Genomic DNA, 56,579 nt, shown 5'->3' on the forward strand with positions numbered 1-56,579 from the left:
GTAATGTGTTGTCGAGTTGACTGGTACTAATAGGCCGAGGACTTGTCTACGAAGGTGTTACGCATCCACTCTACGGTTCTGAAACACCACACGGCTGTTGTTTGTTGAGCAGTGTGTTGTTTCGTAGTGTTTCGGTGGTTTTAGCGTCAGGGAAACGCCCGGTCCCATTCCGAACCCGGAAGCTAAGCCTGATAGCGCCGATGGTACTGCAACCGAAGGGTTGTGGGAGAGTAGGACACCGCCGAACTTACGTTGGGATAGGCCCCGGTTGAGAACTCATGGTTCTCCCGGGGTCTTTCTCATGTCCGCATCCACTCTCCCCGACCCCCAGGCCCGCGAGTTCCGCCTCCAATCACGCGAGTTCGGTTTTCAATCACGCGAGTCACGTCCCTGATCACGCGACTGACGACCGGGATCACACCAGCACTGGCCCGAATCACGCGACTGACGGCCCGACTCACGCGAGCGCCGGCCGCGGGAGCGCCACCGCCGGCCCGGCCGGCGCGACGTGATGCCCCTCCAATCACACGTGATGCCCCTCGAGACACGCGTGATGCCTCCCGGATCACCTGCGAACCCTCAAACCGGGGGCGGCCGCGGCACCGGCCGGCTCCGCAGCGGGCTCGACAACACCAGCGACGTCGTCGTCTCCCCGTACCGCTGCACCTTCTCGACCAACGCCTCCAGCTCCGCGGTGTCCCGGCACAGCACCCGCAGGATCCAGCACTCCTCCCCGGTGACGTGGTCCGCCGAAACGACCTGCGGCAGCGGCAACACCGCCGTCCGGAACCGCGGGGTGTCCAGACTCCGCACCCGGGCCCGCACCATCGCCTCGATCGGCAGTCCCAGCTTCGTCGTGTTGACGCGAGCCGCGTAGCCCGTGATGACTCCGCGCTCCTCGAGACGGCGCACCCGCTCCGTCACCGCCGAGCCTGACAGCGACACCCGTCGGCCCAGCTCCGAAAAGCTGAGCCGGCCGTCCTCCTGGAGGAGCTCCAGCAGGTGCCAGTCGACGTCGTCGAGGTCCACCGTGATTCTCCCAAGGTGAGCGGGGCCAGAACCGGGAAATCCCCGGCCTGCCCGGGCTTCCACGCCGATTCTGCCCTGTGTCCGGCCCCTTGAAGCCAGCAGGATTCAAGGCATGACCACCGCACGCACGCTCACTGTCCCCGCCCCGGCGCCCGAAGCCGCCACGCAGTACTTCGGTGCCGAACTCGCCTTCGAGGTCGATCCGGACGATCTCGTCCGGGACCTCGAGGCCGGCCGTACCGACGGCTACGTCATCGTCGAGACGCGCGCCGAGGGAGACCTACGCCCAAGCTCGCATTCCCGGCGCCATCAACCTGCCCTACCGGGACATGACGGCCGAGACCACGGCTCACCTCGACAAGCAGATCGTCTACGTCTGCTACTGCGAGAGCAGCAACTGCAACGCCGCCACCAAAGGCGCCCTCAAGCTCGCCGAACTCGGGTTCAAGGTGAAACGGCTCTCCGGCGGCATCACCGCCTGGATCGCCGCCGGTTACCCGATCCAAGGTGAACCAGGCGGGATCCGGTGCGCCTGCTGACGCACCTACCCTGGAAGACGTGACACGACTGCTCATCATCCAGCCGGACGCGTCGGACCCGCTCGGCCCCCTCGGCGACTGGCTCACCGACGCCGGCGCGGAGCTCGACGTCCGGCTGCCGCCGAAGGACGACCTCCCCGACGACGTCGACGCCTACCGGGGCGTCGTCTGCCTCGGCGGCGGCATGGCCGCGGAGGACGACGCGAAACACCCTTGGCTCTTCGACGTGCGGCGCCTGCTGGCGAAAGCGGCGACGAAGAGGATCCCGACGCTGGGTATTTGCCTCGGCGCCCAGCTGCTGACCGTCGCGACCGGCGGGCGCGTCGAGGTCGGGCGGGACGGGCCCGAGGTCGGTCCGCACCTCGTCTCCAAGAAGGACGCGGCGTGGACCGATCCGCTCTTCGCCGAGATGCCGCTCATGCAGGACGTCCTGCAGTTCCACAACGACGCGATCACCCGGCTCCCGCCCGGCGCCGAGCTGCTCGCTTCCGCGCCGCTGTACCAAAACCAGGCTTTCCGGTTCAACCGTTGTGTCTACGGTGTCCAGTTCCACATCGAGACGACGCCCCTTGTCGTCGAGAGCTGGGCCGCCGACGAGCCCGAGATGGCGGAATTCGCCCGTCCGGGCTCACTCGAGCACGACGCGTTGATCACCGTGCACCACGACATCGAGGAAACCTGGCGCCCGTTCGCGCAACGGTTCGTCCGGTTGGCCGCCGGAGAGCTCGAGCCCGCCGCCGACAGTCAGCGCTCGTTACCGCTGGCTTAACGGCAAGGGTCACGATAAGCAACATCCTGTTAACGCCAGGCGTCACCCTTCAGGTACCTTGCGGAAGGAGTCCCACAAGGGTTCGGAGGTCGGGGTGGAACCCTCGTTGCTGGTCGTGCTCGTCGTCGTCACGGCCTTGGTTTTCGATTTCACGAACGGGTTCCACGACACCGCGAACTCGATGGCGACGTCGATCGCCACCGGGGCTCTCAAGCCCCGCGTGGCCGTCGCGATCTCCGCGGTGCTGAACCTGGTCGGCGCGTTCCTGTCGGTGGAGGTCGCCAAGACGATCTCCAGCGGCCTGGTGGACGACACGAAGATCGGCCCGTCGATCGTCTTCGGCGGGCTGATCGGCGCGATCGTCTGGAACCTCGTGACGTGGTTCGTCGGCCTGCCGTCGAGCTCGTCGCACGCCCTGTTCGGCGGCCTGATCGGCGCCACCTGGGTTTCGGCGGGCACCGACTCGGTCCACTTCGGAAAGATCGTCGAGAAGGTCCTGATCCCGGCGGCCGCGAGCCCGGTGATCGCCGGTGTCGTGGCGATGATCGCGACGTACTTCGTCTACCGCTTCCTCGTCCGCGGCCGCCCGGCCACGCGTGGGTTCAAGGTCGGCCAGGTCGTCTCGGCGTCGCTCGTCTCGCTCGCCCACGGCACCAACGACGCGCAGAAGACGATGGGCGTCATCACGCTCACGCTCGTCACCGCAGGCAGCCTGCCGGCGGGCGCGTCGCCACCCGTCTGGGTGATCATCAGCGCCGCCTGCGCCCTCGCGGCGGGTACCTACCTCGGCGGCTGGCGGATCACCCACACCCTCGGCAAGGGCCTCACGGACATCGAGGGTCCGCAGGGTTTCGCCGCGCAGACGAGCTCGGCGCTGGTCATCCTGATCTCGTCGCGGCTGGGCTTCCCGCTGTCGACGACGCACGTGTGCTCCGGCGGGATCATCGGCTCCGGCGTCGGCCGCCGGGAGGCGCCGGTGCGCTGGCGGATGGCGGGCCGGATGGTCATCGCGTGGCTGTTCACGCTGCCCGCCGCCGCGATCGTCGGCGCGGTGTCCGGCAAGATCGCCTCGCTCGGCACCGCGGGCACCATCGCCGTCGGCGTCGTCGGGATCGGCGTCGGCCTCGGCATTTACCTCCTGTCGCGACGCCACCCCGTCACGGCGCACAGCTTCCAGGTCCCCGAGCCGACACCCGCCGGGACCGAACCGGGCCGGCTCGCCGCCTGAGCCGAGTTTCGCGGGATACGGTGGTCGTGATGGCAGACCGCGCGCGATCGACCGCTTCGGCGGCGAGGTACGGCTTCACCGATTCCCGTGCCGAGGGTCAGTTGCGCGCGGCCGGCTGGTGGGACGACGCGGGCCCCGTCGAGGCCGCCGCCGACGTGCTCGCGGCGTTGTCCCGGACCGCGGACCCGGACCTCGCGCTGCGCGGGATCGACCGGATCCGCGAGGCCGACGAGGGTGAGTGGACCCGGCTCGAAGAACAGCTGCGGGCCCATCGCACCCTCCGCGGCCGCTTCCTCAGCGTGCTCGGGACGTCGAGCGCGCTCGCCGACTTCGTCGCCGCGAACCCGGAGCAGTGGCAGTCGCTCACCGGCGACAAGTGCACGGACTCCGAGTGCTACCGGGAAAACCTGCGGACGTCGCTCGTGCGTGACGACGGTTCGGTGGTCACCGGGCTCGAAGCCGAGCAGGCCCTCAAGGTCGCCTACCGCGGCCAGTTGCTCGGCATCGCCGCCGCGGACCTGGGCCACCTCGTCGAGGCCGGGCTCGAGCACCCGAACTACGCCGAGGTCGCGGCGCAGCTGACCGAGCTGGCCGAGGCCGCGCTCGCCGCCGGGCTCGTCGTCGCGGAAGCCGAGGTCGGTGCGTCCGCCGAGGGCAGCCTGGCGATCATCGCCATGGGCAAGTGCGGCGGCCGGGAACTCAACTACGTCAGCGACGTCGACGTCATCTTCGTCGGCTCCGACGACCTCGGCGTCGCCACGCGGCTGGCCAGCACGACCATGCGGATCGTCGGGAAGGCGTGCTTCGAGGTCGACGCCGCGCTGCGCCCCGAAGGCAAGGCCGGCGCGCTCGTCCGGACGCTGGAGAGTCACCAGGGCTACTACCAGAAGTGGGCCAAGACCTGGGAGTTCCAGGCGCTGCTCAAGGCTCGCCCGGTGGCGGGCGACGCCGAGCTGGGGCAGCAGTACGCCGAGATGGTCGCGCCGCTGGTGTGGTCGGCGGCCGACCGCGACAACTTCGTCGGCGAGGTGCAGCAGATGCGCCGCCGCGTCGAGGGGCACGTGCCGTCCGAACACGCCGAACGCGAGCTCAAGCTGGGCCGCGGCGGGCTGCGGGACGTCGAGTTCGCGGTGCAGCTGCTGCAACTGGTGCACGGCCGCGTCGACGCCGACCTGCGTTCGCCGTCCACGATGGACGCGCTCGCCGCGCTCGGCGAAGGCGGCTACGTCGGCCGCCAGGACGCGGCCGAGCTGGGCGCGTCGTACGAGTTCCTGCGGATGATCGAGCACCGGCTGCAGCTGCGGCGGTTGCGCCGGACGCACCTGTTCCCCGCGACGTCGGACACCGACGAGCTGCGGATCCTGGCGCGGGCCAGCGGGATCAAGGCGAGCGGCGGCAAGAGCCAGGGCGACTCGCTGCTGGCCGAGTTCCGCAAGCACGGCAAGGGCATCCGGCGCCTGCACGAAAAGATCTTCTACCGGCCGCTGCTGCAGTCCGTCGCGAACGTGCCGACCGAAGCGCTGCGCCTGACCACGAAACAAGCCGCCAGCCGGCTGGCCGCACTCGGCTACACCGCCCCCGACGGCGCGCTCCAGCACATCAAGGCCCTCACCTCCGGCGTCTCGCGCCGCGCCGCGATCCAGCAGGCGCTGCTGCCGGTGCTGCTCGACCTCCTGGCCGACACCCCCGACCCCGACGGCGGGCTGCTGTCGTACCGGAAGGTGTCCGAGGCACTCGAAGACACGCCGTGGTACCTGCGGGTCCTGCGCGACGAGGGCACGGTCGTCGAGAACCTGGCCGCCCTGCTCGGCACGTCCCGGCTGGTGCCGGACCTGCTCGTGCGCGCGCCGGAGGTGCTGCGCCTGCTCGGCGACCCGGCCCGGCTGCTGGGCCGCGCGCCCGCCGAGGTGGCGACGTCGCTGCGGGCCGCCGTCCGGCGTCAGCCCGGGTTGAACGCCGCCGTCGCGGCCGCGCGTTCGCTGCGGCGGCACGAAATCCTGCGGATCGCGTGCGCCGACCTGCTCGGCCTGCTCGACGTGCCCGCGGTGTGCGAAGCGCTGTCCAGCGTGTGGGTGGCGGTGCTGCAGGGCGCGCTGGCCGCGGCGTTCCGGCAGCGCCAGGCGGAGCTGGGTCGCACGCCGGCGCGCATCGCCGTGATCGGGATGGGCCGCCTCGGCGGCGCCGAACTCGGCTACGGCTCCGACGCCGACGTGCTCTTCGTGTGCGAGCCGTCCGAAGGGGTCTCGGACGCCGATGCGGTGAAGTTCGCTTCGTCGGTCGCGGAGACGGTCCGGAAGATGCTCGGCGCGCCGAGTTCGGACCCGGCGCTGGAGGTAGACGCCGACCTGAGGCCGGAAGGGCGGAGCGGGCCGCTGGTCCGGACGCTGGAGTCGTACCGCACGTACTACGCGCGCTGGGGCGAGGTGTGGGAAGCGCAGGCGCTGCTGCGCGCGAGGTTCGTCGCGGGCGACGACGACCTCGGCGAGCGCTTCATCGCGATGATCGACCCGATCCGCTACCCCGAAGGTGGCCTGGACGGGACGAAGGCGCGCGAGATCCGCCGCATCAAGGCGCGCGTGGAGACCGAGCGGATGCCTCGCGGAGCCGACCCGACGCGCCACACGAAACTCGGCCGCGGCGGCCTCGCCGACGTCGAATGGACGGTCCAGCTGCTGCAGTTGCAGCACGCGCACACTGTTCCGGGGTTGCGGACGACGTCGACGCTGGACGCGCTGGCCCGGTTGCCGGAAGCGGGCCTGGCCGAACAGTCCGAAGCGGACTCGCTGCGGGAGGCGTGGCTGCTGGCGACGAGGGTGCGCAACGCGGGGATGCTCGTGCGCGGCAAGGCGGTCGACGAGGTCCCGGGATCGGGCCGCGACCTGGTGGCGGTGGCCCGGGTGCTGGGCCAGTCGGCGGCCGACGACCCCGGCGAGTTCCTGGACACCTACCGCCGCATCACCCGGCGGGCGCACACGGTGGTCGAGCACCTGTTCTACGAGGCCTGACCTACAGTGGGCTGGTGACTGAACGCGAGCCGTTCCGGACCCGGATCAAGGTCCGGCACTACGAGCTGGACACCCTGGGCCACCTCAACCACGCCGTCTACCACTCGTACGGCGAGGTTTCGAGACTGGAGCTGCTGGAGCAGGCGGGCGCGATGGCGGGGCTGGGCAACGTCGCGTCGGTGCTGCTGGAGTCCCACATCGTGTTCCGCCGCGAGCTGCGCGCGGGCGACGAGGTCGACGTGACGTGCGACGTCAAGTTCGGCAGCGGCAAGACGTTCTCGATGGACTCGAACATCTACAAGCTCGACGGCACCCTGGCCGCGGAGATCACCTGCACGCTGGGCCTGATGGACCTGGAAGTCCGCAAGCTGGTGGCGGACCCGCGCGGCCGGTTCGTCGACGCGGGCGCGAATCTGAAGCTGCTGTCGACCTCGGAAGGCTGAGGGTGGAGATCCGCCCGGCCGGTCCCGCCGACTGGCCGGGCATCTGGCCGATCGTCCACGACGTCGTCACGGAGCAGCAGACGTTCCCGTACGACCCGGAGATGACCGAGGACGAGGCTCGCCGCGGCTGGCCCCTGCCCGCGCCGGCCCGGGTGGTCGTCGCGGCCGACGGCGACCGGGTGCTGGGGACGGCGAACATGTACGCGAACCGTCCCGGCCCGGGGAGCCACGTGGCCTCGGGAAGCCTGATGGTCGCGGCTTCGGCTCGTGGCCGGGGAGTGGGCCGGGCGCTGGCGACGGACATGATCACGTGGGCGCGCGAGGCAGACTTCGCGGCGATCCAGTTCAACGCGGTGGTGGACACCAACGAGACGGCGATCCGCCTCTACGAGAGCCTCGGCTTCACGACCCTGGGCGTGGCCCCGGGAGCGTTCCGCCACCCGGTCCACGGCGACGTCGGCCTGCGCATCATGTGGCTGGACCTGCGCCCGTCCTGAAACGAGAAACGCCGGCGACGAGGGCTCTTCGCTCCTCGCCGCCGGCGTGCCCAAGGGACGCGTCAGCGGATCACACGTCGTAGTACAGGGCGAACTCGTACGGGTGCGGGCGAAGCCGCAGCGGGTCGATCTCGTTCTCGCGCTTGAAGGAGATCCACGTCTCGATCACGTCCGGCGTGAAGACGCCGCCCTCGAGGAGGTAGTCGTGGTCGGCCTCGAGGGTGTCCAGCACCGTGCCGAGGTCGCCCGGGACCAGCTTGACGTTCTTGGCCTCCTCGGGCGGGAGCTCGTAGAGGTCCTTGTCGATCGGGTCCGCCGGCTCGATCTTGTTCTTGATGCCGTCGAGCCCGGCCATCATCATCGCCGAGAACGCCAGGTACGGGTTGCCCGAAGAGTCCGGGCAGCGGAACTCGGCGCGCTTCGCCTTCGGGTTGTTGCCCGTGATCGGGATGCGGACGCAGGCCGAGCGGTTGCGCTGCGAGTAGACCAGCGAAACCGGCGCCTCGAAGCCCGGCACCAGACGGTGGTAGGAGTTCACCGTCGGGTTCGTGAAGGCCAGCAGGCTCGGCGCGTGCTTGAGCAGGCCGCCGATGTAGTGGCGCGCGGTGTCCGACAGGCCGGCGTAGCCCGACTCGTCGTGGAACAGCGGCTGGCCGTCCTTCCACAGCGACTGGTGGCAGTGCATGCCCGAGCCGTTGTCGCCGGCGAGCGGCTTCGGCATGAACGTCGCGGTCTTGCCCGCCGCGAACACCGTGTTCTTCACGATGTACTTGAACAGCTGCAGGTCGTCCGCGGCGTGCAGCAGCGTGTTGAACTTGTAGTTGATCTCGGTCTGGCCGGCGGTGCCCACCTCGTGGTGCGCGCGCTCGATCTCGAAACCGGTGTTCGTCAGGTTGCGGACGATGTCGTCGCGCAGGTCGGCGAAGTGGTCGACCGGCGGGACGGGGAAGTAGCCGCCCTTGAACTTCGTCTTGTAGCCCTGGTTGCCGCCGACCTCGTCGGTGCCGGTGTTCCACCAGCCCTCGACCGAGTCGATCTCGTGGAACGAGGCGTGCTCGGCGGAGTCGAAGCGGACCGAGTCGAAGATGTAGAACTCGGCTTCGGGGCCGAAGTAGACGTTGTCGGCGACGCCGTACTCGGAGATGTACTGCTCGGCCTTGCGCGCGATGTTGCGCGGGTCGCGGCTGTACGCCTCACGGGTGAACGGGTCGTGCACGAAGAAGTTGAGCGCGAGCGTCTTCGCCTTGCGGAACGGGTCGATCCGCGCGGTCGCCGCGTCCGGCAGCAGGAGCATGTCGGACTCGTGGATGGACTGGAAGCCGCGCACCGAGGAGCCGTCGAACGCGAGACCCTCTTCGTAGGCCTCTTCGGTGAAGGCCTTCGCGGGGACCGTGAAGTGCTGCATCACGCCGGGCAGGTCGCAGAACTGGACGTCGATGACCTCGACGTCCTCGTCGGCGATGAGGCGCTGGATGTCGTCTGGAGTAGTGGGCACCCTCGGTGACTCCTTCTCGTTCGAGCTCGTTCGGCAGTGCTCTCTTCGGCTCACGCTAAGAGGGCGGTGTTGCCCGACCGTCACCCGTATGTTTCGCGGGTGTTAACGGGTGGGTGGATACCGGCTATCCGACCAGGGCGGATGTGGTCCGCGCCACCGGCATACCCTGGATGGGTGGCGAGATGGACCGGTGAATGGCTGCCCGGCACCGGCGAGGGCCGGCAGGACGCTGATCAGCACGAGTCGCGGTGGCCGGGCGAGAAGTTCGGTTTGCCCGAATCGGGCGTGGGCTCGGCGGCGAGCGGGGGTGCGCGGCTGCTCGGGCTGATCGTCGACCTCGTCATCGCGGCCCTGGTCACGGCCATCTTCCTGCACCCCAGCCTGCAGGACCCGGTCGCGATGCAGAACTTCAACCTCTGGTCCGGCGGCGTGTGGGCGGTGATCTCCGTCGTGTCGGCCGGCTTCTTCGGGTTCACGCCCGGGATGGCCGCCGTCGGCGTCCGCGTCGCCCGGCTCGATGGCGCCGCGCTGGTCGGGCCGCCGCGCGCGCTGGTCCGGGCGGTGCTGACGTTCGTGATCATCCCGGCGGCGGTCCGCAACGCCGACGGCCGCAGCTGGCTCGACCGCCTGACCGGCACCGTCGTCATCCGGATGCGCTGACCGCACCCGCGAGAAAGGCCCCGTCCTCGAGGACGGGGCCTTCGTCGTCGGTACGGGTCAGCGACGGCGGATCGTGCGCTGGACGTTGCGCATCTTCGCGCCGGCCGGCATCGGGCCCTTCGGCATCGCCGCGCCGCGGTTGCCGAGCGCCGCCAGCTTCGCCTCCAGCGCGTCGACCTGGGCCGGCTTGAGGTTGCGCGGCAGCTTCATCAGGAAGCCCTGGAGCTTCTTCAGCGGGATCTGGCCGTCTTCGTGGCCGATCGTCACGTCGTAGATCGGCGTGTCACCGACCAGGCGGGAGACGCGCTTCTTCTCCTGCGCGAGCAGCGTCTTGACGCGGTGCTGCGCGCCCTCCGCGACGAGCACCACACCCGGGCCGCCCAGCACGCGGTGCACGGCGTCGAGCTGCGTCGTCGCCGCGACGGTCGGCGTCACCTTCCACTTGCCGCGGAGGTTCTCCAGCGCCCACGCCGCGGCGCCGGGCTGGCCGTCGGCCTTCGAGTAGACCGTCTTCTGGACGCGCCGGCCGAAGATGATCATGGCGAGCAGGGCGCCGAGCACCAGGCCCAGCGGCAGCAGCACCCACTGCGAGTCGAAGAAGAACCCGATCCCGAACGCCACGCCGGCGACGACGACGATCGACCCGACCATCCACGGGATGAGCCACGGGTCTTCCTTGCGCTGCATCTTGAAGGCCTCGAAGAGCTGGCCACGGCGGGCCTTGCTCGCCGCGCGCTTCGCCTTCTTGGCCTGCTTGGCCGCTTCCTTGTCCTGCTGTCCCGCCATCAGACCAGGATACGGCCGCGTGCCCCTGCCCCGATTCCCCGTCCCCCTCTGCGAGGATGCCGGACGTGACCGGCGTACTTTCCCCCAAGAGCCTGAACCGTTTGCTCGATGGTCTCGACCCCGAGCAACGCGCCGCCGCCAGTGCCCCGCGGGGGCCGGTCTGCGTGCTCGCCGGGGCCGGCACGGGCAAGACCCGCACGATCACCCACCGGATCGCCCACCTCGTCCGATCCGGGCACGTTTCCCCTGGTCAGGTGCTCGCCGTCACGTTCACGACGCGGGCCGCGGGGGAGATGCGGACGCGATTGCGCGGCCTCGGCGTCGAAGCCGCGCAGGCCCTGACCTTCCACGCCGCCGCCCGCCGCCAGCTGCGCTACTTCTGGCCGCGCGTGGTCGGCGACCGGCCGTGGGACCTGCTGGAGAACAAGTTCCGCTACGTCGGCCAGGCCGCGACCCGGGCCAAGCTCGGCACCGAGACCGAGGTCCTGCGCGACCTGGCGAGCGAGATCGAGTGGGCGAAGGCGTCGCTGATCAGCCCGGACGACTACCCGGCCGTCACCGCGCGCACCCAGCGCGACATCCCGGCGCCGGCGGCGCAGGTCGCCGAGGTGTACCGCACCTACGAAGAACTGAAGAACGCCGCGCAGGTGCTCGACTTCGACGACCTCCTGCTGCACACGACGGCGGTGCTCGAGGAGCACGGCGTCGTCGCCGAGGAGTTCCGCGACCGCTACCGCTGCTTCGTCGTCGACGAGTACCAGGACGTCACGCCCCTGCAGCAGCGCCTGCTCGACGCCTGGCTCGGCGGCCGTGACGACCTGACCGTCGTCGGCGACGCCAACCAGACCATCTACTCCTTCGGCGGCGCGTCGCCGAAGTCGCTGCTGGAGTTCACGCGGCGCTACCCGGACGCGACCGTCGTCCGGCTCGAGCGCGACTACCGGTCGACGCCCGAGGTCGTCTCGCTGGCGAACCGGGTCATCGGTGCCGCGCGCGGGCGGCCGGCGGGCTCGCGGCTGAAGCTGATCGGCCAGCGGCCGCCGGGCCCGGAGCCGCGTTTCGCCGAGTTCGACGACGAGGCGGTCGAGGCCGAGGCCGTCGCCGGGCGGGTGCGCGAGCTGCTGGACGGCGGCGTCGCGGCGAGCGAGATCGCGGTGCTGTACCGGGTGAACGCGCAGTCGGAGGCGTACGAGTCGGCGCTGACCGCGGCCGGCGTCCCGTACCTGGTCCGCGGCGGCGAGCGGTTCTTCAACCGGACCGAGGTCCGGCAGGCGATGTCGGCGCTGCGGGCCGCGAGCGGCGACGGCAGCTCCGACCTGGTCACGACGGTGCGGTCGGTGCTCGCCCGCGTCGGGCTCACCGAGTCGCCGCCGGCGGGCGGCGCGGCCAAGGAGCGCTGGGACGCGCTCCTGGCGATCGTCGAGCTGGCCGAGGAGCTGTCGGCGACGGTCGAGGACGCGGACCTGCCCCGCTTCAACGCCGAGCTGGACCAGCGCGCGGCGGCCCAGCACCCGCCGACGGTCGAGGGCGTGACGCTGGCGTCGCTGCACGCGGCGAAGGGCCTGGAGTGGGACGCGGTGTTCCTCGTCGGGCTCGCCGAGGGGACGATGCCGATCCTCCACGCCGGCGACGACGAAGCGGCGATCGAGGAGGAGCGGCGGCTGTTCTACGTCGGCGTGACGCGGGCCCGCGAGCACCTCTGGCTGTCGTGGGCGCTGGCCCGCACACCGGGCGGTCGGCGCAACCGGCGTCGCAGCCGTTTCCTCTACGGCCTGATCCCGGAGGATCACCCGGCCGCCCGGGCCGCGCGCAGCCAGCAGAAGCCGGCGACGCCGATCAAGACGCGCTGCCGCGTCTGCGGCGGGCCGCTGCTGGAGACCCTCGAGGTCAAGCTGGGCCGCTGCGGGAAGTGCCCGTCGACGGTGGACGAAGGGTTGCTGGAGCGCCTGAAGTCCTGGCGCGGCGATCGGGCCCGCGAGCTGAAGGTGCCGGCGTTCGTCGTGTTCACCGACGCGACGCTGATGGCCATCGCCGAGCAGCGCCCGATGGACGAGGCGGCGCTGGTGTCGATCTCGGGGATCGGTGCGACCAAGCTCGAGCGGTTCGGCACGGAGATCCTCGGCGTGGTGCGGGCGTCAGCGGAGTAGCGACGCGGCTTGATCACCTTTGGTACGGCCCGGTCTCGGCCGGGCCGGCCTCGGGTGTCGTAGCTCGGGCGGGCCGACTCGACCGGGCGATCGCGTCCGCGTCACTCGTGCGGCGGTGTTGCGGCGATGCGGTGTTGACCGCGTCCGAGCCATGATCGACGCGGCGAACCCGCTGCTCAGGGGCGATCTTCGTATCTTCGAGGATTTTCCGGTTAATTGAGTTGCCCCGGTGTGGTGGGGAGCAATAACCTGCCAGTACCGAGCCCGAAGGGCTCGGCTGGGGATCCACGTGACAGCGCCGCTCGGCGGCCGTGTGTGCAGAGTACAGAAGGAGGTGCCGGTGAAATGATCAACACCATGACGCTCACGAATCCGGGCACCCGTCTGTCCTGCGCCGCGGAAGTCGCGGCTGCTCAGCGCCCGGGCATCGATGTGTCCGTGAGCGCGCACGAGGTCCGTGGCATGCGTCGCGTCGAGCGGCGTTGGGCCACCGGTGACGTCGTCTTCGGGACGCAGGGCGTTCTCGCCTCGTACCCGCAGGCCGATCTGCCGACCATCAAGCAGTTCCGTGTTCCGTTGTCGCTACGGGAGCGAAGTTCCTGACCTAGTCAGGACTAGAGGCTCACGAAGGCCGCGGAACCGGAAAACCCGGATCCGCGGCCTTCGTGTTTTTGGCTGCACAACCCAAGAGGAACAGCATTGCCCAGCTCCATCTCCCAACCGAAAACCCGTACGACACAAGGAGGAACTGCCATGTCTTCGGCCATCGCCTACACCTCGGGTGAGGCAATATTCGCCGACCTGCTCGACCCCATCGCCGTGCCGGACGCGGCTCTGCCCTGCCGTTCGGGCGACGCGGACCTGTGGTTCGCCGAGTCCCCGGCCGAGCTCGAGCGCGCGAAGGCGCAGTGCACCGACTGCCCGGTGCGCGAGGCCTGCCTGGCCGGTGCGCTGGCCCGGCGTGAGCCGTGGGGCGTCTGGGGCGGCGAGATCTTCGAGCGCGGTGTCGTGATCGCGCGCAAGCGGCCCCGTGGCCGCCCGCGCAAGAACGCTGCCGTCGACCCCGCCGCGGCCAAGGCCCGCGGCGACCACCGGAGCGCCGCCGCATGAGCGTCGAACCGGTCACCACGAAGGACCACGAAGCGCGAATGTGCGGTCCGCAGCTGCAGTTGACGAAGACCGAGATCGAGGAGATCAGCGAGATGTTGCTTTACGAAGAACTGTCCAGGGCCCGAATACGGGATCTGGAAGAGGGGGTCCGCGCCCAGCGGGCCCGAGGTAGCGCGCGTGCCGTACGCCGCTGGACGCGAGTGGCCCGATGGGCGTCTCGCCGAGCGGAGCGGTACGAGCTGGACCAGAACTGAGCACAGGCCCCTGCCGCCTCCGGGCGGCGGGGGCCGTTGTGCTGCCCGGCGGGCGCTTTTGTCCTATCTCCGGGCCGGGCCCGGCCGGTCGGCGGCGTACTCGGTGGCGGCCCTGCTCGGCGGTGGTTGCGCGCCCGGGCGACCGCCGGCCACGGCCCGAGGCCTGCCGTGCGGTTGCTCGCCGGCGTGCATGCTTCGCCGGGTGTTTGCCGCACGGCAGTGCTCGGTCGCGACACCCGGGCGCCGGCGTGGGCTCGCCCGCGTGCACGTTTCGATGGGCGCTAGCCGCTCGGTGGTGCTGTTCGCCACGGCATCCGAGCGCCGACGGTTAATTGTGATGTCCAGGGAGGTTGGTCAGCCGGGTGACCGGCGGCTTGCCGCCGGTTGAGCTGTGGGGTCGGTGGTAATTGTAGAAGTGCAGCCATCCCGGTAGCGCTGCCCGGCGGTCGTGTTCGCTGGGATAGAAGCGGGCGTAAGCCCATCCGTCGGCCAGGGTGCGGTGGAACCGTTCGATCTTCCCATTGGTCTGCGGCCGGTAAGGCCGGGTCCGTTTCGGGGTGATGCCCAGCTCGGTGCACGTGTCGCGCCAAGCCGACGAGCGATAGCAGGCACCGTTGTCCGACAGTACGCGTTCGACCGTGACGCCGCGGTCGGCGAACCAGGCGACCGCGCGCCGGAGCACACCAACGGCGGTATCGGCTTTCTCGTCGGCGCAGATCTCGGCGTAGGCGATGCGGGAGTGGTCGTCGACACGGTATGCACGAAAGCCACCCCGGTGCGGGCGTGGCGGTCGGTACTCCAGGTTCCGGTGCGTCGCGAGGTGACGGATCGGTTCTTGTCGCCTTGCTGTTTGCCGACGTAGCGCCAGCCGCCGCCGTCGGGGATGTTGCCGAACTTGGTGACATCGACGTGGATCAGCGAGCCGGGGTGGTCGTGTTCGTAGCGGCGCAGCGGTTCGCCGGTGACCCGGTCGATCCGGGACAGGCGGTTGATCCGGCAGCGCACCAGCACCGCGTGCACCGTCGAGGCAGGGACGCCGAGCCGGCCGCCGATCTGGACCGGGCCCCAGCCGCTGCCGCCACCGCAGCCGCACAACCGCCCGTACCAGGTGCTCGGGTGTGCGGGTCGGGCTGTGATGCGGACGCGAGCTGCGATCAGCCATCCCGGCCACGCCCTCGAGTCGGTAGCGGTCGGCCCACTTCGCGGCGGTCTTGGTGGCGACCATGAACATCTTCGCTGCTGCGGTGCAGGTCCAGCCCTGCTCGACGATCAGACGGGCCAGCCGGAGTCGGGTGCGTGGGGTCAGGGTGGCATTAGGGTGGGACACGAAGGCCTCCGGGCGGTGACGTGGTTCCTAGACAGCTCCACTTCACAACCGGAGGCCTTCACCTGTCAGCACGACAGGCCGCCACCAGGTCACCTCATCTCGGGACAACGTCCCTGGACATCACAGTTAATCGCCGAGGGGCGACTCGCCGGGATCTTTCGCCGGGGTGGAAGCGGCGCCGGGTCCTTGTCGGTCGGTGGCACTGTTCGGCCGCCGTAGCCCGAGCGTCGACGGCCTCGTCGCCGAGGGCGACTCGCCGGCCCCCTCGCCGGACGTGCATCTTCGCCAGGGCCTTGCCTCTCGGTGCTGCGCGGCTGCGGCACCCGCATGCCGGCGCGAGCTCGCCTGGTGTGCGGACCTGCGGGTATGGGGTCGGTGTCCTCCTTCAGGTGCTGTTCGGTCGCGGCCGCTGGTGTTGAATGGGGTGATGTCCGTACACACCCACGACGACATCGATTGGGCGGATCGGCTCGCTCAGCTGCGCATGGCCGACTCGCTCGATGCCGGTGCGCTCGCGCCCGTCGCGCGGCGGTTGCTCGGGCGGGTGCCCGGGCGGCCGACCCTGCTCGATGTCGGGTGTGGGGCCGGCGGGATGAGCGTGCTCTTCGCGCGTGAGCTCGTCGCCCGTGGGGATGGGGGCACCATCGCGCTCCTCGATGCCACGCCTGAACTGCTGGCCGAGGCGCGGCGGGCCGTGTCCGGGGCCGCCGGTGGGGATGTCGAGGTCGTCGGCGTGCACGGGGACCTCGCCGATCCGCGGCTGGCCGAGCGGGTGCCCGCCGCCGATCTCGTGTGGGCTTCGGGCGTTGTGCACCACGTCGGTGATCAGCAGGCCGCCTTGCACGCCCTTGCCCGGCTGGTGCGGCCCGGTGGGGTGCTCGCCCTCGGCGAGGGTGGTCTCGAAATGCGGTGCCTCCCTTGGGATCTCGGGGTGGGACGGCCCGGGCTGGAGCAACGGCTGCTCGCCGCGCGGGCCGAGTGGTTCGCCGGGATGCGGGCCGGGCTTCCGGGCAGCGTCGCCATGCCCTACGGCTGGCCGCGCGCCCTTCGCGAGGCCGGGCTCGAGGACGTCGAGTCGTTCGGTGCGCTCATCGATCACCCCATGCCGGGTTCGGACTTGCTGCGCGAGTACGTCGTGCAGCGCGTCGGGTGGCTTGCCGAGTCGGCCGGGGATCGGCTTGATGCCGATGATCGCGCCACCGTCGCCGCGCTGATCGACCCCGACGGCCCGGACTTCCTCGGCCGCCGGGACGACCTGTACCTGTTCGGCGCCAAAGCGATCCACTGTGGACGGTTGCCGTGAGCGAGCCGGTCGCGTGCACGCGGTGCGGGCGCACCCGCGGCGCCGACGAGGATCCGGCTACGGCGCTCGCTTGGGTGTCCAGCCGCGAGCGGGGCGGCCTGCGGTGGCTGTGCCCGGACTGCGCGCGGCAGCACGTGCGCGACATCGAGGGCAAGCTGCCCGACGAATACTGGTGATCGTTCCGCGCTCCTGCGGGGTGTGACCGCGCACGGCCAGCACGCGCGGGTTGGTCGGTGGGATGGCGCGGCCGCATCGAGGCGCGCGGCGCTGCTGACGGTTCCCGTAAGTCGTCATGCCGCGTCGCCGACGGGGGTCATCGGGACCGCGCGGACCTTCGGGCGCGGCGTGCGGGATGCCTCGCCGAAGGCTTGGGCCAGCTCTCGCGCCACCTCGCGCGGGACCTGGCGCAGCTGGCGGACCGTGCAGCGGACCAGGACGATCCCGGTCGCCGCCAGGGCCAGGTGTGAGAAGCCGCCGGTGCCGGGACCGCAGCGGTACTGCCAGGCCAGGCCGATCTCGTCCCACCACGCGTCCGCCTCGCCGATGCGGCGGCCTCGGCGGTCGCAGATCGTCAAGTCCCAGATCGGCGGTGGGAGGTGCGCCTTGTCCAGGGCCTGCACTGCCAGGCCGTGGGCCTGGATCGGGCCCTCGTCCAGCTCGCCGAGCACCTTCCGGACCGCCGCCGTGCCGCGCTGGGGCCCTTCGGTCAGCTCTGTCAGCAGCTCCTGCCGGTCGCACAGGCCCCAGTAGAGCGGGAGCGTCAGCAGGTGGCGGATCCGCGCCGGGTCGGGCTCGGACCTCGCCATGTCGAGCGCCGCCCGGGACGGCGGGGCGAACGGCAGCCCGTCGACCACCACCGGCGCCGGCATCCGGGCCGTGCGCGCCGCGCTGACGCCGTCGCACGCCGCCACCCGGCAATGGTCGGGTACCAGCAGCCGGATCTCGTCGTCCGTCGGGCACTTCACGCCGTGGGCCTGCAACGCGTCGGCGCCCGTGATCACCACCCGCGGCCCGTAGCGCACCAGGGCGGCGTGCAGCAGCTGCTGCCGCGTCGGAGCGTTGTTGCGCAGCAGGACGACACCGGGGTGCAGGCGGCGCCACGGCCCGCCGGGGCCGCAGAGCCGCCGGGTTCTTCGGTCGGACACCCCGGCCTTGCGCAACTGTTCGAGGTTCATCACCTCGCACGAGCCGGGATTACTGAGGGACAGTGGATCAGTGCATTGAGTAGCGGTCATCAACCGAGCATGACGGCTCGGCCAACCGGGTGGAACCCCGTTCCCCGCAGCTGTGGACAACTCGCCGGAATCCGGCCGTTCGCGGACCGGCCTGTGGACAACTCAGGCGGCGAAACCGGGCTGCCAGCGCTCCACGATGCCGCGTGCCGGGATCTCCGCGTCGAGCTGGCAGAGGATGCCCGTCGACCCGGCCGTGACCCGGTGGATCATCAGGTACTCGGGCGGCAGGTTGAGCGACCGCCCGACCCGGAAGTCGTTGCCGCGGCTGTCGCCGACCCGCCAGGCCTGCCGCTGCATCCACTTGCGCGTGAAGTGGAACATCGGCTCCGCCAGCGGCTCGGTGAACGGCGCCAGGTACGCGAGCACCTCGTCCGCGGCCAGGTCGCTGTCGGCGCGGATGAACCGGTTCTCGCGCAGCAGGCGCATCAGCCCGGCGGACTCGCCGTCGAGGGCCAGCCGCGTCATCTCGCCCAGGTGGCGGGGGATGCCGTCGGGCAGCCGGGCGACGCCGCCGAAGTCGATGACGCACAGCCTGTCGTCGGCCGTGATCATGAAGTTGCCCGGGTGCGGGTCCGAGTGCAGCAGGTGGACGCGCTCGGGCGACGAGTAGTGGAACTCCGCCAGCAGCCGGCCCGCCAGGTTTCGCGTCTCGCGGTCGCCGTCCGCGATGACCTTGGACAACGGCGTGCCGGTCACCCACTCCGTCACGACGACCTTCGGCGCGCTGGCCACCACGCGCGGCACCAGGATGCCGGGATCGCCCTCGAACGCCTTCGCGAAGGCGCGCTGGTGCTGGGCCTCGGACTGGTAGTCGAGCTCCTCGTTCATCCGCTCGGCGAGCTCGGCCAGCAGCGGCTTGACCTCCGTGCCGGGCACGAACGCCTGGAACAGCCTGCTGAACCGCTGCAGCTGCCGCAGGTCGCTGCGCAACGCCTCGTCGGCGCCTGGGTACTGCACCTTGACCGCGACCTCGCGGCCGTCGTGCCAGACCGCGCGGTGGACCTGGCCGATGCTCGCGGCCGCCGCCGGCTCGTCGTCGAACGAGGCGAACCGGCTGCTCCAGGTGCGGCCCAGCTGCTCGGCGAGCACCCGGTGGGTCTGCCGGACCGGCATCGGCGGCGCCGCGGCCTGCAGCTTCGTCAGCGCCTCGCGGTACGGCTTCGCCATGTCGTCCGGTACCGCCGCCTCGAACACGCTCAGCGCCTGGCCGAACTTCATCGCCCCGCCCTTGAGCGTGCCGAGCACCTCGAACAGCTGCTCGGCTGCCTTCGCCGACAGCGTTGCGTTGACCTGCTCCGCGCTTTGACCGGCCAGCCGCTTGCCCCACCCGCCGACCGCCCGGCCGGCGATCCCGAGCGGCAGACTGGCGAGCTTGGCAGTACGGGCGGCACCCTTGCGCGGCATCGCGGGATCACGATCGCCTGGGTCGCGGAAGTCGGTCACCTCCGCGATTCTGCCTTGCGACCTCGGCGGCGCGCAGCCTGCTCACGGCGTCTTAGTGGCCTACGTCTCCTGTTGCGGTGCCGGAGCACCGCAACCGCACCGCGGGTGCGGGGGCCAGCCGCGGTGGCGGATGCGGCCGTCGAAGGCGTCGATCTCGAGGGTCGCGTTCCACGCCGGCGGCGCCGGCTCGGCGGGGGAGAGCAGCCGCATGGCCTGCGCGACGGCCAGCGATGCACAGGCGTGGACGGCGCCGAGGTCGGGCCGCTGGTGCCGGCCGGTCAGCTGGCCGGCGACGCGCGGCCAGCACGGGTCGAGGTCGGTCCGGTGCAGGTCGGCGCAGCGCAGGCACGAACTGCGGCCCGGGACGACCAGCGGCCCGACGATGCCCGTCCCGTCGCGGACGCGGACGGCCAGGTGCGGGACGCCGTCCGCCATCAGCTCGGTGACGACCTCCGGCGCGGGGACGACGGCGTCGGTGAGCAGGGTCAGCTCCGGGTACCGGTCGTGCAGGCGGGTCACGCGGACCTCGGGATCGACCCGGCGGAGCAGGTCGCCGAGGGCCTGGCGCCGGGACCGGCCCAGGTCGGCTTCGGTGAAGCCGGTGCCCAGGTCGTCCTCGGTCACCGTGCCGGGCAGCTCCAGCTCGACGTGCCCGATCCCGGCGTTGGCCAGCAGCACGGCGACCGCGACCGCCACCCGGCCGTTGCCGTGCACCGTGACCGCGGTGGCGCGCCGCAGGTCGCTCAGCGCGGTCTGGTGGTGGCGCGCCCGCAGGGACCAGAGGCCGGTTTCGCCGCGGAGCCCCGGACCGTCCGGGCGTCCAGCGTCGGTGACCAGGCCGAGCGCGGCCAGCTGCCGCAGCAGTGTCCGCAGCTGGTCGCGGTGTTCGCTCTCGGCGAGCAAGAGCCGCTCGACGGGCTTGCTTCCGTCGAGTTTTCGCAGCCGCGCGACGAGGCGAGGCGGCAGGCCTTCGACGATCACGCCGTGGCGCGGGTCGAGCCCGAGCTGGATCTCGCGCGGGCCGCGTTCGAGCACCGTGATGCCCGGGAGCAGGGCGGGATGGGCCGGCAGGAGCACCGGTGGCATGTCCGCGGTGGAGAGGATCATGTCCGGAGGATGGCACCCGGCGGCGACGATCGAGCCCGCGAAGGCGCCGGATCGGCCGAGTTGTCCACAAGTGAACGAGGCTGTGGACAACTCGGCTCTGTGACCTCAACGCGCTCGGACTTGTCGGTGCCGGGCCTTACCGTTGTCGAGTGGTCGAAGCACAGATGCCCTCGCTGAGAGGCCGGGGGGACACGAACCCCCTGTCGGACACACCCGGACACAAGGTCGAAGTGCGGCGCAGCCAGCGCCGGCACCGGACGGTCACCGCGTATTGGAAGGATGACACGCTGATCGTGCTCATCCCGGCGCGGATGACCAGGGCGGAGGAGAAACACTGGGTCGCCGAGATGGAGCGCAAGCTGCAGCGCTCGGAACCACGTCGGCCGGCGCTCCCGAAGACGTCGGACGACGCCCTGCTGGCGCGCTGCGCGCTGCTGTCGGGCAAGTACCTGGGCGGCACCGCGGTGCCGGCGAGCGTCCGCTGGGTGCCGCCGATGCGCACGCGGTGGGCGTCCTGCACGCCGGTCGACGCGACCATCCGGGTCAGCGACCGGCTGCGGAAGGTCCCGCCCTGGGTACTGGACTACGTGCTGGTGCACGAGCTGGCGCACCTGCGCGAGCCCGGGCACGACGCGGCGTTCTGGGCGCTGGTGCGGAAGTACCCGAAGACCGATCGGGCGATGGGATACCTCGAGGGGTTGGCGGCCGCCGCCGGGTGGGGGATCGACACCGAGTGTTGAGCGGGTGAGGAGACCGGGGTGACCTGCGGTTCCGGGTCACCCCGGTTGCCTTTGCGGGCCACCGGTGGGACGGCGGGAGGGGAGAGATGGGGCGGTGCGCGCCCGAGGAGGTCGACGGCCGGGAAACGACCGGCCGGCCGGCGCGATCGAGGGTGGCCGACAAAAGCGGAAAGCCGGTGGCCCGCTTCCGCGGAGCACCGGCCTTCCGAAGACGACCCGGTCTACGCCGGGGTCTCGCCCTCCTCGGGTGGGGTGTCCTTGCTCTTCTGCTCGCGCTCGGAGCGTTCCGACTGCTCCGACTGCTGCGTGCGCTCCAGCTCCGCGATCGGGTCCAGGTCGTCCAGCGAGCCCGTCTCGCCGACGCGGTCCGCGAAGTCGATCGGCTCGTCCAGGTCCTCCGCCGTCGGCATCAGGTCCGGGTGGGACCACAGGCCGTCGCGCTTCTCCAGACCGTGGCGGTCACCGACCAGCTTCCACAGGTTCGACGCGTCCCGCATGCGGCGGGGGCGCAGCTCCAGGCCGACCAGCGTGGCGAACGTCTGCTCGGCAGGACCGCCCGTCGCGCGGCGGCGGCGCAGGGTCTCGCGCAGCGCGTCCGCTCCCGGGAGCCGGTCGCCGACCGCCTCGGCCACCACCACGTCGACCCAGCCCTCCACCAGGGCGAGCAGCGTCTCCAGGCGCCTCAGCGCGGCCTTCTGCTCGTCCGTCGTCTGGGGCTCCAGCAGCCCCGACGACATGGCCTCTTCGATGCTCGCGGGATTGGCCGGGTCGATCCGGCCGGCCAGGGACTCGAGCGCCGACGTGTCGACCGTGATGCCGTGCGCGAACTCCTCGACCGTCGCCAGCAGGCGCTGGCGCAGCCACGGCACGTGCGTGAACAGCCGCTGGTGCGCCGCCTCGCGGGCGGCCAGGAACACCAGGATCTCGCTGTTCGGCAGCTCCAGGCCCTCGGCGAACTTCTCGATGTTCGCGGGCAGCAGCGCCGACGTCCCAGCCGGGGCCAGAGGCAGGCCGATCTCGGACGCCGTCAGCATCTCCGACGCCAGCTGGGCCAGAGCCTGGCCGAGCTGGGACCCGAAGGCCATCCCGCCCATCTGCCCCATCATCTGCAGCAGCGGGCCGGCGGCTTCCTTGGCTTCCGCGGGCAGCGCCTCCATCCAGGCACCCGACACCTGGCGGGCGACCGGGTCGCACAGCCGCTGCCACGTCGGCAGCGTCTTCTCGACCCAGGTCCGCGGCGACCAGGCGACCGCCGACGTCGCGCCGGCCGGCAGGATCGTCGCCGCGTCGAGCCAGAGCTCGGCGAGGTGGGCGGCGTCGCGGACGGCGGCGTTCGAGTCGTCTCCGCCGGAGAAGCCGAGGCGGCTCTCGCCGGTGTTCCCGGCGCTGCCCAGGTTCTGGAGGGCGATCTGCTTGGCGAGGTCGTAGTTCACCGGCCCGCTGGAAGTGCCCGCCTGGCTGAGCATCTGGCCCAGCTGGCTCAGCATCTGCCCGAGCTGGTTGAAGGCCTCGGCACCGGACGGCTGGCCGCCCTCGGAGGGGTCGTTCTCACCTCGTTTGTCGGGATCGGACGGTCCGAAGCCGAACGGGGGATTGCTCATGTGTCCACCGTACGCGGGTCGGACGCCCCCGAGCGCGTCAACCGGACCCATGTGCGTGGCCTTCACCGAGAAGCGAACGCGGTCACCGTACGCTGTCGGTCGTGACCAAGTCCTCCGAGCAGACCGCGCCCGCGAAGAGCAGCCCGGACCCCGGCGCCGAGGCCGGCGGTGACGCCCGGCGGATGACCCGCCGCGGCTGGACGCTCGTGGTCAGCGGCTCGCTGTTCCTCGTCTTCGTGGTGCTCGGTCTGGTCGTGCCGGTGCCGTTCGTGGCGATCAGCCCCGGCCCGACCTACGACACGCTGGGTCGCGACGCCGCGGGCAACCCGGTCATCCAGGTCAGCGGTCACGAGACCCACCCGACGACCGGCGAACTGCGGATGACGACCGTCTCGCTGCACGACGGCGTCACGCTCTTCCAGGGCCTCGGCTTCTGGGCCAGCGGCCGTTACGCGCTCGCGCCGCGCGAGGAGTACTTCAAGCCCGGCGAGACGAACGAACAGGTCAAGCAGGAGAACATCCAGCAGCTGCAGGACTCCCAGTCGAACGCCCAGGTCGCCGCCCTGCGCGAGCTCGGCTACCCGGTCAAGGTGCTGGCGAAGCAGATCGTCTCCGGCAGCCCGGCCGACCACGTGCTCGCCCCCGGCGACAAGCTGATCACGGTCAACGGCAAGAAGATCGTCGAAGCCGCGGACGTCCGGGCCGCGCTGGCCGGCACCCTGCCCGGCCAGACCGTCCAGATCACCTTCCAGTCGGACGGGCAGCCGGAACGCACCGTGCCGCTCACGCTCGCCTCGCGCCCGGACCGCAAGGAAGGCTTCATCGGCCTCACCGCGACCGACCGCGCCGAGGCGCCCTTCAACGTCACCATCTCCCTGCAGGACGTCGGCGGGCCGTCGGCCGGGCTGATGTTCACCCTCGCGATCATCGACCGGCTCAAGGGAGACGACATCGCGGGCGGGCGGCACATCGCCGGCACCGGCGAGATCACCGAGACCGGCGAGGTCGACCCGATCGGTGGAATCTCGTTCAAGGTCGTCGGCGCGCGCGAGGCCGGCGCCACCGACTTCCTGGTGCCCGAGCACAACTGCGCCGAGGCCAAGACCACGGCGCCCGACGGGCTCAACCTCATCAAGGTGTCCACACTGGACGACGCCCTCGCGCAGCTGGCGAACCTGAAGGCGGGCCGGCCGACGGCCTCCTGCTAGGGGAGGAGCGTCGCCTTGAGGGCCTCGAGGAGGTTCGGGGCGAGGTCGGGGCTCTCGACGATCTCGTCGACCGACTCGTCGGTGCCCTCGGCCGTCCCGATCCCGCGCAGCCGCATGACGCACGAGCCGTTGCCGTCGCGCAGGATCGCGGCCACCAAGCGGGCCTCCGTCCGCTGCGGGTGGTCGGCGGCCGCGCGGCGCAGGCTCTCCGCGTCGGCCTCCGCGACGTCCGGCAGCTCCGACTCCGAGCCCGGCGGCAGCACGATGATCTCCTGGGCGAGCGCGCACCCGATCACCAGATCGGGCCACGCGATCCGGGCCAGCGCGTCGGCGAGGTCGCCCTCGGGCAGCGCTTCCTGCGCCACCGGTGTCAGCGGGTTCGCCCGGTCGAGCTGGCCGGCCAGCTCCGGCTGCTCGTCCAGCAGCGCCGCCGTCGGCACCAGCGCGAACAGCTGCGGCGGCTGGTCCCAGCCGCCGGCGGCCATGAACTCCTCGACTTCGCGCGCGAGAGCGGCCACGCCGGCCTGCTGCGGTTCCATGCGCACATCGTGTCAGGCCGGTCCGCGCGACCACGCCGCGAGTCCGGTTCGGGCGGGTCCCGGGAACTTCCCGCGGCATCCGTAGAGTTAGGGAATCAGGGGGCGCGTGCGCCCCTGTTCAAGTGCTGACGAATGACAGGAGCGTGCACCGTGGCGACTCGGCCCCCGGTGAGCCTGCCGAAGCTGTCCCGGCGGAGCCGGATCCTCCTCATCATCGCCGCGGTGATCGTGCTGGCGCTCCTGCTCGGGGCCCGCTTGCTCGACACGTACGTCGACTGGCTCTGGTTCGGGGAGGTCGGCGCGCGGTCGGTGTTCACGACCCAGGTGGTCACCCGCGTCATCCTGTTCTTCGCGGTCGGGGTGCTCGTCGGCGGTGCGCTCGCGGTCAGCCTGATGATCGCCTACCGGACCCGCCCGGTGTTCGTGCCGATCTCCGGCGCCGACGACCCGCTGGCCCGCTACCGGTCCGCGATCGTCGCGCGCATCCGCCTCTTCGGCATCGGGATCCCGGTGCTCACCGGCCTCATCGCCGGTCTGTCCGCCCAGGGCGACTGGCAGGTCGTGCAGCTGTTCCTCAACGGCACCTCGTTCGGCCAGACCGACCCCGAGTTCGGCAACGACGTCGGCTTCTACGCCTTCAGCCTGCCGTTCTACAACTGGCTCCTCGGCTGGCTGTTCATCACCGTCGTCGTCTCCTTCTTCGGCGCGCTGATCTCGCACTACGTCTTCGGCGGCATCCGGCTGGCCGGCAAGGGCGGGCAGCTCGCCGGCCCGACCCGCGCGCAGCTCGCCATCACCGTCGGCCTCTTCGTGCTGCTGAAGGCCGCCGAGTACTTCCTCGACCGGTACAACCTGCTGCTGTCCGACCGGGGCATGCCGCTGTTCGTCGGCGCGACCTACACCGACCTGAACGCGGTCCTGCCCGCGAAGCTGATCCTGCTGTGCATTTCGGTGATCTGCGCGGTCGCGTTCTTCGCCGGTGCCTTCCTGCGCAACCTGCAGCTGCCGGCGATCGCCCTCGTGCTGCTGATCCTGTCGAGCATCCTCGTCGGCGTCGCGTGGCCCGCGATCCTCGACCAGTTCTCGGTGAAGCCCAACGCGAACGAGAAGGAAGCGACGTCCATCCAGCGCAACATGGACGCCACCCGCCGCGCCTTCGGCCTCACCGACGTCCAGTACCAGCCCTACACGGGTAGCGCGTCGGCCACTCCGGAGCAGCTCAAGACCGACACCGGGACGATGTCGAACATCCGGCTGCTCGACCCGAACATCCTCTCCGACACCTTCACCCAGCGCGTCGGGCGCGAGAACTTCTACGGGTTCCCGGCCAAGCTCGACATCGACCGCTACACCGTCGGCGGCACCACGCAGGACTACATCGTCGCCGCCAAGGAGATCAAGACCGAGGGCCTGACCGGCAACCAGACCAGCTGGATCAACAAGCACCTCGTCTACACCCACGGCAACGGCTTCGTCGCCGCGCCGGCCAACACGATCGACCGCGCGGTCAAGGACGCCAACTCCGACGGCGGCTACCCGATCGCCACCACCAGCGACACCCAGAACCCCTCCGGCGCCGGCTCGTCCGGCACGGGTCAGCCCGGCATCGCGGTCAAGGAACCCCGGATCTACTACGGCGAACTGTCCGCCGCGGACTCCGACTACGCCATCGTCGGCGGCACCACCGGCAACGCGCCCGGCGAGTACGACACCGCCACCGACCGCTACACCTACAAGGGCACCGGCGGCGTCTCGGTCGACAACTGGTTCAACCGCCTGGCCTTCGCGGCGGAGTACGGCGAACGCAACATCCTGTTCTCCGACGCCATCGGCGACAACTCGAAGATCATGTACAACCGCGACCCGCGCGAGCGCGTCAGCAAGGTCGCGCCGTGGCTGACCCTCGACGGCGACCCGTACCCCGCGGTCGTCGACGGCAAGATCCAGTGGATCATCGACGGCTACACCACGATCAACAACTTCCCGTACTCGCAGCAGACGCAGCTCGGCGCGGCCACCAACGACTCGCTCAACGGCGTCGCCCGCCAGAACAACAGCTCGATCAACTACATCCGCAACTCGGTCAAGGCCACCGTCGACGCCTTCAACGGCACGGTGAACCTGTACTCGATCGACGACAAGGAACCGGTCCTCAACGCGTGGGAGAAGGTCTTCCCCGGGCTCGTGAAGCCGAGCTCCGAGATCTCGCCGGACCTGCGGTCGCACTTCCGCTACCCCGAGGACCTCTTCAAGATCCAGCGTGAGCTGCTGTCGCGCTACCACGTCAGCAACCCGCAGGAGTTCTACTCGCAGCAGGCGTTCTGGAGCGTCCCGCAGGACCCGACGGCCGAAGGCGGCTCCAACCCGGCCGCGGCCGGCGCCGCGAACCAGCCCGGTTACTACGTCCTCGCCGACACCCCCGGCCAGAGCAAACCGACGTTCCAGCTGACCAGCTCGCTCACCGGTCTGCAGCGGCAGTACCTCGCGTCCTGGATGTCGGTGTCCTCGGATCCGAACGACTACGGGAAGATCCGCGTCCTCCAGCTACCCAGTGCGGCGACAGGGGCCACGCAGGTCGACGGTCCGGTTCAGGTCCAAAACCGGTTCCAAAGTGATCCACGGGTGGCGCAGGACCGGACGTTGTTCAACAACCCCAACGTCATCCCGATCTACGGCAACCTGATCACGCTGCCGGTCGCGCAGGGCTTCCTGTACGTGGAGCCCGTGTACATCCGGCAGCGCAACCAGAACAGCTATCCACAGCTGGCGCGGGTGCTCGTCTCCTACGGTCCGAAGGTCGGTTACGGCGCGACGCTCCAGGAAGCCCTCGACCAGGTCTTCGGGCCCGGCACGGGCGAGGCGACGACCACGCCACCGCAGGCGGGCCAGCCCACGACGGCGCCGACGACGACACCCACGACCACGCCGACCACGACGCCACCCAACACGAGCGGGGGCAACGCGGCTCTGGACAAGGCCGTCCTGGACATCCAGTCGGCCATCGCCAAGCTGAAGGCGGCCCAGCAGTCCGGCAACTTCGCCGACCAGGGTGCTGCCCTCTCGGCTCTCGACGCGGCTGCCAGGGCCTACGAAGCGGCCAAGACGGCGGCGCCGGGAACCAGCACGCCGCCGTCCAGTACCCAGCCTGGCGGGTGACCTCAGTTACCTTCGGGGTACCTGCTTTGCGCCCTTTGGAAACCAGGGCGTAAGGTAGGTACTACGACGCGGGGTGGAGCAGCTCGGTAGCTCGCTGGGCTCATAACCCAGAGGTCGCAGGTTCAAATCCTGTCCCCGCTACGGATGCAGGAGGCGTGTGTCGGCGGAAAGCGCCGACCGCGCCTCCTTCGCATTTCCCCTGGGGGTCGGACCCCCAGACCCCCGCCAGGGCGGGCTCCGCCCCCCTGGACCCCCCGGTGTGGTCGCGTCAGTTTTTCAGCCAGGCTTCTGTTGAGCCGTCTGTTGTTGCCACGTAGCCGTCTGGGCGGACCAGGATCTTCGTCAAGTCGGGCCAAGGCAGCTTCGGCACTTCGGCTACGACTACCTCCGGGTGAGGTGCCTCCGCCGGGGTTTTCGTCAGCAGGACGAACTTTCCACTGTGGAACAAGTCGCTCGCGAAGCCGTTGCTCAGCGGAAAGTCCGGGAGGCGGGCGCCCGCCGCCGGGTGGGTCTCTTCCTCCGGTGCGTAGCGGATGTCCAGACCGGAGACCATTCCCGACAGCTTGCGCTGGACCTCCGGGATGCCCGTCAGGTCGCGGAACAGGGCGCGCAGGGCCAGCTGGTCCGGGGTCAGGGGAATCAGGGCGTTCTGGGCGGCCACGTTCTGCAGCACTCCGTTCGCCACCGCGCGACGTTCCGTCTCGTACGTGTCCAGGAGACCGGCCGGCGCCCGGCCGCGCAGCTCGGCCGCCAGCTTCCAGCCCAGGTTCACCGCGTCCTGGACGCCGAGGTTCAGACCTTGGCCGCCGGCGGGGAAGTGGATGTGCGCCGCGTCGCCCGCCAGGAGCACCCGGCCCACCCGGTACTTCGCCACCAGGCGGCTGTCGTCGGAGAACCGGGATGTCCAGCGGATCTCTTCTATCTCTGCTTCCGCGCCGAAACGTTCGCGGACCGCCGCGCGGACCTCCTCCTCCGGCACCTCGGCCCGGAGGTCGTCCGGGCGGTGCAGCCGGTCGCCGTAGCTCAGGCGGTACAGGTTCGGCTCGCCCAGCGGGATCAAGCCGACGAACTTGCCCGGGCTGAGCGAGGTCACCATTTTCCCCATCGACCGCCACTCCGTCGGGGCGCCCGGCGGGGTCGTCCGGAACAGGACGTCCGCCGAGACGCCGTGGCCGCGGCCCTCGATCCCTTCGAACGGCAGGTTCAGGGCCTTGCGCACCGCGCTGCGGCCGCCGTCGCAGCCCACCAGGTACGCCGCGCGCACCCGGAGGTCGCCCGCCGTGACCGTCACGCCGGCGGCGTCCTGCTCGAAGCCGGTCAGCTCGTGGCCGCGCAGTACCTTGACGCCCTGCTCGGCCAGCCGCTCTTCCAGCGTCGCTTCGACCTGCGCCTGCGGGATGCCCACCTGGTACGGGTGCCGCGTGTCCCAGCCGGCGTAGCTCACCGGGATCACCGAGAAGTGTCCGTCCGCGACAGTCGCGAACGACCGCTGCTCCGCCCGGCCGAGCAACCCGCGCAGGTCCAGCACCTCCGCCGTGCGCGGCTGCAGGTTCAGCGCCTTCGACAGTCCGGTCCGGACCGGCAGGCGCTCCAGCACCACGACGTCCACCCCGGCCAGTGCCAGCTCGTTCGCCAGCATCAGCCCGGTCGGCCCCGCCCCGGCGACGACCACCTCCGCCGTCAGCTCGTTCATCCCCAGCTCCTTAACAACGTTAAATTGACCTGATCCGAGGATGCCCTTAACATTGTTAAATTGTCAAGCGAGCACCACGAGGAGAACCGGCACCATGGCCCTGACCAGGCGGGACATCGCGCGTTCCGGGCTGAAGCTGCTCAACGAAACCGGCCTCAACGGACTCACGCTGCGGTTGATCGCCGCCGACCTCGGGGTCAAGGCGCCGGCGCTCTACTGGCACATGAAGAACAAGCAGGAGCTGCTCGACGAGATGGCGACGCAGATGTACGCCGATTCGGCCGGGGACCGGCGGCCGCCGGACTCGCTGGGGGAGTGGGAAGCCGTCGCGCACGGCGCGCGGGCGCTGCGCCGGATGATGCTGTCCTACCGCGACGGCGGGAAGGTCTTCGCCGGCACCTACCTCGGCGACACGGGCCTGGTCGGGCCGAGCCCGCTGCGGCGGAGCATCGAGGCCGGCCTGGACGAGCGCCGGGCGGGGCAGGCGCTGTTCACCGTCTACAGCTACGTCGTCGGCTTCACCATCGAAGAGCAGGCGGTCTACCCGGTGCCGGGTCAGCTCGACGAGCGGTACCGCGACGCGGAGGCGGGAGATCTCCTCGCTGACGTCGGTTCGCGGTTCGAGGACGGCCTGACGATGGTCCTCAGTGGAGCCCGTCAGTGGCTCGAAGTGGCGTAACGCCTGGTCAGCTGCTTCGGGGACCCCGGTGTAAACCCGTCGGACACCCCGTGTAATCTATTCAAGTACCACAACGGCGCGGGGTGGAGCAGCTCGGTAGCTCGCTGGGCTCATAACCCAGAGGTCGCAGGTTCAAATCCTGTCCCCGCTACCACCAAGAGGCACGTTCTCGGAAATTCGGGAACGTGCCTCTTTTGTCATGTTCGCACGAGTTTCGCTGCCGACTTTTCCGCGAAACTGTCGAATGACTGCGGATCCCACGATGTGAACGCCGTTTCCGGGTGGTTGCGGTGCGTGTCCGGAGTCGGCCAAGCCGGGGAGAACCGCCCGCCGAACTCACCTGCCTGGCGGCGCCGGGGCCGTTCGCGTGCGGCTGGTTGGACCAAAGTGGCGCCCCGGTGGTTGCACAGCGTGTCCGCGGTCCACAGTGGACCTGGTCGCATTGGGCCGAACGAGGGGATCTGACTAGCCACAATGGACAGATCTGCTGACCACTGTGGACACAGCGGCCGATAAGTGGGAATCTTGGGGACGTGTCCGAATTGAATGCAACAGCCGCCGCCCTCCTCGGTCTGCTCCACGACGGTCCCGCCACCGGCGGGCAGCTCGTCGCGGGAGCGGGTGAGCGATTCGGCGCCTTCTTCAGCGTCACCCGCAGCCAGGTGTACCGGGAGCTCCCGGCGCTGTCCAAAGAAGGTCTCGTCCGGCTCGGCAAGCAGGGCCCGCGCTCCAGCCAGCAGTACCTGATCACCGCCGCCGGCAAAAAGGCCTTCAAGGCCTGGCTGACGTCCGAGGCCGGTCCCGACCACCTGCGCAGCCCGCTCATCCTGCGGCTCGTGCACGCGGCGTCGCTGACCGCGAAGCAGCGCCAGGTGCTGCTCGAGTCGGCCCGGACGAGCTACGGCCAGCAGCTCGACGACGCGAAGGCGGCCACCAAGTCGGCCGACGGGCCGTACGAGAAGGCCGTCGCCGAGTTCGCCCAGGCTCAGGCCAAGGCCGCGCTCAAGCTGCTCGACGCCATCCCCGCGGCCTGAAGTTCACGCGCCCACGACCGGTCCTCGCAACCGGTCGTGGGTTTTGCCGTAACCTTGACAAACGTGAGTGATGAGTTCGACGCGGCACTGAGGGACCTGACCGGCAAGCTGACGCAGATCGAGTCGGTGATGGACCTGGATGCGCTGCGTGCCCAGGTGGCCGACCTGGAGGAGCAGGCTTCGAGCCCGACCCTCTGGGACGACCCGGAGGCGGCGCAGAAGGTCACGAGCCAGCTGTCCCACCGGCAGGGCGAGCTGCGCCGGGTCTCCGACCTGCGCCAGCGGCTCGACGACCTCGGCGTGCTGTACGAGCTCGCCGAGGCCGAGGGCGACGCCGGCAGCATGGGCGAAGCCGAGAGCGAGCTGACCGACCTCGGCAAGGCCATCGACGGCCTCGAGGTCCGCACCCTGCTCTCCGGCGAGTACGACGACCGCAACGCCGTCGTCACCATCCGCTCCGAGGCCGGTGGCGTCGACGCGGCCGACTTCGCCGAGATGCTGCTCCGGATGTACCTGCGCTGGGCGGAGCGCCACGGCTACCCGACCGACGTCTACGACATCTCCTACGCCGAAGAGGCGGGCATCAAGTCGGCGACGTTCACGGTCAGCGCCCCCTACGTCTACGGCACCCTCTCGGTCGAGCAGGGCACCCACCGGCTCGTCCGGATCTCGCCGTTCGACAACCAGAGCCGCCGTCAGACGTCGTTCGCGCACGTCGAGGTGCTGCCGGAGGTCGAAGAGGTCGACCACGTCGACATCCCGGAGAAGGACATCCGGGTCGACGTCTACCGCTCGTCGGGCCCCGGTGGGCAGAGCGTGAACACGACCGACTCCGCGGTGCGCATCACGCACCTCCCGACGAACATCGTCGTCTCCTGCCAAAACGAGAAGTCGCAGCTGCAGAACAAGGCGGCCGCGATGAAGGTCCTCCAGTCCCGGCTACTGCAGCGCAAGAAGGAAGAAGAGCGCAAGGAGATGGACGCGCTCAAGGACGGCGGCTCCAGCTGGGGCAACCAGATGCGCTCCTACGTGCTGCACCCGTACCAGATGGTCAAGGACCTGCGGACCGAGTTCGAGGTCGGCAACCCGACCGCGGTGCTCGACGGCGACATCGACGGCTTCCTCGACGCCGGCATCCGCTGGCGGAAGCAGTCGGCCACCGTCTGACTCCCAGGGGGCGCGGCGAGGTCGCGCCGGCGCCGGCGCCTCGAACGACTCATGCGGACCTTCCGAGGTCGTGAATGAGTCATTCAGGGCGCCGCGGGGTCCGATCGGCGCGGGGGGTGTTCGCGCGACCGCTCACCGTGCGCAAACACCCGCTGCTCCACCCGGGTGGACCGGGCAACCGGGGCTTCACGAGACCGGTGGGTAGTATGCCGAATCGTGATCCGGCTCGAAGAGGTTTCCAAGGTCTACAAGACCTCGACGCGGCCCGCGCTCGAGCGGGTGTCCGTCAACATCGACAAGGGTGAGTTCGTCTTCCTCATCGGTCCCTCGGGATCGGGGAAGTCGACCTTCCTCCGGCTGCTGCTGCGCGAAGAGACGCCGAGCAAGGGCCGCGTGATGGTCTCGAACTTCGACGTCGCCAAGCTGGCCCGCCGCCGGGTTCCCCGCCTGCGGCAGACCATCGGCTGCGTGTTCCAGGACTTCCGCCTGCTGGCCAACAAGACCGTCGCGGAGAACGTGGCGTTCGCCCTCGAGGTCATCGGCAAGCCCGCCCCGACCATCAAGAAGGTCGTCCCCGAGGTGCTCGAGCTCGTCGGCCTCGACGGCAAGGCGGACCGGCTGCCCAACGAGCTCTCCGGTGGTGAGCAGCAGCGCGTCGCGATCGCGCGCGCGTTCGTCAACCGGCCGCTGGTGCTGCTCGCCGACGAGCCGACCGGGAACCTGGACCCCGACACCAGTCAGGACATCATGCTGCTGCTGGAGCGGATCAACCGCACCGGCACGACCGTCCTGATGGCGACCCACGACCACGGCATCGTGGACTCCATGCGGCGCCGCGTCGTCGAGCTGCAGCTCGGCCGGGTGATCCGCGACGACGCCCGCGGTGTCTACGGCATCGGTCGCTGACCCCGGCATTCTCCGCCCCGCCAACGCCCCCGACTCCAAGGACCAGACCCCGACATGCGTGCCAGTTTCGTCTTCAGTGAGGTAATCACCGGCCTGCGCCGGAACGTCACGATGACCATCGCGATGATCCTGACCACGGCCGTGTCGCTCGCCATGCTCGGCGGCGGCCTCCTGGCCGTGCGCACGATCGACAAGATGAAGTCCAACTTCCTCGCCGACGTCGAGGTTTCGGTCTACCTCACCGACGACATCAGCGCGACCGACAAGAACTGCACGCAGTCCCTGTGCCAGTCGCTGCGGTCGTCCTTGCAGAGCAACGACGGCGTCGAGTCGGTCGTGTTCGAGAACCGCGACCAGGCCTTCGACCGGTTCAAGAAGATCTTCGAGAGCCAGCCGGAGCTCATCCAGCTGACCGGGCCGGAGTCGCTGCCCGCGTCGCTGCACGTGAAGCTGAAGGACCCGGACCGCAGCGAGTCGATCGTGCAGGAGTACGGCGGCAAGCCGGGCGTGCGGAAGGTCGACGACCAGAAGAAGTTCCTCGACCGTGTGTTCAACGCCTTCAACGGTGTCCGGAACATGGCCTTCGGGGCCGCGCTCATCATGGCCATCGCCGCGCTGCTGCTGATCGCCAACACGATCCAGGTGTCCGCGTTCACCCGGCGCACCGAAGTCGGCATCATGCGGCTCGTCGGCGCGACGCGGTGGTACACGCAGCTGCCGTTCCTCTTGGAGGCGGTGGTCGCCGGCACCTTCGGTGCGATCATCGGGATAGTCATGCTGATCATCACGAAGGCCGGGTTCCTCGATTCGGTGTTCACCGGTGACGTCTTCCCGAAGATCACCACCCTGGAGCTGCTGTTCCCGGTGGCGCCGATCCTGCTGGCGGTGTCCGTGGTGATCTCCGCCATCACCGGTTACGTCACGCTGCGGCTGTACGTCCGGCACTAGCCCTTTAACCGGCTGCTTGCGGCCCCGGACATCACGTAGAGTGGTCGTATGCCCAAGGAACGTGGCCAGAAGGTAATCGTGTCGAACCGCAAAGCGCGGCACGATTACTCCATCCTCGACACCTACGAGTGCGGTCTCGTGCTCGTCGGCACCGAGGTGAAGAGCCTGCGCGAGGGCAAGGCGTCCCTGGCGGACGCGTTCGCGACGGTCGACGACGGCGAAGTGTGGCTGCGCAACGTGCACATCCCGGAGTACACGCAGGGCACGTGGACCAACCACATGCCGCGGCGGACCCGGAAGCTGTTGCTGCACCGGCGGGAGATCGAAAAGCTCATCGGCAAGACCAAGGAGAGCGGGCTCTCCCTGGTGCCGCTGTCGATGTACTTCAAGGACGGCAAGGTCAAGGTCGAGATCGCGCTGGCGCAGGGCAAGAAGGCCTACGACAAGCGGCAGACGCTCGCCAAGCGCGACGCCGATCGCGACATCAGGAGGGCCATGGGCCGCGCGCTGAAGGGCCGGTTCACGGAGTGACGGCGGGCCCGGCCGATGACAGCGACGTCGCGCGCTGGACGGCGTCGCTGGGCCTGCCGGGCCTGGTCGACCTGCACGTCCACTTCCTGCCGAAACCGGTGATGGACAAGGTTTGGGCGTACTTCGACCGGGCTTCGACGCACTACGGCACCGACTGGCCGGTGCACTACCGGACGTCCGAGCAGGAGCGGCTGGACACCCTGCGCTCGCTGGGTGTGACGCGCTTCGCGCCGCTCGTCTACCCGCACAAGCCGGGGATGGCCGAGTGGCTGACTTCGTGGGCGCTGGAGTTCGCCGCGAACGTTCCGGACGCGGTACCGACCGGGACGTTCTACCCCGAGCCCGGCGCCGGGTCCGCTGTGGACGGTGCGCTGCGCGCCGGCGCCCGGGTGTTCAAGGCGCACGTGCAGGTGGGCGCGTACGACCCGCGCGACGAGCTGCTGAAGCCGGTGTGGGGCGCGCTGGCGGACGCGGGCGTCCCCGTCGTCGTCCACTGTGGACACGGTCCGTTGCGGGGCGACTTCACCGGGTTGTCGGTCTTCGGAGAGGTACTGGCGCGGTACCCGGACCTGACGGCGGTGCTCGCGCACTCGGCTATGCCGGAGTTCGGCGCCGCCTTCGAGCTGCTGGAGAAGTACCCGCGAGTGCACCTGGACACCACGATGGTCGGGGTCCCGTTCGCGGAGAAGATGTCGCCGCTGCCACCGGACTGGACCGCGCGGCTGGCCGCGTTCGCCGACCGCGTCGTGCTCGGCACGGACTTCCCGAACATCCCGTACTCCTACGCGACGCAGCTGCAGGCGATCGCCGGCTGGGCGGCCGACGATCGCCTGGGGGAGCCGTTCCTGCGGGCCGTCCTGCACGACACCCCGCTGCGGCTGCTCACCGCCTGAGGGCTGCCCGCTCGGAGACGTGCACCGCGCGGCCCAGCAGGTCGACCACCGGAACCTGCTTGCCCGCCAGGAGGAACCCGGCCGCCGCGAGGACCACCCACGGCACCGGGCCGTGCGCGATGCCGTCCGAGAGCGGCGCGAACCCGTGGGCGGCGAGGCCGAGCAGGCCCCCGGAGATCATCAGCCCGGCGGCGACCAGCTGCGGCACCTTCGCGGTGACCGCGGCGGTGTCCCGCTGCATCTCGAAGTGCGCGAACAACCGCAGCAGGCCCAGCAGCACCAGCCCGCACACCGCGAACCACGCGGGCGCCATGACGAGCCAGAGCAGCGTGCCCGGCGCCGGTGTTTCGTAGCCGAGGCCGTAGACCGTCACGCCCGCCACCACGATCAGCGCCGGCATGTGCCAGAGGTAGACGCTCATGAACCGCGCGCCGAGCCAGCCGAGCGCGGGTCCGACGCCGGGGCGTTCGGCGAACGCGTTGAGCTGGGGGCGGAAGGCGAGCAGCAGGCCGATCTGGCCGACGGCGAGGAAGGCGAGCAGCACGGTCGGCGGGCTCATGTTCGACACCGGCGCGCCCGGCATGCCGATCATGCTGGCCGGGTACGGGCCGAACGCGACCATCATCGCGGTGATGCCGAAGCCGGCGGCCGAGAGCGTCAGGGCGGCGCGGCGGGTGAGCGTGCCGAGGCGGCCTTCGACGTAGTGGAAGCCGAGCTGGTGGACCGCGACCCAGACGAAGATCGCGTTGGCGTAGCCGATGTAGCCGAGGTCGTTGAAGCGCGCGACGTCGACGAGGACCCCCGCGACCCCCATGACCAGCGGCACCTTCAGGCCCCAGCGCCGGTGCGCGGCGACCATCAGCGGTGTGAGGAGCACGACCAGGACGTAGACCGCGAGGAACCACAGCAGCTGCGCGGCGATCGCACTGGCGACCTGCAACGGCTGCGGCGGGATGCCGAGGCCGCGCAGGAAGTCCGGCATGACGAGCCAGACGGCCATCAGCGGCAGGACCGGCAGCATCAGGCGCTTGAGCCGCGCGCCGAGCCAGGTGCGCGTCGACTCCGCGCGGCGGAAGGAGATCAGGTTGGCCGCGCCGCCGGCGAAGAACACCAGGGGCATGACCTGGGACAGCCAGGTGACGACCCACCAGCCGGGCGTCGCGAGCGCGTTGCCCGTGGCGAGCCGGCCGTCGGAGTAGGAGAGCACCGGCATGACCCAGTGCTGGGCGATGACGGCGAGGATGGCCCCCGCCCGGACGACGTCGAGAAACCTGTCCCGGCCGCCTCGGGCGACCCCCTGGCTTGTCTGCATGCGCTAAGCCTGGCCGGTTCGACCTGCGGGAACAGCGGTGCTGACCGGCGTCTTCGGGGTCCTGTTCACCCCCGGTCGATGCGGGGGTTCTCCCTACCCCTACCGCAGGCCGTCGGGCTCCGGTTCGTGCTGCGTCGCTGTGACGCGGTACTCCCAGCCGCCCTCGGTGAGGCCGAGCTCGTAGCGGGTCTCGATCTTCGGGCCGCCGTGCAGGTGGATGTGCCGGATGACGGTGCCGGGCACAGGTTCGGCGTCGCCGAGCTCCTGGACGCGGCCGTCGAGCGGGCCGCCGAAGAAGCGGACGCAGGGGGCATCGTCGGTCATCTGCGCGCTCCTCTCCGGCGGGTCCGCTCATGGTAAGTGAGCGGTGTGGAGGGTGCCGCCCGCGGAACGGGTGACCCTATGTCCACTTTACGGGTCTTTCGGTCACCGTCTGTCCTTGCGGTGGCACTAAAGTGGCGTTCATGATCGAGTCACCCCGCCTTCCGGGTCTCACCTTGGCCGACGCCGACGAGCTGGTGGCGGCCGCGCTGGCGGCCGGAGCCGAGCGCGGGTTCCCGCCGCTGGCCGTCGCGGTGCTCGACGTCACCGGCGAAGTGATCACGTTGCGCCGCTCGGACGGCGGAATGCCGATGACCAGCCGGATCGCGGTGGCCAAGGCGCGCACCGCGCTGCTCACCTTGCGGCCGTCGGGCGGGATCGAGCTGCCGGGACCGATCGTCGACGGCATCCAGCACCTCTTCCACGGCGACTACGTCCCCTACGCCGGCGGGGTCCTCGTCACGGACGGAGACGTCGTCCTCGGAGCGGCCGGGGCTTCCGGTGCGCACGCGCGCGAAGACGAGCAGGCGGTACAGGTCGCCGTGGAACGGTGGCGGGCTCAGCGGCCCAGGTAGGTCAGCACCGCGCGGACGCGGCGGTGTTCCTCCGCGCTCGCTTCGAGGCCGAGCTTCGAGAAGATGTTGCCGATGTGCTTTTCCACCGCGCCGTGCGAAACGACGAGCGAGTTCGCGATCGCCGTGTTCGACAGGCCCTGGGCCATCAGCCCCAGCACCTCGGACTCGCGGGCGGTCAGCGCGTCGAGGGGGTTGCGGCGGCCGCGGGCCATCAGCTGGGCGATCACGTCCGGGTCGATCGCCGTGCCGCCGTTCGCGACCCGGCGGACCGCGTCCAGGAACTCGTCGACGTCGGCCACCCGCTCCTTCAGCAAGTAGCCCACACCGCCCGCGCCGCCGGAGAGCAGCTCCACCGCGTACGACTCCTCGACGTACTGCGAAAGCACCAGCACCGGCAGCCCCGGCACCTCCTTGCGCGCCGCCAAGGCTGCGCGCAGGCCTTCGTCGGTGAACGTCGGCGGCATCCGGACGTCCACGATCGCCAGGTCAGGGCGGTGTTCCTTCACCGCGCCGAGCAGGTCGTCGCCGTTGTCGACGGCCGCGGCCGTCTCGATGCCCTCGTCGGCGAGCAGGCGGATCACCCCGGCCCGCAACAGCACGGCGTCTTCGGCGATGACTACCCGCATCCGGCCCCCAAGCTCGTGGATGAACGGGGTCCAGCCTATTCACCACTGGCAGGGGAGGTCAGCCCGGATTACCGTCGGCCCGCCGACCGGGCTGACGACCGTGATCACGCCGTCGATCGTCGCGGCGCGGTCGGCCAGGCCGGCCAGCCCGCCGCCGGGACGCACCTCGGCGCCGCCGTGGCCGTTGTCGGTGATCTCGACGACCACGTGGTCGTCGGTCCGCCACACCTTCACGACCGCTTCGGACGCTCCGGAGTGCTTCGCGATGTTCGTCAGCGTCTCGCCGACGATGAAGTAGGCCGTCGTCTCCACCGCGGCCGGCGGCCGCGGCTCCACGGTCACCGTCACGTCCACCGGGATCGGCGACTTCGCCGCCTGCGCCGACAACGCCGCGTCCAGCCCCCGGTCGCCGAGCACCGCCGGGTAGATGCCGCGCGCCAAGTCCCGCAGCTCCGATACGGCGAGCTTCGCGTCCGAGTGCGCCTCGTCGATCAGCTCGCGCACCATGTCCGGGTCCTGGTCGAACTTCGACTTCGCCCGCCCGAGGCTCATCGCGACCGCGACCAGCCGCTGCTGCGCGCCGTCGTGGAGGTCACGCTCGATGCGTCGCCGCTCCGCCTCGGCCGCGTCGACACCCCGCGCCCGCGAAGCCTGCAGCCGGTCGGCCTTCTGCTCCAGCCGCACCGTGCGGTCCGGCCCCAGCAGCGCGATGCCCAGCTCGCCGTGCAGCCAGCCCAGCCACGGCGTCACCCAGATCGCCATCGGCAGCAGCACGATCGACGCGATGGCGATCCCGAGCTCCGCGCACGCCAGCGGGAACGCCGCCATCAGGTACGCCAGGTCACGCCACGTCGTCGGATCGCTCAGCCGCACCATCCAGCGCCGCAGCAGCGGCAGGCCCTCCTGCGAGCGCCGCTCCACCGGCGGCAGCGGCACCCGCAGCATCGTGCCCATCCACGCCCGCTCGCGGTCCGCCGACCAGCGGATGAAGCTCGTCGTCGCCAGCAGGATCGGGAACCCGACCCACACCACCGCGGTGCCGACCCCCACCGCGATCCCCGTCACGATCAGCACGAACTGCAAGAGCCGGAAGACGAAGCTCACGATCATGTACACGATCGTGCGAGCCGGGTTCGGCCGCGGGTGCTCCAGCCGTTGTGCCTCGGTCATCCCGCCACCAGGTTCTTCTCTTCCGCGTCTTCCCACCAGCGCTCCATCCGACGGCGCTGGGCCACGGTCGTCCCCAGCAGCCCGTTCGCCACGCGGACGTGCACCCCCGCCAGCGCCTTGGTCAGCGCCACCGACAACGCGATGAACAGCACCCCCAGCGCTGCCCACGGTAGCGCTTCCACCGTCGAATCCACGGCCAGCCACCGCACGTCGTACGACGGGAAGTAGTACGCGCCGTCCGGCAGCCACCGGAAGTAGATCGGCAGCCCGGCCAGCGCCAAGCTCGTCGACCAGAACGTCGTCACCAGCACGAACTCGATGATCCCGAGCGGGAACAGCAGGAAGAAGTAGGTCAGGTCCCGCCACGTCGACGGGTCCTTCAGCCGCCCCTTCCACCGCAGGCTCTGCTTGCCCGCGGGCAGCGGCAGGTAAGGGAGGTCGATGTAGTGGTCCAGCAGCGCGTAGACCCGCGCGCGCTCCATGCGGGCGGCCCCCCGGACGCCCAGCACGAGAAGCGCCAGCAGCCCCACGCCCACCCACACGACCGCGGTCCCCAGCCCGGCCGCCGCGAACGACGTCAGCACCACGAACGCCGCCACCCCCAGCGGCAGGTTCATCAGCAGGAACACCACCGACCCACCGAACGGCGGATCCCGCCTCTCGCTACCCATGACCGGGCTCCCTTCATCCCACGATGGACACCAGGATCGCCGTTCCGGCAGGTCGCCGACATGGTGTGCGCGGGCATCCTCGCGGTAGGGCTGGCCCTACCCACCTGGAGTAAAGAGCTGGCGCGACGCGTTATGATGTACAGGTTGTGTTCCCACCAAGGGGGTGAACGGTTTCGACTTTGGACGTTGATTCAGGAGAAGCGTGCCGGTGCAGGCGAGAGACCACCGTTAAGCGTCATCGCAACCAAATAAGCGCCGACTCCAGTCAGCGCGAGTACGCTCTCGCCGCCTGAGCGAGTGCGTCTCTGTCGGCCCGGGTTCGCCTCCGGCCCGGGTACCGGCATCAGCTAGGAGGCTCAGCGACTGTCCCGGCCACGGGGAACAGTCGTGAAGCAAACAGTGGCTGGGCTCGTCACCTCGGCTTGTTCGCGTGACCGAGGGGGCCAAGTAGAGACGTAGCGGACTGCGCACGGAGAAGCCCTGTTGATACGCCAGAGGACCCGGGTTCAATTCCCGGCACCTCCACGACGAGAAGGCCTACGCCCCTTCGGGGCTGGGCCTTCTCTTTGTTTCGTTCGTCTTCTCTGGGGGTCGAACCCCCAGACCCCCGCCAGGCGGGCTTCGCCCCCTGGACCCCCTCCCCGGGGGCTTCGCCCCGGGACCCTGCTTGGTCGGGGGCTTCGCCCCCTCTTTCCGGGGCTTCGCCCCTGGACCCCGCCCTTGGGGCTTCGCCCCTTGCCCCCTCCTCGGCTTCGCCCCGGGGCCCTTCTTGGCTCGGGCTTCGCCCTGCGCCTTTCTTAGGCCTTCGCCCCCGTGCTCCTTTTGTGCAGGTCTGGCCGGCCCTTCACCGGAGCGCCGCTTCGCCAGCGCACCGCCAGCGCTTCACCGCGGCGCTGGCGCCGGCGCTTCGCCGTAGCCGTCGCTTCACAAGCCGAGCCGACACGGGAACAGGCACCGACGAGTGCCCGGACCCCCGCACCCCGATCCGAAGCCAGAACACGGCCGGCAGCGCCGGGTCAAGGCATCTGTCCCGCCTTGATGCGGTGTTGTCGGCCGTAGTCACAATGACAGCTTCGGGGTGCCGGAAGGCCCTGAAGGAACAGCTCACCTCACACGTGACGTCCGCGCTGCCACTCCGCGAACTAGCACCGCTGCGCTCTACGCCCCAGCTGCTTGCGCATCGCACCCCGCGCCCGAACCCCCGCACACGCTCCGACCGGACCGTCGCTCCCCGCCGCCAGGGTCGCGCTCAACTGTGGGTTTACCTGGTCCTCCCTGCCTCTCGCTCGGTTGGGTGGGTGGGTTGTGGTGGGGCTTGACGGGGTGTGGTTGGGGCTTGTGATGGGGCCCACTTGTGGGTGAAATTTTTGTGAGTGTCATGCTTGAGGCCCGACCATGGCTCTGCACCCGCGGAGTCGGAAGTAGGTGGCCAGATGACCTGGGCCCGTTCCAACGGCAGCTCGACCGCCAATGATGAAGACAGCCGGATGGGAGTTATTCGGGCCGAGGAGGCCGTTCGGCTTGCCGAACAGAACGATCGGGCCGTCATTACCGTGGCTGGGCACTCGTCCAACGTCGGGGAGTGTGCCGAACTGCTTGCGATGCTCGGGTTGGATGCCGGGCGGCGGCACAAGATCGCCTGATCAGGCCAGGTCCGCTACGTGGACCACCTTGTTTCGACCTGTGGCTTTGGCGTGGTACAGCGCGGTATCCGCTGCGTCCAGCAGGCGCTGTAGCGAAGTTCCTGCCGTGGGGTAGACCGCCATGCCGATCGAGGTCGACAGGCCGGTGATCGTCAGCTGGCCCACCGGGACCTTCAGGGCCGTTATCGCCCGGCGGATGCGCTCTGCCACCGCTCCGATGTCCGGGTGAGTGATGCCCGGCAGCAGGACTACGAACTCTTCGCCGCCGAAGCGTCCTACCGCGTCGCCTCGGCCTCGGACCGCCGAGATGATCGCCTCCGCTACCGCCCGCAACACCGCGTCGCCCGCCAGGTAGCCGTAGGTGTCGTTCACCTGCTTGAAGTGGTCCAGGTCCAGCATCAGCAAGCCGAACGTCGAATGCTGACGCGCGGCCGCCGCCAGGGTTCGCTCGGCCAGGCCGTGCCAGCCGCTCGAGTTGTACAGGCCCGTCTTCTCGTCGCGGTGGGCCGCTACCTCCAGCTGCTTCACCAGCACCGTCCGGTGCAACAGCAGCAGCGGCGGGAGCACCAGCACCACCAGGCCCGGCAGCACCGCCAGGGCCACGGCGTTCAGCGCGCCCAGGCAGAGCGTCGCCACCTCCAGGCCGTTGTCCGACCAGGTGCCGAACAACGCCTCCGGTGTGCGGCCGATCTCGGGGCGGGCCGGGAGCACCAGCAGGGCGTTCACCGCGAAGAACGTCACTCCCGCCGCCGCGATCGCGAACGTCCCGGCCCAGCCGTGCGTGAAGGCCGAGCGCACGTCCGGGGCGCCCGAGACCCGCAGGACCGCCTGGGCCGCGTAGCACGAGAGCAGGATGATGGCCGCGTTGCTGACCGTCCTCGACACCGGCACCCGCTGCAGGCGGTACCAGCTGCGGACCGCCAGGTGCGCGTACAAGCCGCAGACCAGTACCGCCAGCAGCGACGGCGGCAGCAGCAGGACGCCGGCGAACGTCCAGACCGACGTCATGTTGATGTGCGGAGTCCCCGACACCCGGCGGCGGATGCGCTCGACCCGGCGGCCCGTCTCCGACTGGATCACGCCGAGGACCAGCAGCACCGCGAGGATCAGCAGCGTCCGGCGGTCCACCGCGACCGGGAACGGGCGCAGCGTCAGGACCACCGCCGCCGCTTCGCTCAGCAGGCAGTAGACGATCACCCGGGGCGCCTGGCGCCACAGCGTCCACCGCCGTGGAGCCACGAGGACGTCACGAAAACGTGGTACACCGCGCGGGGTTCCCGCGCCGGTCTGCATACTCATGGTGTCCGGCCGGTGACGGAGCCGGTACGGCCCGAGGTGCCGGAGGGAGGCGCGCCATGTGCGGACGCGACAACTGAGGTCATGGTTCCTCCAGCCCGACCCGGCGCCACGCCCTCGCGATCGGCACGGCCACCGCGGCACCCGCCGCCCCGGCCACGGCGATGGTGTGCGCCGGGCCCAGCACGTCGGCCAGCCCGCCCGCCGCGGCCGCGCCGATCCCCTGCACGGTGATCAGCCCCGCCGAGTTCACGCCGGCGCACTGCGCACGGTGCTCGTCGGGCACCCGCCGCATGAACGACACCGTGCCCTGGATGTTGTAGCCCGTGGCCAGCAGGCCGGACGCCGCCAGCAGCACCACCGACAGCACCAGCCCCGGCCGGAAGACGAACACGATCAGCGGTAGCCCGGCCGCGATCCCCAGCCAGCCCAGCACGCGGACCTGCACGCGCTCCGGAACCCACTTCCCGAACACGACGCCGCCGAGCACGCTGCCCGCCGGGTCCGCCGCCATGAGCAGCCCCACCAGCGCCGCGCCCGCGCCGATCCCGGCCGCGTACGGCGCGGCCAGCGCCTCCGGCACGACGTAGAACCCGGCCAGCCAGTTGAGCGCCACCAGAGTCCGCAATGCCGGGTCGCGCCAGATCAGCCGGATGCCCGCGGAGGTCGTCGACAGCCACGCCGGCCGGACCGCCTGCGCGACCGCCGCGCGTCGTCGCACACCCGCGACCAGGAAGATCGCCGAGAGCACGAAGGTCACCGCGTCCAGCGCCAGGGCCGCGGACGGCGCGAGCGCGGCGATCAGCAGCCCGCCACCGGCGAACCCGGCCAGCTGCGCGCCCTGGATCGTCACGTTCCGCAGGGCCATCCCGACCAGGTACCGCTCGCCTTCGAGCACTGTGGGCAGCAGCGCCTGCTGCGCCGCCTTGAACGGCCCGCCCAGCGCCGTCATCACCGCGACCAGCACGCACAGCACCCACAGCGGGACGCCGGGGATCGCGATGACGCCGACCAGCGCGGCGCGGGCCACGTCGGCCACGACCATGACGTCCCGGCGCGCCCACCGGTCCCCGGCGCCGGCCAGCAGGATCCCGCCGAGCAGCGACGGCACGTACGTCAGGGCGTAGGTCAGGCCGGTCAGGGCGGCCGAATTGGTGCGCTGGTAGACGAGGACCGCGAGCGCGACGCGGGCGAGCTGATCACCGCAGACGGACAGCAGCTCGGCGGCCCACATCGCGCGAAACTCGGCGACGGCCAGGACCGCGCCGAACCCCACCCTCGTCACCCGTGCGTCATCCATCGCCGGCGCCCCTCGAGACCGCTATCCGGCAACGGTAATAACCCAGCGGAGTGGAATCGAGCCGTTCGGTGACAGTTGCCCCGATCGCACCAGCGAGTCAGCCCGGGTGGCCGCCGATGCGGCTGGTCAGCTCGGCGGCCGTCGCCGCCACCTCGGCTGCCAGGTCCGGCCAGGTCTCCGCGCACGGGTCGGCCGTGCAGTGGTGGCGCAAGGTCACGCTGATCGCGGCCAGTGGGCGGGCGCCGTGGTCGAAGACCGGGGCCGCTACCGACGCGAACCCTTCCGTCACGTGGCCGTCCTCGATCGACCAGCCCAGGCGGCGCTCCGCCGTCAACGTCCGGCGTAGCTCGGCGAGGGTGTGCGGGCCGCGGCCGGTGCGGAGCACGAACGTCGACGCCGACGGGAACAGCGCCCGGACGTGCGGGGCCGGCAGGTGCCGCAGGATCGCGCGGCCGGACGCCGTCAGCTGGGCGGGCAGCCGGACGCCGACCTCGGTCACCAGCGTCTCCGGTCGGGCCGGGCGCTCCTTGATCAGGTAAAGCGACTCGTTGCCGTGCAGCACGCCCAGGTGCGCGGTGTGGCCGGCGCGGTCGACGAGCTTGCGCAGCAACGGCCCGGCCAGCCGCTCGAGGGGGTCGTGGCGGAGGTACGCCGAGCCGAGCTCGAACGCGGCGATGCCCAGGCCGTAGCGGCGTTCCGCGGGCAGGTGCACGACGAACCCGGCCGCCTCCAGCTCGCTGAGCAGGTGATACGTCGTCGAGCGGGGGAGACCCGACTCCCGGGCGATCGCCGCCGCGGTCACCGGACCCGGGCGCGTCGCCAGCAGGCTCAGCACCGCCAAGCCGCGGCGCAGCGCCGGAACCTCACTGCTCTCGCCCACCGCACCTCCCGAGCGCCCCAAGGCCACCTTGGTTGCGTTGAACGCACCGAAGGGCCCCTTGGGTGCGTTGAGCGCACCGAAGGCCACATTGGGGCGCTTCGGGCCAGGGTAACTCCGGAGTCTGGGATACCAGACAGAACCACCCGTTGAGGCATCCCACCAGCGGTAAGGACGATGTCCAATGAGCCCATGCCGGAAAAAGTGCTCCTGGGCCCGGAACCCCTGACCGCCGCCCAGGTCGTCGACGTCGTCCGCGGCCACGCGCCCGTCGGGCTCACGGACGCGGCCGAGAAGAACCTCGCCGCGACCCGCCAGCACATCGAGAACCTCGCCCACGCCGTCACGCCCACCTACGGCGTCTCGACCGGCTTCGGTGCGCTCGCCACCCGTCACATCCCCGTCGAGAGCCGGACTGCGCTGCAGCGCAGCCTGATCCGCTCGCACGCCGCCGGGGCCGGGCCGGCCGTCGAGACCGAGGTGGTCCGCGGGCTGATGCTGCTGCGGCTGCGGACCCTCGCCAGCGGCTACACCGGTGTTCGCCCGAGCACCGCGCAAACGCTTGCGGCCTTGCTCAACGCCGGCATCACGCCGATCGTGCACGAGTATGGTTCGCTCGGCTGCTCCGGCGACCTCGCGCCGCTGGCCGCCGTCGCGCTCGCGCTCATGGGTGAGGGCGAAGTCGAGTACCGCGGCGAAGTCGTCCCTGCAGGCGAAGCGCTGAAGCACGCCGGCATCGAGCCGGTCGTCCTCGCCGAGAAGGAGGGCCTCGCCCTCACCAACGGCACCGACGGCATGCTCGGCATGCTCTTGCTCGCCGCCGCCGACCTGCACCGGCTCTTCGACATCGCCGACCTCACCGCCGCGATGAGCGTCGAGGCGCTGCTCGGCACCGACCGCGCCTTCGCCGCCGACCTCCAGGCGCTGCGCCCGCACCCCGGGCAAGCCGAGTCCGCCGCCCGGATGTGGAAAGCGCTGCAGGGCTCGAAGATCGTCGAGAGCCACCGCGGCCCGGACTGCAACCGCGTCCAGGACGCCTACTCGCTGCGCTGCTCCCCGCAGGTCCACGGCGCCGCGCGCGACAGCCTGGCCCACGCGGAACTCGTCGGCGGGCGCGAACTGATGTCCGCTGTGGACAATCCCGTCGTCCTCGCCGACGGCCGCGTCGAGTCCAACGGCAACTTCCACGGCGCGCCCGTCGCGTACGTGCTGGACTTCCTGGCCATCCCGGTCGCGGACGTCGCGAGCATCGCCGAGCGCCGCACCGACCGGATGCTCGACAAGACGCGCTCGCACGGCCTGCCGCCGTTCCTCGCCGACGACCCGGGCGTCGACTCCGGCCACATGATCGCCCAGTACACGCAGGCCGCCGTGGTCAGCGAGCTCAAGCGGCTCGCCGTGCCCGCGTCCGTCGACTCCATCCCGAGCAGCGCCATGCAGGAGGACCACGTCTCCATGGGCTGGTCGGCCGCGCGAAAGCTGCGCAAGGCCGTCGACGGCCTGACCACCGTGCTGGCCATCGAGCTGCTGACGGCGGCCCGGGCGCTGGACTTCCGCGCGCCGCTCGAGCCGTCGCCGGTCACCGGGCGCGTCCGGGACCTGCTCCGCACGAAGGTCGCGGGCCCCGGCCCCGACCGCCACCTGGCGCCCGAGATCGCGGCCGCCGAAGAACTCGTCCGCTCCGGCGCCGTCCTCGACGCCGCCCGTCTGGAGGTCTGAGAATGTCCCGCGTAGTCCGTGCCGCCCGCGGCACCCAGCTCACCGCCAAGTCGTGGCAGACCGAAGCCGCGCTGCGGATGTTCCACAACAACCTCGACCCCGACGTCGCCGAGCGGCCCGAGGACCTGGTCGTCTACGGCGGCACCGGCAAGGCCGCCCGCAACTGGGCCAGCTTCGACGCGATCACCCGCGAACTGACCACTCTGGACATCGACGAGACGCTGCTCGTGCAGTCCGGCAAGCCGGTCGGCGTGTTCCGCACGCACGAGTGGGCCCCGCGCGTGCTCATCGCGAACTCGAACCTGGTCGGCGACTGGGCGACCTGGCCGGAGTTCCGCCGCCTCGAGCAGCAGGGCCTCACGATGTACGGCCAGATGACGGCCGGGTCGTGGATCTACATCGGCACCCAGGGCATCCTCCAGGGCACGTACGAGACGTTCGCCGCGGTCGCCAAAAAGAAGTTCGGCGGTTCTCTCAAAGGCACGCTCACCGTGACCGCCGGCCTCGGCGGCATGGGCGGCGCGCAGCCGCTCGCGGTGACCATGAACGACGGCGTCGCGCTGGTCATCGAGTGCGACCCGCAGCGCGCGCACCGCCGCGTCGAGACGCGCTACCTGGACGAGGTCGCCGACAACCTCGATGACGCCATCGCGCGCGTCACCAAGGCGAAGCAGGAGAAGCGGCCGCTGTCGGTCGCCGTCGTCGGCAACGCCGCCGAGGTGCTGCCGGAGCTGCTGCGCCGGGACGTCGAGGTCGACATCGTCACCGACCAGACGTCCGCGCACGACCCGCTGTCGTACCTGCCCAAGGGCGTCAGCGTCGACGACTGGCACGACTACGCGGCCAAGAAGCCCGACGAGTTCACCGATCGCTCGCGCGAGTCGATGGCCGACCACGTCGACGCCATGCTCGGCTTCCTCGACAAGGGCGCGGAGGTCTTCGACTACGGCAACTCCCTGCGTGGCGAGGCGAAGCTCGGCGGCTGCGAGCGCGCGTTCGACTTCCCCGGCTTCGTGCCCGCCTACATCCGCCCGCTGTTCTGCGAGGGCAACGGCCCGTTCCGCTGGGCCGCGCTCTCCGGCGACCCCGAAGACATCGCCGCGACCGACCGCGCGATGCTGGAACTGTTCCCGGAGAACGAATCCCTCGCCCGTTGGATCAAGCTCGCCGGCGAGCGCGTGGCCTTCCAGGGCCTGCCCGCCCGCATCTGCTGGCTCGGCTACGGCGAGCGGCACCTCGCCGGCCTGCGGTTCAACGAGATGGTCGCCAGCGGCGAGCTGAAGGCGCCGGTCGTCATCGGCCGCGACCACCTCGACTCCGGCAGCGTCGCCTCGCCGTACCGCGAGACCGAGGGCATGGCCGACGGCTCCGACGCGATCGCCGACTGGCCGCTGCTCAACGCGCTGGTCAACACCTCGTCCGGCGCGAGCTGGGTGTCGATCCACCACGGCGGCGGCGTCGGCATGGGCCGGTCGATCCACGCCGGCCAGGTGAGCGTCGCCGACGGGACACCGCTGGCCGCGCAGAAGCTGGAGCGCGTGCTCACCAACGACCCGGGCATGGGCGTCATCCGGCACGTCGACGCCGGTTACGACCGTGCGAGCGACGTCGCCGACGAGCGCGGCGTGCGGGTCCCGATGCGGAACGACGCGTGAGCGCCTCCGGGCTGCTGCAAGAGATCGACGACGTCGGGCGCGACCCGAAGCGCGGCGGCTACTCCCGTCATGCCTTCGACGCGCCCGAGCACGACCTGCGCGAGTGGTTCGTCGAGCGTGCGCTGGGGCTCGGGCTGGACGTCGAGACCGACCGCAACGGCAACATCTGGGCGTGGTGGGGGCCGCCGGGGCGCAACGCCGTCGTCACCGGCAGCCACCTCGACTCGGTGCCGGGTGGCGGCGCGTTCGACGGCCCGCTCGGGGTGGTGAGCGCGCTGGCCGCCGTGGAATCCTTGCAGAGCAAAGGCTTTCGGCCGCGCAAGCCGCTCGCCGTCGTGGTGTTCGCCGAGGAGGAGGGCGGCCGGTTCGGTGTCCCGTGCCTCGGCTCGCGGCTGCTCACCGGCACCATCGACGCCGACAAGGCACGCGGCCTGCGGGACGCCGACGGTGTGACGTTCGCCGAAGCGGCCAAAAAGGCCGGTGTCGACCCGGCGCGGATCGGCCCGGACGTCGAGCGGCTCGATCGGATCGGGCAGTTCCTCGAACTGCACGTCGAGCAGGGGCGCGGGCTGATCGACGTCGGCTCGCCGGTGGCCGTCGGCAGCACGGTGATCGCCCACGGGCGGTGGCGGTTCTCCTTCACCGGCCAGGGCAACCACGCCGGCGCGACGCTGCTCGCCGACCGCACGGACCCGATGCTGCCCGCCGCGGCGACGGTCACGGCCGTCCGGCGGCTGGCCGCGAACGTACCGGACGCGCGGGCGACCGTCGGCCGGCTCGTGCCGACCCCCGGCGGGACCAACGTCATCGCATCCACAGTGGACCTGTGGCTGGACGCGCGGGTGCCCGGCGAAGGCACGCCGGGGCTGGTCGCCCAGATCAGCCGGGCGGCCTCGGACGCGGCGAAGGAGGAGGGCTGCCGGGTCGAGATCACCCGCGAGTCGTACTCCGGCGACGTCGTGTTCGACGACGCCTTGCGTCGCGATCTGAGCGGCTGGCTCGGCGCGCCGCCGGAGCTGCCGACCGGCGCCGGCCACGACGCCGCGATCCTCGCCGGGTTCGTCCCGGCGGGGATGCTCTACGTGCGCAACCCGACCGGGATCAGCCACTCGCCGGAGGAGTTCGCCGAGGCCGGCGACGTCGAGGCGGGAGCACAGGCGCTCGCGACGGCACTGGGAGAGCTGGCGCGATGACGTATTGGTGCGAACGGGCTTGGCTGCCGGACGGGATCGCCTCCGGGGTGCGGATCGACGTCTCGGACGGGCGGATCGCGTCGGTGACGGCGGGTGCGCCACGGACCGGTACCGTCCTGAGTGGACTGACACTGCCGGGGTTCGCGAACGGGCATTCGCACGCCTTCCACCGGGCCTTGCGGGGCCGGACGCACCACGAGCGCGGCACGTTCTGGACGTGGCGCGAGCGGATGTACTCGCTGGCCGCGCGGCTAGACCCGGACACGTACTACCGGCTGGCGCGCGGCGTCTACGCCGAGATGGTCCTCGGCGGGTACACGAGCGTCGGGGAGTTCCACTACCTGCACCACGCGCCCGGCGGGAAGCCGTACGCCGACCCGAACGCGATGGGGGAGGCCCTGCGCCAGGCGGCGGCGGACGCCGGGATCCGGCTGACGCTCCTCGACACGTGTTACCTCGCGGGCGGCATCGGCGTCGAACCGGACGAGGTCCAGCGCCGGTTCTCCGACGGTTCGGCATCGGCTTGGGCCCAGCGCGTCGATGACCTGAAAGAAAGCGACCTGTTCCGGGTCGGCGCGGCGATCCACTCGGTGCGGGCGGTTCCGGCGGACCAACTGTCGCTTGTGGACAGTTCTCGCGTCGTGCACATCCACCTCTCCGAGCAGCGCGCCGAGAACGAACAGTGCCTGAGCGCGTACGGCCGCACCCCGACGGAGCTGCTGGACGACCGCGGGGTGCTCACCGACCGGCTCGTCGCCGTGCACGCCACCCACTTGACGACGTCGGACATCGACCGGCTGAGCGGAGCGCGCGCGTGCTTCTGCCCGACCACTGAACGCGACCTCGGCGACGGCATCGGCCCGGCCCGCGCGCTGCGCGACGCCGGCGTCCGGTTGAGCATCGGCAGTGACAGCAACGCCGTCATCGACGCCTTCGAAGAGACGCGCGCGCTGGAGCTGGACGACCGGCTGGCCAGTGAGGAACGCGGCCGGTTCACGGCCGAAGAACTTCTCGAAGCGGGCACCGACCACGCGGCCGTCGGCTGGCCCGAGGTCGGCCGCCTCGAGGCGGGTGCCGGCGCGGACCTCGTCACCGTCGGCCTCGACTCGGTCCGGACGGCCGGGATCGAGCCGTCCGGGGTCCTGTTCGCGGCGGGTGCGGCCGACGTCCGGCACGTCGTCGTCGCCGGACGAGAGGTCGTGCGCGAGGGTGGGCACCTCCTGATCGACCGTCCGGAAACCCTGCTGGCGAAGGAGATCGAGGCACTGTGGCAGTCCTGATCACGGGCATCGGCGAGCTGATGTCGAACGATCCCGAGCTGGGCCGGCTGACCGAAGCCGCGCTCGTCATCGACGACTCGCGGGTCGCCTGGGTGGGTTCGGCGAAAGCTGCGCCGGACGCCGACGAGCGCGTCGACGTCGGTGGCCGCGCGGTGCTGCCCGGCTGGGTCGACAGCCACACACACCTCGTCTTCGCCGGTGACCGCACCGCCGAGTTCGAGGCTCGGATGGCCGGAAAGCCCTACACGGCAGGCGGAATCGCGATCACCGTCGGCGCGACGCGAGAGGCGTCCGACGAGCAGCTGGCGGCGAACCTGCGTCGCCATGTCGACGAAGCGACCCAGCAGGGAACGACCTGTCTGGAGACCAAGACGGGCTACGGGCTCATGGTCGCGGACGAGGCTCGAAGCGCCCGGATCGCCGCGGAGGTCGCCGACGAGGTCACGTTCCTCGGCGCGCACCTCGTGCCACCCGGCGCCGACGCGGAGTCCTATGTGGACCTGGTGTGCGGCGAGATGCTCGACGCCGTCGCGGGGAGCGTGCGCTGGGCGGACGTCTTCTGCGAGACCGGCGCGTTCGACGAGGCCCAGTCGTCGCGGGTCCTGAAGGCGGCCGCCGAACGCGGGCTCGGCCTGCGCGTGCACGGCAACCAGCTCGGTGAGGGGCCGGGCGTGCGGCTGGCGGTGGAACTCGGCGCGGCGAGCGTCGACCACTGCACCTACCTGAGCGACGCCGATGTCGAAGCCCTGGCGGCCTCGGAAACCGTCGCGACTTTGCTGCCCGCGTGCGATTTGTCGACTCGCCAGCCCCTCGCCCCGGCCCGGCGGCTGCTCGACGCGGGCGCGACCGTGGCGCTGGCCAGCAACGCCAACCCGGGCAGCTCGTACACGACGTCGATGGCGTTCTGCGTGGCGACGGCGGTGCTGCAGATGCGCATGACGATCGAGGAAGCGGTCTGGGCCGCGACGGCGGGCGGGGCGAAGGCGTTGCGCCGCGAGGACGTGGGCTACCTGCGGCCCGGTGCGCGGGCGGACGTCCACGTGCTCGACGCGCCGTCGGTGACGCACCTGGCGTACCGGCCGGGAGTGCCGCTGACGAAAATGGTGTGGCGCGCCGGAGACCGCGTGCGCTAACGTCGGAAACGAGGACGCGCGAAGACACAGTCCGGTATGGGTTAGTCCGGGCGGCAGTGGCAGGCTTACCTGTGCGTCCCTTCCTCGGAAGCGACGAAGGGACAGCTGTGTCTGTGATCATCATCGGTGCCGGTCTGGGTGGCCTGACTCTCGCGCAGGGTCTGGGCCGAGCCGGAATCCCTTGCCAGGTCTACGAACGCGATCCGTCGCCGGAGTTCCGCAAGCAGGGCTACCGGCTGCACATCGGCGGCGCCGGCGACACAGCGCTGCGCGAGGTGCTGCGTCCCGAGCTGCACGAGCTCTTCCGCGCCACCGCGGGCCGGGCGCTGCCGCACACCAACGTCTACGACGAGCGGCTGCGGCTGCTCACGCGCCTGGAAGACGAGGGCACCCACCTCAACATCAACCGCTTCACCCTGCGGCAGATCCTGCTGCACGGCCAGGAAGTCTCCTACGGCAAGCGATTCACGCACCACGCGATCGACGAAGACGGCGTGACAGCGCATTTCGCCGACGGACTTCCGCACGCGGCAGCCTGCTGGTGGGAGCCGACGGCCTCAACTCCCCGGTGCGGCGGCAGCACCTGCCGCACGCCGAGGTCGTCGACGCCGGGCTCGTGCACCTCTACGGCCGGATCCCGCTCGCCCCGGACACCCGGGCGCTGTTCGAGCCGGAGATGTTCGCGGTGTTCTCGATGATGATCGGCCCGGACCGGACGATGACCGGGTTCGCGCCGGTCGACTACCCCGAACCGGTCGCCGACGCGTGCGCCCGGCTCGCGCCGGACCTGCGGCTGCGCGACGGCGAGCCGTACATGACCTGCTCGGTCGGGGCGCGCTGGGAGGTCGTCGGCCACGCCGAGGCGGAACTCGCCGCCATGACCCCCGGTGACCTGCAGAAGGTGGCCCTCGGGCTGGTCGACGGCTGGCACCCCTTGGCCAGGGCGATGGTCGAGCACTGGGACGTCCCGGCGACGTTCCCGCAGCCGATCCGCACGAGCGTGCCGATCGGGCCGTGGGAACCGTCGCGGGTGACGCTCGTCGGCGACGCGATCCACGCGATGAGCCCGGCCGGGGGCGCCGGCGCCAACACCGCGTTGCGCGACGGTGCGGCGCTGGCGTCCGCGCTGGCCGGGGCTCCGCTGCTCGAGGCCGTGGCGGCCTACGAGTCCGCGATGGTGGACTACGGGTTCGCCGCCGTACGGGAGTCCGCCGAGAACGGACGCCGGTACCTCGGGCAGAACCCGCTCACAACGGGAGCGTGAACGGCGTGCACTTCGGCGTGTAGGACGAATCGAGCGCGTGCAGGATCAGGCCGGTGACGTTCGGGTCGATCGCCTGGCTCAGGTGGCCCGACGCGTCGGAGGAGCAGAAGTCCTGCAGCGCGATGTCCGTCGCGCCCGGCTCGTTGAGGATTCCGCTGGTGTACGGCGTGACGACTTCGTCGTACTTGCTCACGATGCTCGTGTAGCTCGGCCCGGCGACGTGCACGCCGCCGCGGGCGAGGTCGTCCAGGAAGGCCGACGGCGCCAGGTACTCCTGGCACGCGCCGCAGGCGGTCTTCAGGACCAGGCCGAGCCCGGGCACGGTGGTGAGCAACGCGTTCGCCAGCTTGTCGAGGCCGCCGAGCGTGGTGCCGCGGTAGTTCGCGCCGAAGCCGACGAAGTGCGCGACCTTCGCCGCGCCGCCGCCGAACTTCAGGTAGTACGCGGGCATCGTGCTGCCCTCGGAGTGGCCGACGATGTCGACCTTCGCCGCGCCGGTCGTGGACCGCACCCGGTCGACGAACCGGCCGAGCTGCGCGGCGCTGTCGCGCATCGACGCGAGCCCGCCGACGCCCGGGCCGAGGATCCCGGTGCCGTACGTCAGCGAGAAGACGCAGTAGCCCTGGGCGGCGATCTCCGGCGCGTGGAAGAACCAATTGACGGTGTCGTTCGCGCCGAGGCCGTGCACCAGCACGACGGGCTCGGGGTGCGCGGCCGACGGACGGCAGCCCCAGTCGTTCCAGCCGCTGCCCGGTGCCGCCTCGGCGACCGCCGGCGCGACCGCGCCGAAGGTGAGCGCCGCGGCGAGCACGGTCAGGATTCGCTTGACACCGCCGTTGGTGACCCGCATTCCTTGCCTCCAGTTACCCGTCAGTAGGTGATGCAGATCATGGTCTGTCACATACCGCTGGAGACGACCTGGGAAAACGCTCAGAGATGGTCGTCGGTGATTGTGACCAGTCACAATCACCGACGAACAGGACCTCAGCTGGTGACCACCACCCGGCGGCACTGGTTCGTGCCACCCGCCTGCTCGTTGACCTTCACGCCGGCAGCAGTTCCGCTGAGCGCCGAGTTGTCACCGGCGGACAGGTCGAAGTGGATCAGCGTTTCGCCGTTGACCGCGGCGGTCACCGTGCCGGATCGGACGGCCGCGGCGAGCGTGTGGAACCCGCCGGCGTTGACCGGCTTGCCGGTCACGATCGCCAGCTGCGTCAGCGTGCCGCCGATGGCCTTGTACACCCGGAGGTTCGCCCCGCCGGTCTCGGCCGTGAACAGCAGGTAGTTCCCCGAATCGGTGTAGCGCAGGAAAAGGCCGAACCCGGCCTGGCCGGTCCACGCGAAGTCGGCCTCGACGCGGTGGTCCGCGCCGCCGGTCTCGAGGACCGCGTGGTCGGCGACGTTGTCCGCGCTGGCCGAGCGGAGCACGCCGTCGGTCACGGTCACCGCACCGTTGCCGGTCCACCACGGGATCGGGAGGCCGCCGTTCGGCTGCTGGAAAGTGGTGCCCAGGACGAGCTGGTCGTAGCCCGACCGGGCGGCGTCCTGCTCGCCGGGGATGAACCCGAGCGGCGTCTCCTGCGCCCCGCTGCCGATGTAGGTGAAGGCCAGTCGCGAGTCCGTGCTCGTCGAGTCCTCGGCGGCCAGCACCGTGAAGACCTGCCCCGGCGTGGTCTCCAGCATCGACGCGTACGTCGACATCCCGCCCTTCGGCGGTGACTGGACGACGACCGGCGGCAGCCAGGTCGCGCCGCGGTCGCGCGTGGCCCGCACCGAGAACCGGCGCGCCGCGTCCCGCAGGTACACGACGATCGTGTCGTCGGCCAGCCACACCGAGGACGGCCGTCCGCTGCCGGCGAACGCGGCGGCCGGGGTGGACCAGGTGGCGCCGTTGTCGGTCGACAGGGCCGCGCCGATCGAGGCGTTGGTGCCCCAGCGGAACGTCAGGAACAGCGCGTTGTCCCGCAGCACCAGGTAGGGCTCCTGGTAGTCGCGGCCGGCGGCCTGGCCGTTGACGAGCTTGGCCGACGTCCACGTGCCGCCGTTGTCGGTCGAGCGGGCCAGCCAGACCGAGTCGAAGGTGTCGCCGGAGCTCTTCGAGTAGTGCCCCGCCAGGAGGGTCCCGTCGGCGAGCTGGACGACGGGCGCGGTGATCGCCGACGACGGCAGGCTCGCGTCGATCCGCGTCTCGGCGCTCCACGTCGCGCCGTTGTCGGCCGAGGAGCGGAAGAACGAGCCCGCGGCGCCGACCGCGGTGGTGCCCTTGAAGTAGGTCAGGTAGAGCGTGGTGCCGGTGCGGCTGAGCGACACCGACGGGTCGCGGTAGTCGGTGCCCGCGGACGCGGCGACGACGGTGGCCGGCGCCGTCCACGTCCGGCCGTCGTCGTGGCTCGCCGTGGCGCGCAGGAAGCCGTCGCGGTTGACGTAGTGGTTGCTGCCCTGGCGGAAGACGACGTACAGCGTGCCGTCCGGCAGCCGGGTCACGTCGGGGAACGCAGAGTGCTGGGTGTCCTGTCCGTATGCGACGGTCGGTTTGGCCGGCCGGATGGTCCGGGTGACGCCGCTGGGACTGTCGGGTTGCCGCAAGGTCATGGACCGACCGTAGCGGCGGGTCCCGCCGGGGTGGCCGCCTTTCCCGCGGTTCGCCCGAACAGCGTCACGACTACTCCGATCGAGGCGACCACGCCGCACAGCCACGCGAACCAGTCGCCGAAGCGGGCGTAGAGGGTCTTGCCCGGTCCGATCGGGACGTCGGCGACGACCACCGTGAACGGACCGCCGCCGGTGTGGGCGTCGGCCAGCACGTGGCCACCGGCGTCCGCGAGCATCGGCGTGCCGTGGGCGGCGCTCCACGCCACCGAGAAGCCGTTTTCGACGCCGCGGATCAGCGCTGTGCGGCTGTGCTCCCAGCCGTCGACGTTCTCGTCGGAGGCCGGGATGAGCACCAGGCCCGTGCCGGCTTCGCCGTATTCGCCGCTGGGGTCGGCGAAGTTGACGTCCATGCACACCATGAGCCCGATCCCGGCGAGGTGCGCGAGCTCGGTGCCGGACGCGATGTTCTTCGAATCCCCG

Annotated in this window: 52 protein-coding genes, 2 tRNA genes, 1 rRNA gene, 1 other RNA gene and 1 pseudogene (1 of these 57 running past the window's edge); 36 read left to right on the forward strand and 21 right to left on the reverse strand. The window is 70.7% G+C overall.

Annotated elements, in window-relative coordinates; genetic code table 11:
* Positions 1-130: 130 nt before the first annotated feature.
* A 5S ribosomal RNA gene (rrf, locus tag AB0M59_RS42505) occupies positions 131-247 on the forward strand.
* A 332-nt stretch (positions 248-579) separates the two neighbouring features.
* On the opposite strand, the gene AB0M59_RS42510 is transcribed toward rrf, so the two are convergent.
* Complete coding sequence (locus tag AB0M59_RS42510; protein WP_364627193.1) at positions 580-1,029, reverse strand: Lrp/AsnC family transcriptional regulator; 450 nt, start codon at positions 1,027-1,029, stop codon at positions 580-582.
* Positions 1,030-1,358: 329 nt separating this feature from the next.
* On the opposite strand from AB0M59_RS42510, the gene AB0M59_RS42515 reads away from it, so the two are divergent.
* The 6 genes from AB0M59_RS42515 (at position 1,359) to AB0M59_RS42540 (ending at position 7,510) form a co-directional block, all read left to right on the forward strand.
* A complete protein-coding gene (locus AB0M59_RS42515) occupies positions 1,359-1,568 on the forward strand; it encodes a rhodanese-like domain-containing protein (RefSeq protein WP_364627195.1) in 210 nt (69 codons plus the stop codon).
* Positions 1,569-1,587: 19 nt separating this feature from the next.
* Positions 1,588-2,337 carry a type 1 glutamine amidotransferase gene (locus AB0M59_RS42520; RefSeq protein WP_364627196.1) on the forward strand — a complete coding sequence of 250 codons (750 nt, stop codon included), beginning with the start codon at positions 1,588-1,590 and terminating at the stop codon, positions 2,335-2,337.
* A 94-nt stretch (positions 2,338-2,431) separates the two neighbouring features.
* On the forward strand, positions 2,432-3,565 hold the full coding sequence (locus tag AB0M59_RS42525) for an inorganic phosphate transporter (RefSeq protein WP_364627198.1): 1,134 nt from the start codon (positions 2,432-2,434) through the stop codon (positions 3,563-3,565).
* 29 nt (positions 3,566-3,594) lie between these two features.
* Entirely contained in the window at positions 3,595-6,570 is a 2,976-nt protein-coding gene (locus AB0M59_RS42530; protein WP_364627200.1) for a bifunctional [glutamine synthetase] adenylyltransferase/[glutamine synthetase]-adenylyl-L-tyrosine phosphorylase, read from the forward strand.
* A 14-nt stretch (positions 6,571-6,584) separates the two neighbouring features.
* Positions 6,585-7,013 carry an acyl-CoA thioesterase gene (locus AB0M59_RS42535; RefSeq protein ID WP_364627202.1) on the forward strand — a complete coding sequence of 143 codons (429 nt, stop codon included), beginning with the start codon at positions 6,585-6,587 and terminating at the stop codon, positions 7,011-7,013.
* 2 nt (positions 7,014-7,015) lie between these two features.
* On the forward strand, positions 7,016-7,510 hold the full coding sequence (locus tag AB0M59_RS42540; protein ID WP_364627204.1) for a GNAT family N-acetyltransferase: 495 nt from the start codon (positions 7,016-7,018) through the stop codon (positions 7,508-7,510).
* A gap of 70 nt (positions 7,511-7,580) precedes the next feature.
* Here the strand turns inward: AB0M59_RS42540 and glnA are convergent, their stop codons facing one another.
* Entirely contained in the window at positions 7,581-9,005 is a 1,425-nt protein-coding gene (gene glnA, locus AB0M59_RS42545) for a type I glutamate--ammonia ligase (RefSeq protein WP_364627206.1), read from the reverse strand.
* Positions 9,006-9,275: 270 nt separating this feature from the next.
* On the opposite strand from glnA, the gene AB0M59_RS42550 reads away from it, so the two are divergent.
* Positions 9,276-9,665 carry an RDD family protein gene (locus AB0M59_RS42550; protein ID WP_364627316.1) on the forward strand — a complete coding sequence of 130 codons (390 nt, stop codon included), beginning with the start codon at positions 9,276-9,278 and terminating at the stop codon, positions 9,663-9,665.
* 57 nt (positions 9,666-9,722) lie between these two features.
* On the opposite strand, the gene AB0M59_RS42555 is transcribed toward AB0M59_RS42550, so the two are convergent.
* Positions 9,723-10,451, reverse strand: coding sequence for a DUF4191 domain-containing protein (locus AB0M59_RS42555; RefSeq protein WP_364627208.1), 729 nt, complete (start codon positions 10,449-10,451; stop codon positions 9,723-9,725).
* A 65-nt stretch (positions 10,452-10,516) separates the two neighbouring features.
* Between AB0M59_RS42555 and AB0M59_RS42560 the strand changes: the two genes are divergently transcribed.
* The 4 genes from AB0M59_RS42560 (at position 10,517) to AB0M59_RS42575 (ending at position 13,962) form a co-directional block, all read left to right on the forward strand.
* Complete coding sequence (locus AB0M59_RS42560; protein WP_364627209.1) at positions 10,517-12,598, forward strand: ATP-dependent DNA helicase UvrD2; 2,082 nt, start codon at positions 10,517-10,519, stop codon at positions 12,596-12,598.
* Between the two features lie 345 nt (positions 12,599-12,943).
* On the forward strand, positions 12,944-13,201 hold the full coding sequence (locus AB0M59_RS42565; RefSeq protein WP_364627210.1) for a hypothetical protein: 258 nt from the start codon (positions 12,944-12,946) through the stop codon (positions 13,199-13,201).
* A 150-nt stretch (positions 13,202-13,351) separates the two neighbouring features.
* Positions 13,352-13,708, forward strand: a complete 357-nt coding sequence (locus AB0M59_RS42570) for a WhiB family transcriptional regulator (RefSeq protein ID WP_364627212.1) — start codon at positions 13,352-13,354, stop codon at positions 13,706-13,708.
* Positions 13,705-13,962, forward strand: a complete 258-nt coding sequence (locus tag AB0M59_RS42575; protein ID WP_364627213.1) for a hypothetical protein — start codon at positions 13,705-13,707, stop codon at positions 13,960-13,962. Before AB0M59_RS42570 ends, AB0M59_RS42575 begins: the two co-directional genes overlap by 4 nt.
* A 328-nt stretch (positions 13,963-14,290) precedes the next feature.
* Here AB0M59_RS42575 and AB0M59_RS42580 read toward each other — a convergent pair.
* Positions 14,291-15,289: pseudogene (locus AB0M59_RS42580) on the reverse strand (IS481 family transposase).
* Between the two features lie 427 nt (positions 15,290-15,716).
* Between AB0M59_RS42580 and AB0M59_RS42585 the strand changes: the two are divergent.
* Both AB0M59_RS42585 and AB0M59_RS42590 read left to right on the forward strand, forming a co-directional pair.
* Positions 15,717-16,592 (forward strand): methyltransferase, encoded by an 876-nt coding sequence (locus tag AB0M59_RS42585; protein ID WP_364627215.1) that lies wholly within the window; start codon positions 15,717-15,719, stop codon positions 16,590-16,592.
* A complete protein-coding gene (locus AB0M59_RS42590) occupies positions 16,589-16,768 on the forward strand; it encodes a hypothetical protein (RefSeq protein ID WP_364627216.1) in 180 nt (59 codons plus the stop codon). Before AB0M59_RS42585 ends, AB0M59_RS42590 begins: the two co-directional genes overlap by 4 nt.
* A gap of 114 nt (positions 16,769-16,882) precedes the next feature.
* Here AB0M59_RS42590 and AB0M59_RS42595 read toward each other — a convergent pair whose 3' ends face one another.
* From AB0M59_RS42595 to AB0M59_RS42605, 3 genes are all read right to left on the reverse strand, one after another.
* Entirely contained in the window at positions 16,883-17,767 is an 885-nt protein-coding gene (locus tag AB0M59_RS42595; protein WP_364627218.1) for a hypothetical protein, read from the reverse strand.
* 162 nt (positions 17,768-17,929) lie between these two features.
* Entirely contained in the window at positions 17,930-19,270 is a 1,341-nt protein-coding gene (locus AB0M59_RS42600) for an AarF/ABC1/UbiB kinase family protein (RefSeq protein ID WP_364627220.1), read from the reverse strand.
* 60 nt (positions 19,271-19,330) lie between these two features.
* The gene (locus tag AB0M59_RS42605) at positions 19,331-20,377 is read right to left on the reverse strand and encodes a hypothetical protein (protein ID WP_364627222.1); all 1,047 of its coding nucleotides are present in this window, start codon (positions 20,375-20,377) and stop codon (positions 19,331-19,333) included.
* Positions 20,378-20,607: 230 nt separating this feature from the next.
* Here AB0M59_RS42605 and AB0M59_RS42610 point away from each other — a divergent pair, with 230 nt between their 5' ends.
* The gene (locus tag AB0M59_RS42610; RefSeq protein WP_364627317.1) at positions 20,608-21,117 is read left to right on the forward strand and encodes a M48 family metallopeptidase; all 510 of its coding nucleotides are present in this window, start codon (positions 20,608-20,610) and stop codon (positions 21,115-21,117) included.
* Between the two features lie 221 nt (positions 21,118-21,338).
* On the opposite strand, the gene AB0M59_RS42615 is transcribed toward AB0M59_RS42610, so the two are convergent.
* On the reverse strand, positions 21,339-22,718 hold the full coding sequence (locus tag AB0M59_RS42615; RefSeq protein WP_364627223.1) for a zinc-dependent metalloprotease: 1,380 nt from the start codon (positions 22,716-22,718) through the stop codon (positions 21,339-21,341).
* A 101-nt stretch (positions 22,719-22,819) separates the two neighbouring features.
* Here AB0M59_RS42615 and AB0M59_RS42620 point away from each other — a divergent pair, with 101 nt between their 5' ends.
* Positions 22,820-23,926 carry a S16 family serine protease gene (locus AB0M59_RS42620; RefSeq protein WP_364627225.1) on the forward strand — a complete coding sequence of 369 codons (1,107 nt, stop codon included), beginning with the start codon at positions 22,820-22,822 and terminating at the stop codon, positions 23,924-23,926.
* Here the strand turns inward: AB0M59_RS42620 and AB0M59_RS42625 are convergent.
* Positions 23,923-24,465, reverse strand: a complete 543-nt coding sequence (locus AB0M59_RS42625) for a PPA1309 family protein (protein ID WP_364627227.1) — start codon at positions 24,463-24,465, stop codon at positions 23,923-23,925. The two genes, AB0M59_RS42620 and AB0M59_RS42625, sit on opposite strands and share 4 nt — an antisense overlap.
* A 132-nt stretch (positions 24,466-24,597) precedes the next feature.
* On the opposite strand from AB0M59_RS42625, the gene AB0M59_RS42630 reads away from it, so the two are divergent.
* The gene (locus AB0M59_RS42630; RefSeq protein WP_364627229.1) at positions 24,598-27,621 is read left to right on the forward strand and encodes a UPF0182 family protein; all 3,024 of its coding nucleotides are present in this window, start codon (positions 24,598-24,600) and stop codon (positions 27,619-27,621) included.
* Between the two features lie 67 nt (positions 27,622-27,688).
* A tRNA-Met gene (locus tag AB0M59_RS42635) sits at positions 27,689-27,762 on the forward strand.
* A 127-nt stretch (positions 27,763-27,889) separates the two neighbouring features.
* On the opposite strand, the gene AB0M59_RS42640 is transcribed toward AB0M59_RS42635, so the two are convergent.
* Positions 27,890-29,314, reverse strand: coding sequence for an FAD-dependent monooxygenase (locus tag AB0M59_RS42640; RefSeq protein WP_364627230.1), 1,425 nt, complete (start codon positions 29,312-29,314; stop codon positions 27,890-27,892).
* A gap of 94 nt (positions 29,315-29,408) precedes the next feature.
* Between AB0M59_RS42640 and AB0M59_RS42645 the strand changes: the two genes are divergently transcribed.
* From AB0M59_RS42645 to AB0M59_RS42680, 8 genes are all read left to right on the forward strand, one after another.
* Positions 29,409-29,993 (forward strand): TetR/AcrR family transcriptional regulator C-terminal domain-containing protein, encoded by a 585-nt coding sequence (locus AB0M59_RS42645; RefSeq protein WP_364627231.1) that lies wholly within the window; start codon positions 29,409-29,411, stop codon positions 29,991-29,993.
* Positions 29,994-30,070: 77 nt separating this feature from the next.
* Positions 30,071-30,147, forward strand: a tRNA-Met gene (locus tag AB0M59_RS42650).
* 379 nt (positions 30,148-30,526) lie between these two features.
* A complete protein-coding gene (locus tag AB0M59_RS42655; RefSeq protein ID WP_364627233.1) occupies positions 30,527-31,027 on the forward strand; it encodes a helix-turn-helix transcriptional regulator in 501 nt (166 codons plus the stop codon).
* 63 nt (positions 31,028-31,090) lie between these two features.
* The gene (gene prfB / locus AB0M59_RS42660) at positions 31,091-32,194 is read left to right on the forward strand and encodes a peptide chain release factor 2 (protein WP_364627235.1); all 1,104 of its coding nucleotides are present in this window, start codon (positions 31,091-31,093) and stop codon (positions 32,192-32,194) included.
* Between the two features lie 216 nt (positions 32,195-32,410).
* Positions 32,411-33,100: a cell division ATP-binding protein FtsE gene (gene ftsE, locus AB0M59_RS42665; RefSeq protein ID WP_364627236.1), complete on the forward strand. Its 690-nt coding sequence runs from the start codon at positions 32,411-32,413 to the stop codon at positions 33,098-33,100.
* Between the two features lie 54 nt (positions 33,101-33,154).
* Positions 33,155-34,048, forward strand: coding sequence for a permease-like cell division protein FtsX (gene ftsX, locus AB0M59_RS42670; RefSeq protein ID WP_364627237.1), 894 nt, complete (start codon positions 33,155-33,157; stop codon positions 34,046-34,048).
* A gap of 48 nt (positions 34,049-34,096) precedes the next feature.
* Positions 34,097-34,579 carry an SsrA-binding protein SmpB gene (gene smpB / locus AB0M59_RS42675; protein ID WP_155544589.1) on the forward strand — a complete coding sequence of 161 codons (483 nt, stop codon included), beginning with the start codon at positions 34,097-34,099 and terminating at the stop codon, positions 34,577-34,579.
* A complete protein-coding gene (locus tag AB0M59_RS42680; protein WP_364627239.1) occupies positions 34,576-35,472 on the forward strand; it encodes an amidohydrolase family protein in 897 nt (298 codons plus the stop codon). The genes smpB and AB0M59_RS42680 overlap by 4 nt, the downstream gene beginning before the upstream one ends.
* Here the strand turns inward: AB0M59_RS42680 and AB0M59_RS42685 are convergent.
* The gene (locus AB0M59_RS42685; RefSeq protein WP_364627241.1) at positions 35,462-36,784 is read right to left on the reverse strand and encodes an acyltransferase; all 1,323 of its coding nucleotides are present in this window, start codon (positions 36,782-36,784) and stop codon (positions 35,462-35,464) included. The genes AB0M59_RS42680 and AB0M59_RS42685 overlap by 11 nt on opposite strands.
* A gap of 99 nt (positions 36,785-36,883) precedes the next feature.
* A complete protein-coding gene (locus AB0M59_RS42690; RefSeq protein WP_364627243.1) occupies positions 36,884-37,108 on the reverse strand; it encodes a hypothetical protein in 225 nt (74 codons plus the stop codon).
* Between the two features lie 140 nt (positions 37,109-37,248).
* On the opposite strand from AB0M59_RS42690, the gene AB0M59_RS42695 reads away from it, so the two are divergent.
* Positions 37,249-37,680, forward strand: coding sequence for a heme-binding protein (locus AB0M59_RS42695; protein ID WP_364627245.1), 432 nt, complete (start codon positions 37,249-37,251; stop codon positions 37,678-37,680).
* Here the strand turns inward: AB0M59_RS42695 and AB0M59_RS42700 are convergent.
* Genes AB0M59_RS42700 through AB0M59_RS42710 form a run of 3 tightly spaced genes read right to left on the reverse strand, consistent with a single transcriptional unit; the run spans position 37,665 to position 40,147 of the window.
* Complete coding sequence (locus AB0M59_RS42700; RefSeq protein WP_364627247.1) at positions 37,665-38,306, reverse strand: response regulator transcription factor; 642 nt, start codon at positions 38,304-38,306, stop codon at positions 37,665-37,667. The two genes, AB0M59_RS42695 and AB0M59_RS42700, sit on opposite strands and share 16 nt — an antisense overlap.
* A gap of 39 nt (positions 38,307-38,345) precedes the next feature.
* Positions 38,346-39,476 (reverse strand): sensor histidine kinase, encoded by a 1,131-nt coding sequence (locus AB0M59_RS42705; protein ID WP_364627249.1) that lies wholly within the window; start codon positions 39,474-39,476, stop codon positions 38,346-38,348.
* A complete protein-coding gene (locus AB0M59_RS42710; protein WP_364627250.1) occupies positions 39,473-40,147 on the reverse strand; it encodes a sensor domain-containing protein in 675 nt (224 codons plus the stop codon). The genes AB0M59_RS42705 and AB0M59_RS42710 overlap by 4 nt, the downstream gene beginning before the upstream one ends.
* A gap of 159 nt (positions 40,148-40,306) precedes the next feature.
* On the opposite strand from AB0M59_RS42710, the gene ssrA reads away from it, so the two are divergent.
* Positions 40,307-40,675: a transfer-messenger RNA gene (gene ssrA, locus AB0M59_RS42715) on the forward strand.
* 905 nt (positions 40,676-41,580) lie between these two features.
* The gene (locus AB0M59_RS42720) at positions 41,581-41,790 is read left to right on the forward strand and encodes a hypothetical protein (RefSeq protein WP_364369526.1); all 210 of its coding nucleotides are present in this window, start codon (positions 41,581-41,583) and stop codon (positions 41,788-41,790) included.
* On the opposite strand, the gene AB0M59_RS42725 is transcribed toward AB0M59_RS42720, so the two are convergent.
* The 3 genes from AB0M59_RS42725 to AB0M59_RS42735 all read right to left on the reverse strand — a co-directional run bounded on the left by AB0M59_RS42725 (position 41,791) and on the right by AB0M59_RS42735 (position 45,266).
* Positions 41,791-43,029 carry a GGDEF domain-containing protein gene (locus AB0M59_RS42725; RefSeq protein WP_364627251.1) on the reverse strand — a complete coding sequence of 413 codons (1,239 nt, stop codon included), beginning with the start codon at positions 43,027-43,029 and terminating at the stop codon, positions 41,791-41,793.
* Between the two features lie 139 nt (positions 43,030-43,168).
* Entirely contained in the window at positions 43,169-44,386 is a 1,218-nt protein-coding gene (locus tag AB0M59_RS42730) for an MFS transporter (RefSeq protein ID WP_364627253.1), read from the reverse strand.
* A gap of 97 nt (positions 44,387-44,483) precedes the next feature.
* On the reverse strand, positions 44,484-45,266 hold the full coding sequence (locus AB0M59_RS42735; RefSeq protein ID WP_364627255.1) for an IclR family transcriptional regulator: 783 nt from the start codon (positions 45,264-45,266) through the stop codon (positions 44,484-44,486).
* A gap of 189 nt (positions 45,267-45,455) precedes the next feature.
* Here AB0M59_RS42735 and hutH point away from each other — a divergent pair, with 189 nt between their 5' ends.
* From hutH to AB0M59_RS42770, 7 genes are all read left to right on the forward strand, one after another.
* Complete coding sequence (gene hutH / locus AB0M59_RS42740) at positions 45,456-46,982, forward strand: histidine ammonia-lyase (protein ID WP_364627257.1); 1,527 nt, start codon at positions 45,456-45,458, stop codon at positions 46,980-46,982.
* Between the two features lie 2 nt (positions 46,983-46,984).
* Positions 46,985-48,637, forward strand: a complete 1,653-nt coding sequence (gene hutU, locus AB0M59_RS42745; protein ID WP_364627258.1) for a urocanate hydratase — start codon at positions 46,985-46,987, stop codon at positions 48,635-48,637.
* Positions 48,634-49,830, forward strand: coding sequence for an allantoate amidohydrolase (locus tag AB0M59_RS42750; protein WP_364627260.1), 1,197 nt, complete (start codon positions 48,634-48,636; stop codon positions 49,828-49,830). Before hutU ends, AB0M59_RS42750 begins: the two co-directional genes overlap by 4 nt.
* The gene (locus tag AB0M59_RS42755; protein ID WP_364627262.1) at positions 49,827-51,110 is read left to right on the forward strand and encodes a formimidoylglutamate deiminase; all 1,284 of its coding nucleotides are present in this window, start codon (positions 49,827-49,829) and stop codon (positions 51,108-51,110) included. The genes AB0M59_RS42750 and AB0M59_RS42755 overlap by 4 nt, the downstream gene beginning before the upstream one ends.
* Positions 51,098-52,243 (forward strand): imidazolonepropionase, encoded by a 1,146-nt coding sequence (gene hutI / locus AB0M59_RS42760; RefSeq protein ID WP_364627264.1) that lies wholly within the window; start codon positions 51,098-51,100, stop codon positions 52,241-52,243. Before AB0M59_RS42755 ends, hutI begins: the two co-directional genes overlap by 13 nt.
* A gap of 107 nt (positions 52,244-52,350) precedes the next feature.
* Entirely contained in the window at positions 52,351-52,941 is a 591-nt protein-coding gene (locus AB0M59_RS42765) for an FAD-dependent monooxygenase (RefSeq protein WP_364627266.1), read from the forward strand.
* Between the two features lie 362 nt (positions 52,942-53,303).
* Positions 53,304-53,507, forward strand: coding sequence for a hypothetical protein (locus AB0M59_RS42770; protein ID WP_364627319.1), 204 nt, complete (start codon positions 53,304-53,306; stop codon positions 53,505-53,507).
* Here the strand turns inward: AB0M59_RS42770 and AB0M59_RS42775 are convergent.
* From AB0M59_RS42775 to AB0M59_RS42785, 3 genes are all read right to left on the reverse strand, one after another.
* Positions 53,491-54,357, reverse strand: a complete 867-nt coding sequence (locus tag AB0M59_RS42775) for a lipase (RefSeq protein ID WP_364627268.1) — start codon at positions 54,355-54,357, stop codon at positions 53,491-53,493. The two genes, AB0M59_RS42770 and AB0M59_RS42775, sit on opposite strands and share 17 nt — an antisense overlap.
* Positions 54,358-54,491: 134 nt before the next feature.
* The gene (locus AB0M59_RS42780; protein WP_364627270.1) at positions 54,492-56,099 is read right to left on the reverse strand and encodes a sialidase family protein; all 1,608 of its coding nucleotides are present in this window, start codon (positions 56,097-56,099) and stop codon (positions 54,492-54,494) included.
* Positions 56,096-56,579, reverse strand: partial view of an acyltransferase gene (locus AB0M59_RS42785; RefSeq protein ID WP_364627272.1) — the 3' end only. It continues 950 nt past the right edge of the window; only the last 484 of its 1,434 coding nucleotides appear in the window; its start codon lies beyond the right edge, outside the window; the stop codon is at positions 56,096-56,098. The genes AB0M59_RS42780 and AB0M59_RS42785 overlap by 4 nt, the downstream gene beginning before the upstream one ends.

This window comes from Amycolatopsis sp. NPDC051371 (assembly GCF_040682155.1).
Classification (GTDB): domain Bacteria; phylum Actinomycetota; class Actinomycetes; order Mycobacteriales; family Pseudonocardiaceae; genus Amycolatopsis.

Bases quoted from the DNA above. Each gene is read 5' to 3' on its own strand.
- AB0M59_RS42515 (WP_364627195.1), top strand. From the start codon at position 1,359: ATGACGGCCGAGACCACGGCTCACCTCGACAAGCAGATCGTCTACGTC.
- AB0M59_RS42530 (WP_364627200.1), top strand. From the start codon at position 3,595: ATGGCAGACCGCGCGCGATCGACCGCTTCGGCGGCGAGGTACGGCTTC.
- AB0M59_RS42555 (WP_364627208.1), bottom strand. From the start codon at position 10,451: ATGGCGGGACAGCAGGACAAGGAAGCGGCCAAGCAGGCCAAGAAGGCG.
- AB0M59_RS42565 (WP_364627210.1), top strand. From the start codon at position 12,944: ATGATCAACACCATGACGCTCACGAATCCGGGCACCCGTCTGTCCTGC.
- AB0M59_RS42570 (WP_364627212.1), top strand. From the start codon at position 13,352: ATGTCTTCGGCCATCGCCTACACCTCGGGTGAGGCAATATTCGCCGAC.
- AB0M59_RS42575 (WP_364627213.1), top strand. From the start codon at position 13,705: ATGAGCGTCGAACCGGTCACCACGAAGGACCACGAAGCGCGAATGTGC.
- AB0M59_RS42585 (WP_364627215.1), top strand. From the start codon at position 15,717: ATGTCCGTACACACCCACGACGACATCGATTGGGCGGATCGGCTCGCT.
- AB0M59_RS42595 (WP_364627218.1), bottom strand. From the start codon at position 17,767: ATGAACCTCGAACAGTTGCGCAAGGCCGGGGTGTCCGACCGAAGAACC.
- AB0M59_RS42605 (WP_364627222.1), bottom strand. From the start codon at position 20,377: ATGATCCTCTCCACCGCGGACATGCCACCGGTGCTCCTGCCGGCCCAT.
- AB0M59_RS42615 (WP_364627223.1), bottom strand. From the start codon at position 22,718: ATGAGCAATCCCCCGTTCGGCTTCGGACCGTCCGATCCCGACAAACGA.
- AB0M59_RS42625 (WP_364627227.1), bottom strand. From the start codon at position 24,465: ATGGAACCGCAGCAGGCCGGCGTGGCCGCTCTCGCGCGCGAAGTCGAG.
- AB0M59_RS42630 (WP_364627229.1), top strand. From the start codon at position 24,598: ATGACAGGAGCGTGCACCGTGGCGACTCGGCCCCCGGTGAGCCTGCCG.
- AB0M59_RS42640 (WP_364627230.1), bottom strand. From the start codon at position 29,314: ATGAACGAGCTGACGGCGGAGGTGGTCGTCGCCGGGGCGGGGCCGACC.
- AB0M59_RS42645 (WP_364627231.1), top strand. From the start codon at position 29,409: ATGGCCCTGACCAGGCGGGACATCGCGCGTTCCGGGCTGAAGCTGCTC.
- ftsX (WP_364627237.1), top strand. From the start codon at position 33,155: ATGCGTGCCAGTTTCGTCTTCAGTGAGGTAATCACCGGCCTGCGCCGG.
- smpB (WP_155544589.1), top strand. From the start codon at position 34,097: ATGCCCAAGGAACGTGGCCAGAAGGTAATCGTGTCGAACCGCAAAGCG.
- AB0M59_RS42685 (WP_364627241.1), bottom strand. From the start codon at position 36,784: ATGCAGACAAGCCAGGGGGTCGCCCGAGGCGGCCGGGACAGGTTTCTC.
- AB0M59_RS42690 (WP_364627243.1), bottom strand. From the start codon at position 37,108: ATGACCGACGATGCCCCCTGCGTCCGCTTCTTCGGCGGCCCGCTCGAC.
- AB0M59_RS42695 (WP_364627245.1), top strand. From the start codon at position 37,249: ATGATCGAGTCACCCCGCCTTCCGGGTCTCACCTTGGCCGACGCCGAC.
- AB0M59_RS42700 (WP_364627247.1), bottom strand. From the start codon at position 38,306: ATGCGGGTAGTCATCGCCGAAGACGCCGTGCTGTTGCGGGCCGGGGTG.
- AB0M59_RS42705 (WP_364627249.1), bottom strand. From the start codon at position 39,476: ATGACCGAGGCACAACGGCTGGAGCACCCGCGGCCGAACCCGGCTCGC.
- AB0M59_RS42710 (WP_364627250.1), bottom strand. From the start codon at position 40,147: ATGGGTAGCGAGAGGCGGGATCCGCCGTTCGGTGGGTCGGTGGTGTTC.
- AB0M59_RS42720 (WP_364369526.1), top strand. From the start codon at position 41,581: ATGACCTGGGCCCGTTCCAACGGCAGCTCGACCGCCAATGATGAAGAC.
- AB0M59_RS42730 (WP_364627253.1), bottom strand. From the start codon at position 44,386: ATGGATGACGCACGGGTGACGAGGGTGGGGTTCGGCGCGGTCCTGGCC.
- hutH (WP_364627257.1), top strand. From the start codon at position 45,456: ATGCCGGAAAAAGTGCTCCTGGGCCCGGAACCCCTGACCGCCGCCCAG.
- hutU (WP_364627258.1), top strand. From the start codon at position 46,985: ATGTCCCGCGTAGTCCGTGCCGCCCGCGGCACCCAGCTCACCGCCAAG.
- AB0M59_RS42755 (WP_364627262.1), top strand. From the start codon at position 49,827: ATGACGTATTGGTGCGAACGGGCTTGGCTGCCGGACGGGATCGCCTCC.
- AB0M59_RS42770 (WP_364627319.1), top strand. From the start codon at position 53,304: ATGAGCCCGGCCGGGGGCGCCGGCGCCAACACCGCGTTGCGCGACGGT.
- AB0M59_RS42775 (WP_364627268.1), bottom strand. From the start codon at position 54,357: ATGCGGGTCACCAACGGCGGTGTCAAGCGAATCCTGACCGTGCTCGCC.
- AB0M59_RS42780 (WP_364627270.1), bottom strand. From the start codon at position 56,099: ATGACCTTGCGGCAACCCGACAGTCCCAGCGGCGTCACCCGGACCATC.